We start from the raw sequence: 45,698 nt of genomic DNA on the forward strand, positions 1-45,698 counted from the left end.
ACTGTAGATATGCTCGCCATGAATTGTCTGCGATAACATGGGGGCAGAAAAACTGCCACACGGCCAGCAGACTACGCACGTAGAAGACCGAGGGTACGGTCACCGGACCGGGGTTCAATTCCCCGCGACTCCACAAACGCAAAAACGCCACTGCTCAAACAGTGGCGTTTTTTGTAGTAAAACCCAATGTTTTCAACACTTAAGCTACGCGTCAAAATCTAATTAATTAACTTCATTCGATAATAAATGAGCATGCGAACGTAACTGTTCAGCTAAACTAGCACGAGCAATCTTACCTTCCACAATATTCTGAATCCACTTATATAAATCATTGTCAAAAGGATTCGCACTATCCTCAATATCAAGAATAATTCCATTATTGCGAAGTAAAGCTACACACGTTAATACTGTCGTGCGCTTATTGGCATCAGGAAAAATATGGTCTTTAGCAAGATGCGTAGCAAAGTCAGCAATTTGGTCAAAAATATCCGTATAGTTATTTCGATCAGCTGGAGAACTATCAAAAATAATCGCAAATGAAGAATACAAAACATTTTCAACACTGCCCTGAACTTCTTGCTTAACAGTAGCGAGTCCTTGGCTTGTATCAACAATCTCTCGTTGAATAGAACACACTATTTCTGCGAAGGCAACAATCTGTTCCTCATTCCAAACAAGAGCATCATACTGGCTCATGCGTCACCAAGAATACGCAAAGTATTCGGATACTGTTTTTTTACAGCATCTACAGCACTAATAAACGTATTCTTCTTAGCAGGATACGAAGTAACATCTGACGATTGCAAAATATTCTGCACGAGAATCGGCTTACTTTGCAAAGCATCATACACATTGTGCCACGCACCACCAGCACGATGCACATAATTTACCAAATCAAACGCATTCATCCAAGCATATTTTTCAACAACAGTATCTACAATATGATCAGCATACTGGTTAGTTTCGTGATTAGGCGCATTGAAAATACGATTCCGCCCAAACTGCTTAAACTCGTTATAAACGCTAGGCTCTACAGGACCATATTCCCAAGCTTGAATTTCATCCGTAAATAACGGACGCTCAGGATTATTACGCAACGATTCCACTTGCGCAAAATATACTAGTTTATTCAAAGTGAGATTGGTTAATGCTAGCTTTTTCCCGTATCGATCAATAAAAATTGATGCTATGTCTAAAGCTTTCATATTTAATCTCCTTTCAACAAACTTATCACGCACACAAAAGTAAAATACATTCTACAAAATATTTCGTTAATAATACCATAAGATCATAGGACGAGGCGATATTCCGACATTTTCTGTATGCGTATGTAAAGCAAATGTCGCTCCTTAGCCAAATTCCGCTATTTTTTAACGGATCCGAGATGGTGCTGAGTAGCGTGCTCAGTTGCGTCGGAACTGTCGCCGTCGAACTCCCCCGCATCCGCAGAATCAACCAACGCGAGCGCAGCATCCACAAGATCCGGACGCAACGCATCCAACCAGTGGATGCGCGCATCCCTGCCAAACCAGCCCATCTGCTTACGCGCAAGCCGACGCGTTTTCTGCGCAATATCCGCAAAAGCCTCATCCTCGCTCCACACGCCATCCAAATAATCCATGATTTGCTGGTAGCCGAGCGCGCGCGCCGCCGTAACTCCCAAACGCCCGCGAATTTCGCGCACCTCATCCACAAACCCCTGCTCGCGCATAATCTGCGTGCGCAGATTCACGCGCTTGTCCAAATCCTCACGCTGCAAATCCAAACCAATCTGCACGCAATCAATCACGTACTTATACCGCGGAAGCGTGGCGGAATAAGGCTTCCCAGTAAGCTCAATCACCTCAAGCGCGCGAATTGTGCGGCGCGGGTTACGCGCATCCATGTGAGCAGCCGCAACCGGGTCCTTCCGCTGCAACTCTGCGAAAAGCGCGCCCGCACCTTCCATGCGCTCGCGTGCCTCCAAAGCCGCACGCACAGACTCATCCGTGCCCGGAAAAGTAATATCATCCACGGCGGCGCGCGCGTACAACCCCGATCCTCCAACTAAAATCGGCCGCACCCCACACGACTGTAGCTCGCGAATACACTGCCGCGCAAGCATTTGGAAACGCGCCACGGTCATCGTCTCCTCCGGATCGATAATATCCAGCAGATGATGAGGCACTTCCGCCTGCTCCTCAGCGCTCGCTTTCGCCGTGCCAATATCCATACGCCTGTACATTTGGTACGCGTCTGCATTGATAATTTCCGCACGCACCCCGCGCTCGGCTAGTTTTTTAGCGAGCGCAATACCCAGGCCGGTTTTGCCGGAAGCCGTTGGGCCAACTATTGAAATCACTTTCGGAATGTTGTTCTGCTTGTTTTCCGACACGGCACACTCCTCAACTCGCGCAACGCTAACTTACGCAACGCTAACTCACGCAACGCTAACTCGCGCAACGCTAACTTACGCAACGCTAACTCGCGCAACGCTAACTTACGCAACGCTAACTTACGCAATCCTAACTCGCGCAACGCTAACTCGCGCAATCCTAACTTACGCACATACAAATCTGACTTATCTTAAATATTATACTTTTACCCCACGCACCCGCCGTCTAACGAATCTCAAACACGCTTAGCAGATTCTCGAGTATGATAGTTACTCGTGATACTTGATCGTCATAATCGCGTAAACGCAGCAGAATTGTATGCCCGACTTCACAGCAACGAAGCAATGAACGAGGCAATTAGTGAGCAGGGCGTTGACAATAACGCTAATACAAACGAACATGCGCACGCCCAGCACAATTGCCCCCACTGCGGCAAATCCGACTTCCCAACGCTGCCGGAAGACCAAATCGACGAATTCGTGAACATGATGCAAGTGTACGAAGGCGCAATGTACGAAATCAGCACCAAGCTTGAGATTCTCGACAGCGAGTTTCAAGTGCGCTTCTCCCACGACCCGATTCACCACATGGAACGCCGCCTTAAGTCCGTGCACTCCATTTTTGAGAAGCTGCAGCGTCGCCATCTCGACATTTCCACTCGCTCAATTCGCGACAATCTTTTCGACGTTGCCGGCATCCGCGTAATCTGCAACTATCGCGACGACGTGTACTCGGTAGCGCAGTATCTTTCTAAGCAAACCGACATTCAGGTGCTGCAAGTCAAGGATTATATTAAAAATCCTAAGCCGAATGGCTACCGTAGTTTGCACGTGATTTACGCCGTGCCGGTGTTCTTATCATCGGGCGCGCACTACACGCCGGTTGAGGTGCAGTTCCGCACGATTGCGATGGACTACTGGGCTAGTTTGGAGCACGCGTTGCGCTACAAGGCTGGTTTGCCGGACGCGAAGTTGGCAGAACATTCGCAGACCTTGCTTGATTGCGCGCTGAGTTTGCAGAATATTGAGGCACAAATGCAGGGTATTCACCGCGATATTAATGGTGCGCCTCAAGTTGAGGAAGCGCCTGATCGCAATTCGTGAAGACGCTGCGTAAAGACGCTACGAAAGTATATTTGTGCAAACGTACTAAATTGCTTTACATTTTTTAGCATTTTTTAAGATGATTTAGATAACATGATATGAAAACATTATATTGTTAGCGTCTTGTATCTTTTAAGGAGAAAAATGGCAGATTTGAAACAGCAATTTTATAGTGGCACGCAAAATCCTACTATTATTGACACGCACGCCACGTACGCTTTTGAGGAAGCACAACGCACTTCGGTTGGCCGCACTTATGGCGAGATGACGCTGGGCCTTATTGTTACCGCTCTTACTGCAATGTTCACGCAAACCGGCAACTTTTTCATTAGTTTTATGGTTGCGACGCGCGGGCTTGGTTGGATTCTGCTGGTAGTTGCGCAAATTGCGATTGCTCTTATTATGGGTATTCGCTTGATGAAAATGAGCACCACCACGGTACGCATTTTGTTCTACGCTTACGCAGTGCTGACAGGATTTACTATGAGCACGGTTTTCCTGGCGTTTAGCCTGGGATCTGTGGCTCTTGTGTTTGCGCTTACAGCGGGCTTCTTCCTCTGCTTAACAATGCTTGCGCTTACCACTAAGAAGGACTTGCTTAAGATGGGTCCGATTTTGATGGTTGCGTTGGTGGTGCTGGTGGTAGCGCAGATTATTCTTTCGTTTGTGGCACCTGGCGCTGGAACTTTGCGACTTGTGGCCGCAATCGGTATCATTATTTTCGCTGGACTGACGGCTTACGACGCTCAGAAGACTCGCGCCTTGCTTAATAATTACGCGGATCAGCCGGAGATGGTAAAGAAACTTTCGATTTTCTGCGCTTTCCAGCTTTATTTGGACTTTATTAACATGTTCATTTATTTGCTGCAGTTGCTTGGCGATAATAGAGACTAACAACGCTAAAACTAACATACGTGTGTTAGTTGCTTAGTTATTCAACCCTGCCGAATCAGTATTTGGCAGGGTTTTATTATGCGCTCTGCGCTCCAAACGCGAACGTTACCCACCACCCAAGTCCACAAACGCAGGAGATTTTCCGGCAAATGTTCCAGAAAACCACCAAAACAGCAACATTTTCCGGAGAAAAAACTCCGGAGAATGTTCCATAATTACGCAAATTCAGCAACAAACGCCGGAAAATCTCCGGCAAATGTTCCAAAAAATGGCCAAAACGCTCGCGCGGTCTAGGCGCGCTCGCTACTGAGCTTGCGTTGAAAGCACACCGTGCTTTCAACTTGAGCAAGCTCACGCTCCGAGTTGCCTTCGCGCGCACAATGCTGCGCGAAAGCAGGTCGTCGCGCCTGCGATGCTGAAAACTTTCGAGGCTCATCAGAGTAACTATTTACAAGACCAGCCAAACACCAGCCAATCCAGCAACAAAACCCAGTTAAAACTCCGGCAAATGTTCCAGAAAACCACCAAAACAGCAACATTTTCCGGAGAAAAAACTCCGGAGAATGTTCCATAATTACGCAAATTCAGCAACAAACGCCGGAAAATCTCCGGCAAATGTTCCAAAAAATGGCCAAAACAGCAACATTTTCCGGAGAAAAAACTCCGGCAAATGTTCCAAAAAACAGCAAACCGATTATTCCTTTACATCGTTGTAAAGGAAAAATCGAAATCTTGCGAAAAAACGATTAAAACTTTACATCGTTGTAAAGGAAAAATCGAAATCTTGCGAAAAAGCGATTAAAACTTTACAGCCGCGTAAAGGAAAAATCGCGCACGAATACAAAAAGACCCCACGAGTTTCCTCGCGGGGTCTTTGTTAAGCCTTAGCTAATACTTTCAGTTAGAGAAAATACTAGGCAAGAATCTTGGTCACACGACCGGAACCAACGGTACGGCCACCTTCACGAACTGCGAAGGTCAAGCCCTCTTCCATTGCGATGGCCTGGATCAACTCAACAGTGAAGGTTGCGTGATCGCCTGGCTGAACCATCTCAACGCCATCTGGCAAGGTGATAACGCCGGTGACGTCGGTGGTGCGGAAGTAGAACTGTGGACGGTAGTTGGAGAAGAACGGCGAGTGACGGCCACCTTCGTCCTTGGTCAAGACGTAAACTTCGCCTTCGAACTTGGTGTGTGGGGTCACAGAACCTGGAGCAGCCACAACCTGGCCACGCTCAACGTCGGTACGGGTGATACCACGGAGAAGAAGACCAGTGTTATCGCCAGCTTCAGCCTCATCCATCTGCTTGTGGAAGGTCTCGATGGAGGTAACGGTGGTGGTCTGGGTGTCACGCAAACCAACAATCTCAACTGGGGTGTTGATTGGGAGCTTACCACGCTCAACACGACCGGTGACAACGGTACCACGACCGGAGATGGTGAACACATCTTCGATTGGCATCAAGAATGGCTTGTCAAGATCGTGAGTTGGGGTTGGAATGTACTCGTCAACAGCCTTCATGAGCTCCTTGACAGTCTCTACCCACTTGTCGTGATCTGGAGCATCATCGTGCAAAGCACCGTAAGCAGAGGTGCGGATGACTGGGCAGTCGCGATCGAAGCCGTTTTCTTCGAGGAGGTCACGAACCTCTTCTTCGACGAGGTCGATAAGTTCTGGATCATCAACCATATCGCACTTGTTCAAAGCAACGAGGATCTTCGGCACGCCGACCTGCTTTGCGAGCAAAACGTGCTCACGGGTCTGAGCCATAGGACCATCGGTAGCAGCAACCACGAGGATTGCGCCATCCATCTGAGCAGCACCGGTGATCATGTTCTTCACGTAATCAGCGTGGCCTGGAGCGTCCACGTGAGCGTAGTGACGCTCAGCGGTCTGATACTCGATGTGGGCGATGTTGATGGTAATACCGCGTTCCTTCTCTTCTGGAGCGGCATCAATCTGATCGAAGTCATACTGAGGGTTCAGATCTGGATACTCGCCATGCAGCACCTTAGAAATAGCCGCGGTCAAGGTAGTCTTACCGTGATCAACGTGACCAATGGTACCAATGTTAACATGCGGCTTAGTACGCTCGTACTTTTCCTTTGCCATGTGTTTGTCCTCCTGGACGTCTCGTAGTTTGCCTCACACATTTGTGAGAGGTCTTTCGCTACATATTACTGGGTTTCTGGGTTAGGTGCCACTTCGGTGCCAGAACCCAGTCAACGTAGGAAATTCTAGCGTTGACCGGGGACAGAAAACACCGAAGTAGCGTGCGCTTTATTCGCCGCGCTGAGCCTTAATAATCTCGTCCGAAACGGCCTTCGGAACCTCCGCGTAAGAGTCCATCTGCATGGTGAACATTGCGCGGCCCTGAGTCTTGGAACGAAGATCGCCAATGTAGCCGAACATTTCGCTCAGCGGCACCTTGGCGTCGATGACCTTCACGCCGGTTGCATCAGTCATGGACTGGATGTTACCGCGGCGAGAGTTCAAATCGCCCATGACGTCGCCCATGTACTCCTCTGGAGTACGGACTTCGACGGCCATGATTGGTTCGAGAATTACCGGGTTAGCCTTTGGAGCAGCTTCCTTGAAGCACATGGAACCTGCGATCTTGAAGGCCATTTCCGAAGAATCGACATCGTGGGTCTGACCGTCGGTGACGGTAGCCTTGACGCCCACGACTGGGAAGCCTGCCAACACGCCGGATTCCATAGCTTCCTGCACGCCTGCGTCGATGGAAGGAATGAATTCCTTGGTGATGTGGCCACCGGTGACTTCGTTGAAGAACTGGTAGGTTTCGCCAGATTCCGTATCGAGAGGCTCGAAGTTCATCAAAACCTTTGCGAACTGACCAGAACCACCGGTCTGCTTCTTGTGAGTGTATTCCTGGTTCATAACAGCCTTACGAATCGTCTCACGGTAAGCAACCTGTGGCTTACCAACGTTCGCTTCGACCTTGAACTCACGGCGCATACGATCAACGATAATGTCGAGCTGAAGCTCACCCATACCGGAAATCAAAGTCTGACCGGATTCTTCATCAGTCTTAACCTGGAAGGTAGGATCCTCGTCAGAAAGCTTAGCCAAAGCCAAGCTCATCTTTTCCTGATCAGCCTTCGTCTTTGGCTCCACAGCCACCTCGATAACTGGATCTGGGAAGGTCATGGATTCCAAAGAGATTGGGTTCTTTTCGTCGCACAAGGTATCACCAGTGCTGACGTTCTTCAAACCAACGAAGGTGTAGATGTTGCCGGCTTCTGCGGAATCTACAGGATTTTCCTTATCAGCGTGCATCTGGAAGATCTTGCCGACGCGTTCCTTCTTGGACTTGGTGGAATCGTACACGGAATCACCTGGCTTCACTTCGCCAGAGTAAACGCGCACGAACACGAGCTTGCCATAGAATGGATGGGTCGAAATCTTGAAGACCAATGCTGCGAATGGATCGGTGTTCACTGGCTTACGGTCGATTTCAACGGATTCGTCGCCTGGCTTGAAGCCCTTAATGGATGGAACATCCTCTGGGCTTGGAAGGAAGTCGACAACGGCATCCAACATTGGCTGAACGCCCTTATCCTTGAATGCGGAACCGCAGGTTACAGGGAAGGCCTTACGTTCGATTGTAAGCTTACGAATACCAGCGCGCATTTCTTCTTCAGTAAGTTCGCCGGATTCGAGATACTTCTCAACCAATTCGTCGTCAGCTTCAGCAACCTGATCCATAAGTTCGGCACGATATTCTTCGGCGCGCTCCTGCAAATCTGCAGGAATGTCGACGGTGTCGTAGTGAGCACCCATATCGTCCTTAACGTCATTCCAGACGTAAGCCTTCATGCGAATCAAGTCGACAACGCCAAGGAAGTCGTTTTCAGCACCGATTGGAAGCTGAATAACGAGTGGGGTTGCGCCGAGCTTCTCCTTGATGGTCTTGACGGAGTAGTAGAAATCAGCGCCAAGCTTATCCATCTTGTTGATGAAGCAAATACGTGGAACGCTGTACTTATCTGCCTGACGCCACACGGTTTCAGACTGAGGCTCCACGCCTTCCTTACCGTCGAAGACTGCCACAGCACCATCGAGAACACGCAGGGAACGCTCCACCTCAGCGGTGAAGTCCACGTGGCCTGGGGTATCGATGATGTTAATCTGGTAACGGTCATCAACGTCATGAGTTTGACGCTTCCAGAAGCAGGTGGTTGCAGCAGACTGAATAGTAATACCGCGTTCCTGTTCCTGAGCCATGAAGTCCATGGTAGAAGCGCCATCGTGAGTTTCACCGATCTTGTAATTCTTACCAGTGTAGTAAAGAATACGTTCGGTGGTAGTAGTCTTACCAGCATCGATGTGTGCCATGATGCCGATATTACGAACCATATTCAGGTCGTTAAGCACATCTTGTGCCATATTCTTATCCTTAGCTCTTTAAGATACCGATTATCTTGTGGATTACCAGCGATAGTGAGCAAAAGCCTTGTTTGCTTCTGCCATCTTGTGGGTATCCTCGCGGCGCTTCACGGAAGCACCCAAGCCATTGGAGGCATCGAGAATTTCGTTAGCCAAACGCTCAGCCATGGTCTTCTCGCGACGAGCGCGGGAGAAGTCAGTAAGCCAGCGGAGGGAAAGAGTGTTTGCGCGAGCAGGCTTCACTTCGACTGGAACCTGGTAGGTTGCGCCACCGACGCGGCGGGAACGAACCTCGAGGCTTGGACGAATGTTGTCAAGAGCGCGCTTCAATACGGAAACTGGCTCCTGCTCGGTCTTTGCCTTCACCTGCTCAAGAGCGGTGTAGACGATGTTTTCTGCGATGGACTTCTTACCATCGAGAAGAATCTTATTAATCAACTGAGCCACGACGGTCGAGCCGTAGATTGGATCAGGAAGCAGCTGATGCTTTTTTGCAGGTCCTTTACGTGACATGTTTTACTTCGCCTTCTTTGCTCCATACAGGGAACGACCCTGCTTGCGGTCCTTGACACCCTGGGTATCGAGCGCACCACGCACGATGTGGTAACGAACACCTGGGAGATCCTTCACACGGCCACCACGCACGAGCACGATGGAGTGCTCCTGCAAGTTATGACCTTCGCCTGGAATGTAGGCGGTTACTTCAATACCCGAGCTGAGGCGCACACGAGCAACCTTACGAAGCGCAGAGTTTGGCTTCTTAGGAGTGGTGGTGTACACACGGGTGCACACGCCACGACGCAGCGGGCTACCCTTCAAGGCCAAAGTCTTTGACTTCTTCGGCTTGGCCTGACGTCCTTTGCGGACAAGTTGTTCAATCGTAGGCAACTTAAGTTCTCCGATTCATTGATATGTTCTGTTTGGTGAAAACCGCCACACTGCAGCACACCTTAACGCATGAATCGGTTAAAGAGTAAAAGCCACAGTCCACCGGCCCGATGGCCCTCGCACCTCCAGCCACGCATTACTGCGCACTATCTTTGGCACTTGGGATATCCCAACCCGCACGCCTATTACATAAGGCACGCCGTTGGCACACACGAATTACTATTATACAGCAAGCTGAGACAATATATATTCTCGCTTTACTCCCGCTATATTCTCACCTATATTGTTCTGTTATTTAAGAATCGGTCGCACCGGAGCGGACACGTCGAGACAATGTTTGTCACCAATTTTGCTTGGATCGTCAATAATTTTGGCAACAATTGCCTTCTTTAGCGCAAGCTGCGAAGAATTACCCCATACGATAGTGCGGTGCACTCCCCCCAATTCCGTCTCCACCGAATCCTGCGTTTTTGCAATCACTTGCGTCACTCTTATACGCAAAGATTCCGGCAGCGAACTTACAATTTTCACCGCTTCTAACACTGCACGACTGCGCAAACTGCGATCAATATTACTCACTTCAATTACCGGTATGCCTTGGGTGGAAGCGTGCGCTACCGCATTAAGCACGCGTCCTTGGGCATCAACCGCCGTAAGCTTGCTTTCTCCGCGAGTCTTTAACATCGCTGCAGGACGTTGCGCGCGCACGATAATTTGCAAGCTTTGCGGAAATTCTTTGTTTACTTTTGCCTCGGTTACGCCTGGAATATCGTTGAGTTGCCCGATTACTTCCTGCGACGACACCAAAAATAGTGATTTGTCTACTTGCGTTGAAGCAATAGAAGCAATTTTTTCTTTGCTTACCCATTCGTTAGAACCGGAAATACTGATATTGCTAGCTTTTAGACGAAATACGGGCGAGAAGAACAGCAGCCACGAAAGTGCGCAAACCGCTACAAGAATAAGCACTATGGTTACGACCCGACGAACAGTGAAGTGCAAGTAAGCCGACTTTTTTTCTTGCAACCGTTCACGAAAATCAATAATGCGAGGTCGCGTAACCATGCCAAGCGAGCCGGAAGTCTGATTTAACGTTTTTTTCACGAAGTCCAAACCTGGCAGTCGCCGTGCGTCTACAAACTTTCCTTGACGCTGGTTTGAAGGCTGGCTATTGGCAACCACGCGATTGCGCAAGGAAGGCTGATTTTCGGCAGTCGAATCTTGCTTAATTGCAGATTGCTTAATTGCAGCTGTTTTCGAGGAGGCTTTTCTGTTTGATACGACTCTATTGCTGTTATTGTTTTTATTATTGTTATTATTCTTATTATTCGATACAGCTTTTTTATTTGATACGTCTTTTCTATTCGATACGTCTTTTTTATTAAACGCAACTTTCGAATTCGAAACAAACCTTTGTTGCGCAACTGATTTTTTTCGTATCGCAACTCGCGCGGTAGTAGTTTTTACAACACCAGTTTGAGACCGGCTGATTTCGCGTTGCTCGTCGGTTTGCGCCAAATTAACGCTGGAAACGGCACGAGGATGCGGTTTTTTTGCAGCAGCATCGTCTGATTTGCTCACCACCACGCGTCCCATGCCGTTACCTTTCACAACGATTATTTGGTATTCACCATATTCTATCAGCAAGCGCACGTCTATCACGCACGCAAGCCTTGCCAATCAGCCGCAGCCTACAGCGCTTCTAGCATAACAGCAGTCATAGCGGTAATACTCCCCGCACCGACGGTTAGCAACACGTCGCCAGCGCTCGCACGCGCCACCAAACGCAACGCAGCCTCGCGCATATCTTCCACCGCTTCCATTGGCGTGGAAAGCCCCTGCGCACGTGCGGCATCAACAATGGTCGACGCATGTATGTCGGCAAAATCTTCCTGCTTTTCGCGAGCCGGGAAAATGCCCGTAACAATCACATCGTCTGCAAGTGCCAACGCCTGAGCGAATTGGTCGGCAAAAGAGCGCGTGCGAGAGAACAGATGCGGCTGGAATAGCACGCACAATTGGGCGGAAGGATAACGTCTGCGAGCTGCGCGAAGTAACGCAGCAATCTCGGTTGGGTGATGTGCATAGTCGTCCACAACCGTTACGCCGTTAACACATCCGCGAATATCAAAGCGACGAGACGCACCGCGGAAACTTGCCGCACCTCGCGCAGCATCTTCCGGATTCATGCCGAGCAACACTGCAGCAAGAATCGCAGCCGAAGCGTTGCGCGCGTTGTGTAAGCCTGGAATAAGTAAGCTAACTTGCACTTTGCGAGCATTATTATCGGCTAGAGCTTCCGGCAAAACAAGCGTAAACACTTCCCTTCCGCTACCAGCTTGCTCAGTTTCGTGGTCGATTGCAGCGAACATTGTTAACTTTTGTACGCGCGCGCTCACCTTTGATTTCCAAGTATTTTCGTCACCATACGCAACGCTTATGCGCAAAGTTGAATCCGGCATCGCCTCAAGCACTTGACGAGCACCATCGTCGTCCGCGCATATAATCACGTTGTTTACGGCGTGACTTACGTGTTCGCAGAATGCTTCGCGATAGTGCTCGCTGGAACCGTAGTGGTCTAAATGATCCGCTTCTGCGTTTGTTACGATTGCGATTGCTGGACGATATTTTTCAAAGCTTCCGTCGGATTCGTCGGCTTCGGCAACCATAACGCTGCCCTTGCCTGCGTGACCTCCATCGATAACCGCACCGTCTGCCGCTTGTATCGAGCCGCCGATAGCGTAGCTTGGATCCGCAAGTTCTCCCGTTCCTGCGGTGGTAAGTATGTGCGCGAGCAGTGAGCTTGTAGTGGTTTTGCCGTGGGCACCCGCTACCGTAACTCCGCGCTTGTTGGCAAGCAGTAACGCAAGAATATCGCTGCGGTGAACGAGTTTTACCCCCCGTTCGTATGCAGCTACGATTTCTGGATTGTTCGGTTTAATAGCGCTTGAATATACGAGTATGTCGGCATGTTCGACGTGGGAAGAATTTTGTCCAATTGCTACTTCAATACCTAGCGTTTCTAAATGTTGAGTGTGGTCGTTTGCTTCCCTATCGCATCCACTAACGCTTACGCCTTCTTCGTGGAGCATTTCCGCTAGTACGCTCATGCCGGCTCCACCGATGCCGATGAAATGCACTCGCCCGAGCGTAGTGACGCTTTGAGAATCGTCAAATGCCGCTTGTATAGGGTTCAAATTAATACGATTGCACACCGTACCCAACGATGAAGCAGCATTACTAGTATCAGTCGTCATAATCCCCACCTTCACTTACGACTCCAAGAATACGCTGTGCCATAACGTCTGCAGCGTTGCGAATTCCGTAGCTCCACGCTTGCTTACGCATCGTTTTAAGACGATTCACATCTTGCAGCAACGTCAATCCTTCTTCACGCAACCATTCTGCAGTAAAGTCGGCATCCTCCACCATTATGGCGCCGCCAGCGTCAACTACAGGCTGCGCATTAAAACGCTGCTCACCGTTGCCAATTGGAAGCGGCACATACACTGCGGGAAGTCCCAATGCAGAAATTTCCGCAACCGTTCCAGCACCAGCCCTGCATATAACTAAATCTGCACACGCAAAAGCCCAGTCGATTCTTTCTAAATATTCCGCAATATGGTAGTCGCCCAATCCTGCATGTTCCGGTTTAATATCGTTTATTTGCGATTGACCCACTTGTTGCGCAACAATATTGCGAACTTCTTCCGCTTTTGCGCGGCCAGTTAAGTGAATTACTTGCGCATGCTGCAATATGTCGCTTGCGGCGCCCGCTACAGCCCGATTAAGGCTTTGTGCTCCTAAAGACCCGCCGGTTACGAGAATAATTGGTCGTCGAGGATCAACACCGAGTTGGTAGGCACCTTCCATGCGCGCAGCATCGCGATCTTCCTCAAATTTTTCGCACAGTTGCGCAATAGCTGGTCGAAGCGGCAATCCGACTCGCTCCACTTCGACACCTTTGCGAGCGCGCAAACCCGTAGTATCGTACACCGTTCCCACTTTGGTTGCCCAGCGAGCGCCCAGCCTGTTTGCCATGCCAGCTTTTGCGTTTTGTTCGTGAACAACAATCGGAATATGCTGCGCGTGAGCTTGAGAGTACACGGGGGCTGCAGCGTAGCCGCCAAAGCCGACAACAATATCTGCTTTTCGTTGCGCTAATATGTCGCGAACTTTGCGTTTTTCACGCAACCAACGAATAGGAAAAGTAAGAGCAGCCATATTTGGTTTACGCGGGAACGGCACTTTTTCGATAGTGTCGAGTTCGTAACCGGCCTGCGGAACTAAAGTACTTTCCAAACCAACTTTTGTGCCGATTACACTAATATTTGCTTGAGGCGCACGTTTTTTCAACGCGTCCGCGACGGCCAGCAGCGGGTTGACGTGTCCCGCAGTGCCCCCTCCTGCGAGAACAATATGCACGTCGTGCTGGTTGTTATTGTTAGTGTTCATAACTTGCCTCTTGTTGTTCTGTTGCCGCATAAGCGTGCTACTATTTTGCTACTATTTTGCTACTTTTAGCTGCGGGTTTTCTCGCATAAGACCATCCGCCACACCAACCGCAACAAGACACATCACTAACGACGATCCTCCTGCAGAAACGAACGGCATAGGAACGCCCATAACCGGCAGCAACTGTACTACTACCAGAATATTTACTAATCCTTGCCCTACGATCCAGGTGGCAATACACATTAAGGATATGGAAATAAATTTAGATTCCGCTTGCAATGCTGAGGACATCATGCACCAGCCAATCACGATATACAGTAAGACTACTGCGGCCGCCACGAGGAATCCCATTTCTTCGCCGATAATAGCGAAAATAAAATCGTTGTGCGCGTAAGGTAAATAATTCCATTTTTCTCGAGAATTGCCGATACCTACTCCAAGTAATCCGCCGGAAGCCATGGCGTACTGTGCGTGAATGGCTTGGAAGCACACGCCTCGGGCAGCTTTTGCGTCACATCCGTGGAGTGTTGCGAGAATACGCCGCATACGGTTTTGGCTTGTTAATACCAAAAGCGCCACCAGCACTACTGCTACAGCGATACTTCCTACCAGCCAACGCGTTGGGAATCCGCCGAGATAGAACGCTATTAAAGCTATGAAAATAATAATTAGGGCGGTTCCAAGATCCTTGCCAGCAATAACGAGCAGCAGGGATAGGCCGAGTCCTGCAGCTGCGGGAATATACGCGCGCATTTGCACACATTTATACGCTTGCTTTGCTGCAAGTAGCGCTACTGGAAGCCAAATACATAAGGCGAGTTTCGTAATTTCGGCAGGCTGCAACGTAATAGGTCCTATTGATATCCAACCTGCGTTACCGTTCACCTCGCGTCGAAGTCCCGGCACAAAGGTGAGGAACTGTGCCACTGCAGAAACCGTATAAATAACGGCGATGTAGCGACGATAGTACGAAATAGGAAGTCGAGAAGCAAAAATGTAGCCTATAGCTCCCAAAATGCAGTAAAGCGTTTGGTTGACACCCTGGCCCCACGGTGCTGCACCGTACGTAATCATGGTGACTGAGGAGCTTGAGAACACCATAAATAAGCCGAAAATCGAAAGTATCACTACTGATACCCGCATGCCGTATAAACACCATAACGGGTTAATAAGACTGCGCCAGCCCATGTATTGGCGCAATGATGAATCTTGCGAACTATCAGACGAAGCTTGGCGAGGGGCGGCGGCTTGACGAGAGGCGGCGTTCTGAACAGAAGATTGAGGCGCAACAGCGGCCGCGCCACTTGCTTTTCGCGACGCCAGCTTGCGAGCGCGAGTATTATTACCACGCACCAAATTCTTTAAGGCGCCTAACCACCGCTTCGGATTACTGCTGTTTACTACCATGATCGTGCACCCATCGTTGAGATTCTTGAGCAAAGCGATTGCCGCGATCCGCGTACGAAACGAACTGATCCATAGAAGCGCAAGCTGGCGCCAGCAACACCACATCCCCAGGCTGCGCATAGCTTCCAGCGGCCGCAACAGTCTGACGCATAACCGCTTCACCGAATGAAGAATTTGCTGAAATAAGCGAACTGCTCTCAACCTTACTGAGCACGCAATCGCTAACCTTCGCATAAGACTCAACGCCAGATCCGTCAGGAGCAACAATCGTTACAGGCATATCCGGCGCGGCCGCGTGAAGCGCCTCAACAATCGGACGCTGATCTACACCAATCACCACTGCAGCTTTCATAACGTGACGCTGCTTAGCTACCAAATCTTCAAAATGGCCGCCTTTCGCCAAGCCGCCAGCAATCCAAACAACTGAATTATCTGCAAAACTTGCTAAAGAAGCCGCAGCCGCATGCGCATTCGTCGCCTTAGAATCGTCCACAAAACGAATCGCATGAGCAACATCACCGTCTGTGCAAGGAAGCGTTGCCACAGTTTGAATACGATGCCCGCCAGGAGCAAATTGAACCAACGCCGAAACAGCAGCCTCAACATTACCGGTTAGGCCAAGAGCCAACGCCAAAGCCGTAAGCGCATCAGCCAACAAATGCGGATACACCGTGCCATCAGGCTCACACAAGTGTTGCAAATCCCGCAACGCCACAATGCGCTGCGGCTTGCCAGCAACACCCCCAGCGACGCCACTGTTATCAACAATCCAACCGTCTTCAACACCAATTTCCCCAGCTTGAGGCGCGCCTAAAGTAAAACCAATACGCTTACATCCTTCCGACACAATCGCCGCAAACGCCAAAGCTTTAACCCGCTCGTCCTGAGCGTTATAAACTAAAGCTTTACGCACGTTATTAAATACTTTCGACTTGTCGTAAGCGTACGCTTCCATACCGCCATGCCAATCCAAATGGTCGGCAGCAATATTAGTGATAGCAGCACAATCGAGCGCCAAAGAATCAGTAAAATGAAGCTGGAAGGAGCTTAATTCCACACACAGCGCATCGTGTTCAGGCTCCAAAGCAGCGTGAGACACAGACTTTCCAATATTTCCCACGGCAGGAGCGTTCAAGCCACAAGCGGTGAGCATAGCAGACGTCATTTCCGTAGTAGAAGTTTTACCATTCGTGCCGGTAATACCAATCCAGTAAGCAGGCTGATGCGTATGCTCCGTAGCAACGCGCACTCGCCAAGCCAACTCAACTTCACTCATAACAGGAATATTGCGTTTAGCAGCCTCGAGTAAAAATGGCGTACGCGGATTAAAAACAGGTGACGTCACCACAGCATCAATACTCGACCAGTCAATTGCAGAAAAGTCGTGAATATCCGCTTCAGGCTTACACTCATCCACCGTAACAGGTGACACACCAACCGCACGCAACACTGACACAGCGCCGCGACCAGAAACACCAAGACCAGCCACGAGCACGCGACGGAACGCAAAAGCACCATCACCAGCATTAGTTTGAGATGCGATTTGAGATGCGATTTGAGATGCGAAAGACGAATCATAATGAGACGTATTCATATTACTGCCTTCTTGATGCTTCCTTACTTAAGTTTTAGTTAAGTCTTACGTAACTTAAGTCTTACGTAAGACTTAACTAAGTCTTAATTAAGCCTTACGTAACCCTTACTTAAATCTTATTTAGGTCTCACCAAACTTACCTAAGATTTCTTACGTCTTACCAACAAACCAAACATTGATTAAATCAACAATCCTGAGCGCCCCGCCCAATCGGCGTAGAAAATCATCAACGCCGACAGCACAAACATAAGCTCAATCATCCAGAAACGCACCACAACCTTGGTCTCTGTCCAACCTAAAAGTTCAAAATGATGGTGAATAGGAGCCATCTTAAACACGCGCTTATGCGTCAACTTAAAGAAACCAACCTGAATAACATCGCTCGCCGCTTCCAAAACAAACAAGCCACCCAAAATAACCGCCAAAAACTCAGTGTGCGTAGCAATAGAAAGTGCCGCAAACAAGCCGCCCAAAGCTAAGGAACCAGTATCGCCCATAAACACTTGAGCAGGGTTGGAATTAAACCACAAAAAGCCGAAGCACACAACCGCAGCACACACGGCAATAATAGTTAAGTCGAGAGGATCGGAAACGGCGTAAGAGAAACCAAAATGACCGCCACCGCGCACATGATAACTTTCCCAAAAAGCAATCAAAGCGTAACCGGCGAAAGCAATCATAGACGAGCCAGTAGCTAAACCGTCAAGACCGTCAGTCAAATTAACCGCATTAGACCAAGCCGCAATAAGGAAATTAACCCAAATAATAAACACGACTATGCCAGCAAACTTGCCAAGAACAGAAAAATCAAGGAAAGGACGCTCAATAAAACTCATACCAGCTTGAGCGCTCGCAATACCAGACTGTGTAGGAAGCAGCAACGCTAACAGCGCGTAAATACTAGCAAAAATAATCTGTCCAATCAGCTTAGCATGCACCGAAAGGCCCAGATTCTGCTTCTTACGAACCTTAGCAAAATCATCAATAAAACCAAGCAAACCCATGGAAAGCATGGCAAACAGCACAAGAAATGCAGACCAGGAAGGAGTGCGTCCCATTGACAAGTAGCGGTACAACGCGGAAGCCGCCCAGCCAACAACCACGGCAAGATTAATAACCACACCGCCCATGGTTGGAGTGCCACGCTTAATAAGATGCGTTTGAGGACCGTCTTGACGAATATACTGACCGTAGTGCAAACGATGCACCAAACGAATAAGCAGTGGTGTGCCAACAATCGTCACCACGAGCGACACCACGATTCCAACAATAAGCGCAATCACCGCTTAAACCTCCGTTTTACTGTTACGCTTGCCTTTAGTCTTGTTTGCGAGCAGCACTACCAGCGGGCAGTAATGTTGCCCAACGCTCAGCCAACACGCTCAAACCTGAAGCATGCGATCCTTTCAATAACACCACGCTACTCGGATGTGCAGCCACCAACTTCCACACTACAGCATCCGCAGCCTCAGCACTATGCACAACATGCAACGCATCATCAGCACTAAGGGCCTTATGCTGCCAGTCTTGACGCGCACCGCTCACTATGCACTGGGCAAGATGATCCAATGTTGCATCAGTTTGCGAACCAACCGCCACCACAGCGTCGACACCGGCATGAGCAACATACGAACCAATCTTCTCATGCAACTCGTCTTCGCTGCCACCAAGTTCAAGCATAGAACCGAGTACAGCAATACGGAACAGTTGAGAAGAATCACGCCCGTCAGCACGCTCATACGCGCACAAACCGTCAATACCAGCTTTCATGGAATCAGGATTTGCATTAAACGAGTCGTCAATAAGCGTGAACTGCTCACCATTGTTATGCACTGTACTCAGCTGCATACGGTGAGGACTAATATGCGCAACTTGCGAAAGAACGTCAGCAATATTACGAAGATTCATGCCCAGCAAGCGCGCAACATTTGCCGCGGCGAGCGCGTTCATAACATTATGCGCACCCGGCAAAGCGAGATGCACCTGGACTTGGCAAGTATCATAAGAGTTTTCGCTAGTATTTGAATCCTCGCTAGTATTTGGAGCCGATTTTGCACTAAAATTGCGTTCCGTAAGAGTAAAAATTGGTTTTCCTAACGAATCCAACGCAATATCGCTAGCGCACAACTGATACTCACCAGCAGCCGCAGATTCCAACAATCCGTCGCTAGTATTTTTACCAAACCAACGAGCGTGCTGCTTATCAACCAAATTAGCCATGGCACTAACGCGCGTATCGTCAGCATTCAACACCGCTATGCCATGCGGCACAAGACCGCGAACAATCTCACTTTTTGCTTGTGCAATACGCTCAACGGAACCAAACTCACCCAAGTGAGCTGTACCTACTTTCAGCACGACAGCAACGTCAGGAGGAGCAATATTCGTAAGCGCTGCGATTTCGCCAACGTGATTAGCGCCCATCTCCGCCACTAAAAATCGCGTCTTATCGTTCACTTGCAAAGCTGTAAGCGGCAAACCAATTTCGTTATTAAACGAACCGACAGGAGCCACCGTTTCCCCAATAGTGCTCAGCAGAGCATGCAACATATCTTTCGTAGTTGTTTTACCAACTGAACCCGTAATACCAACAATCGTAAACGGATTATCGGAAGCACGACGAAGACGCAAATTATATTGCGCAAGCAACCCCAACGCTTCAACGCAATTATTCACCACAATCTGCGCTATATCTACGCCGTCAACAATATGCTCAACAATAGCAGCAACAGCGCCGGAATTCTGCGCACTGGAAACATAATCGTGCCCATCTACGCGCTCACCAACCATTGCCACAAAAACAGAACCTTGCTTAACTTGACGAGAGTCGCTACACGCCGAAGTTACAGTATCGTCAGCATTGCCGCCACTAAGCTCTCCATTCACCGCTTTCGCAATATCGCCAACGGTCATCGGCATCATGTGAACATAATCCACAAAACTCATACATCCTCCAAACTACAAACTCACACGACTTGCACAGCAACTATGCGTGCAACAAAATCGCGAAATTACATATACTAACGCAACTCGTGAGAAACTCGCAACGCACTTTTAATGGTTCCCCGACGCACGCCAGCAGCCAACACCATTGCAATAGACAAGGAAAGGTGTCGGTGCACATCTTTGCCACCAATTTGATCAGCTAAAGCAGCTAATTCGTCGGAATCGGCTGAACGGGTGACGCAATACGCGTGATCCCTGCTGCAAAAACCGTAGCGTTGACGCAAAGAATAAAAACTCATGGTTGGAGCAGCTGGCGGCAAATCGAGCAGAGAAGTGGTAGTTGTCAGTGCCGCAACTGCAGGTAATGTGTCAGAAGAAACTTTTTCGACTTGGGAATCACCGCTTGGTTGAGAGGCGCTTTCCACAGAAGCAGACGCGGCCTGAGAAGCAGTAGGCTCGGCTTGCGCAGAATCAACAGTCGAAGAATTAGATTGGGAAGAAGTAGACGGCTCAGTTGGTGTAAGCTGCACGGTTGGAACAGGAGGTACGGCCGAAACTGGCGCTTTTAATGAAAGCTGCTCAGTCGCCCTAGTATTCGCTGTTGCGTATCCAGACGAAGATGCATCCTCTGCTGCGCGATGCGTCTGCTCAGCACCCAACACATCAATATTTACTGACTGTAACGCATTCTTCGACAGCGTCGCCGAATTTAACGCAATAACAACGGCCGCCGCACCGTCTTCCACGCAAACCGACAGCACATGCTGCACGTCGGCAATATGAAGCGGATACTGCAACGACAACTCACGCTGCAAAGAACTCGAACCAGCGTCGCTAATAATGCCAACTGGATTGCCAAGCATGTGCAAAAAGTCAGCCAAACGAATCACGTTAGCATGAATATCGTCGTCGTCATCACCAGCAACAGCAAAAGTTGCAACGCACGAAGAAGGGTCCGCATTAATATCGCAAGCAAGTTTCCCAAGAGCCACTGGATTCACCGACGAAACCAGCAAAGGCATCCCCAATTCCGCAGCCTCAGAACGCAACTCCGGAGTCACCAACGCAGCATAAGCACCTGCATCGCGCGCAGCCTCAAGCTGACGGCGATCAATATGGCCAATCGGCACATACAAGCAGCCTGGCCTCACCTTACGCACATCGTGAGCAATCGAAGTAATAGTTACGTCCGCAGCGAAAGCCGGCACTACTTCAAAACCGTAGTTTTTAGCAGCAAAACCTAACGTAACCCTAGTTCTTGAATATTCATCAACCGCGTTCATCTAACACCCTACTTCGTTACTATAGCAGCACTGCTGACGTGGACTAACGCAAACGCACTCACTGTCACCAATTAATTGGGGCTGGATTCGTGCGAGGAGCGGAAGCTGGAATATCATACTTTTGCATAAGAAACTCGCCAATTGCCTTGAACAGTGGGCCTGCCGTTACAGCACCATACACACCTTGAGGATCATGCAACACAACCGTAATCACGAAACGAGGATTATCCGCAGGAATGGCACCAGACCAGTCGCTGATATTCGAGGTGAGCTTGCCGTCAGGACCAGCAACCTCAGCGGTACCACTTTTTGCAGCAACGCGATAACCATCTATAGCAGTGTAATTATGGTAGTGGTCGCCTGAATTCTCCAAAGCGTTCATCATGTCGGCCGCAACGCTCTCATCCAAAACTCGCGTTGCCTCCGGACGTTTAGATTTGGTCACATGACCGTTAGAATCTATAACAGACTTCACTAAGGTTTGACGTAACTTAACACCTTTATTTGCAATAGTCGCCATAGCGTTCGTAATTTGCAAAGCGTTCACAGCATAACCCTGACCAAACAGTACCGTTTCCTTCTTACGGCCATCCCACGATTCCAAGCTAGGAAGCAGACCACGAGATTCACCCTGCAAATTCAAGCCGGAATACCGTCCTAAACCAAACTTAGCGATGTATTCGTAACGCTTATCAACCGGGTAAGTTTCACCGGCCATAATCATACCGACGTTGGAAGATTCCGCTAGAATGCCAGCAAGAGTCAAGTTTTCTGCGCCGTGATCGAGTGCGTCATGGTAACGCTGACCATTCTTAACAATAGAGTTAGGAACAACAAAGCGATCGCTCAGCTTACGCGCTCTCGTTTGCAACATACCCGCCAAAGCAAAAGCCTTTCCAATAGAACCAGGCTCAAATGTTTGGCTCACCGCACGAGAAACATTCAGCTTAGCTTCAGTGCTGCCAGCGGTAATATCGTCCGTATCTTCCAAAGCGAGAATCTCACCAGTGTGCACGTCCTGCACAACAGCAATACCCCACTTTGCTTTATACTTTTCCTTACCGTCGAGAAGCACTTTCTTAACGTACCAATCCACGTCGCTATCAATAGTGAGCTTAATATCACTACCGTTTACCGCAGGCTTATATTCGGTAACAGTGCCCGGAATCTTTTCGTTTCCAGCATTATTGCCTTGGTAGCGCTGGTAACCGTCCACGCCGTTCAATGTTGAATCGTGCGCAAGCTCAAGTCCCGTAACACCAACCTCACCTCTACGGTTTTTCACATCCTTACGATTCACTTCATCTGCACTGGTGACGGCACCAATAAGCGAACCAAGAATTGGTCCACTCGAATACACGCGCTCACTACTTTCTTCTGCATAAATGCAGCCAGACAAATTCAACTTATCAATAGCACGTTTCACTTCTGGAGTAACGTTGCGCTTAAGTAAAGCGTAACGGCCAACACCAGCCAACTTCCCGCCAATTTCAACAGAGCTCATATGCAGCAGCGGAGCAAGAAGACGAGCAACCGCCACAGCGCCCGTACCTTCAACCGGCTTACCATTGAGAATATGACAGTTATGCTCGGTCTGTTTCGTGCAAGGAGTAGGTTTAAAAGCTTGAGCATTCAACGGGTCGCCAATAATGTTGTAACGCTCAACACTCTGTGCCAAAACGGCGCCGTTCGCGTCGAGAATACGACCGCGACGAGCAAGAATTGGGCGCACGCGACTACGCTCAGCCTGCGCTGCCTGTGCGGTAGAACGTGCGTTAATCAGCTGGATAAAACTGAGCTTTACAATTGCGCACGAAGCGAGAATTGCAAAAACTATAGCGATAACAGTGCATTTGCTTACAAATGTCTGCTGCTGGGCGAAACGTTGTTTGATTAAGTGGCGCATCAATGTTTCTCCTGTATTGCTGATTGTTGTTGGTTTTGATTGTTTTGATTGCTTTGTTGGCTTTGTTGGCTTTGCTGGCTTTGATTGCTTTGGCTACTTTGGCTGCTTTGGCTGCTTTGTTGCGAAGATTGCTGCTTTTCGTCGTGACGATCCGCTTTCTTACGCTCAGCTTCACCATTCTTACGTTTCGCAGCGTAATCACTTAAGTCAATCGCAATAGAACCCTGTTGCGGAACCATACCCATTTCTTGAGCCTTCGCAGGAAGTTCAGCTTCAAGCGTGTCGAGCTTAGCCTGCGTAGTTTCAACGTCTTGACGCAACCGCGCAATACGAGACTGTACGGCAGTCTGTTCAAAAGAAATCTCAGCCATTTGCGTACGAAGCATAAGGGATGACAACAACGTCACAACCATAAAAATCACGATAATAACGCAATTAATAAGCGGAACCTTACGCGTATTACTCCAAGCCATAACCCGATGGAAACGCTCAGAAACACTCGAAGCGTGAGCCTTACCTGCTTGAAAAGCTGAAGTAACTGAATTATGCGAATAATCTTTACGAGTTGCGGCATCTTTCACACGACCAGCCGGAGCTGAAGCAGACGAAGTTGAACGCAAAACACGACTTTTCATGCCAATAACCATGTCAGCGCACCTCCTTTTGAGATGCTCTGCCAGCAGCATCCTCAAGTCGAGCAATCCAACGATGAGGAATAGGACGAACCAACTCAACAGCGCGCAAACGCACAGAAGAAGAACGCGTATTACGCGCCAATTCTTCTTTCGAAGCCTTCAACGCACCCCGAGTAAGTGCCGCAAAGAACGGCTGCGCATCGTCAGGAACTACCGGCATATTCGCAGGAACGTCAACCGTTAAGCCCTGGCTCATAAAACGCTTTACTGTAGTATCTTCTAACGAATGGTAAGACTCCACTACAAGACGACCATGCGTACGTAAGTGCAATGCAATCTTAGGAAGCGTACGCTGAAGCTTATCTAATTCGCCATTAACTTCGATGCGCAACGCTTGGAACACACGTTTTGCAGGATTACCTGTAGCACGATGAGCTTTAGGAATAACGTCGTCAACTAATCGCACAAGCTGACCGGAAGTAGTAAACGGCTGGGACTGACGCGCCTCAACAATACGACGCGCAATAAGCGATGCGAAACGTTCCTGTCCATACTCGCGGAAAATCTTAGCTAACTCACGAACGTCGTAAGTTGCCAAAATAGTTGCAGCAGTAACAGATTGCGTGGTATCCATGCGCATGTCGAGAGCAGTATCGTGCGAATACGAAAAACCACGATCAGCCTCATCGATTTGCAAACTTGAAAGACCTAAATCCATAAAAGCGGCGTCAATGCCGTCGATATGGTTCTCGCGAAGCACCTCGTCGATGTCGTCAAAGGCAGCATGCGCCGGAATAAAACGCTGCTCGAGCCCTTCACTACGCATGCGCTCAGTCGCCAACGCAAGTGCTTCAGCATCGCGATCGATTCCAATAAGCGTGGCGGAAGGTGCCGCCTTCAAAAAAGCGGTGGCGTGGCCGGCAAGACCAAGCGTGCAATCCACCACGATTGAGCCTTCATGCTGCAAAGCGGGAGTGACTAAATCGACACAATCTTGCAATAATACTGGCGCATGAATGGAGGTAATAGCGGTAATATCAGTCTTCACATCAGCCATCACATCACCGCCGGAAGTACATCGTCGGCAATATCCGCATAACCTTGCTCACGATCCGCAAGATATGCTTCCCAAGCCGACTTATTCCAAATTTCCGCGCGCGTACCAACACCAATAACAACTATTTCGTCACCTAAACTGGCGTAATCTCTGAGCATTGGCGGCACAACAATGCGACCTTGTTTATCCGGCTCCTCGTCAACCGCTCCAGAAAGAAACACGCGTAAATAATCGCGAGCGGACTTATTGCTCATAGAAGTGTGCTGGATTTGAGCGGTCATGCGCTGAAACTCAACCATAGGAAGTACGTAAACGCAACGTTCCTGCCCGCGAGCCATCACAAAACCGCCGCCAAGTTGCGCACGGAATTTTGCCGGCAACGCAACACGGCCTTTATCGTCAATTTTCGGAGCATAAGTACCGAGCAAAATAGGGGTTTGCAGTTGGGAGACGGATTGCACTACGGGTTGCTGCATTACAGGCTGCATTACAGGCTGCGCAATTCCGGGCTGGACAGATGTCATAGGCATAGTTGTGCACTGAGCAGCTTGATTAACCACGGCAGAAGGAGATGAGTAAGAAGCCGAGGTTGGCACTTGCTGTTGCAGCGAGGACATTGCAGTTGGTTGCGTTGCGTTTGGCACAGCATAATAAACCTGATTAATTGGCTGATTAATTGGCTGATTGAGCTGCGCCTGAATAGGCTGAGAATATGATTGCTGCGGAATTTGCGCCGACACCGACCCTTGCAGTGGCATCTGCGTAGGTTGGGAAACGTTTGATTCTGCAGTCGATTGAGCCGGATTTTGGCAACGCTGAGATGAAGTATTGGCTTGATTTTGCGGTTGCTCTTGAGCAGCACGACGCACCATACTCCACCTCCTTAACTCAACATGCACTATGCCGTATGCACATTACTCACCACTCTACCCCATTTCTCCCCAAAAATCCCCACTTTTTACAAAATTAACCACAAAATTACTAAAAATCGGCAAAACGCTGCACACGCAAAACAATACAAAAGGAATCAAACTGCTTTAATAACAAACAAACACAACGCTCGCTCTGTCAAAGCGCAAACGAAAGACCCTAACGCAGCGCGCCAACTGCACCAGTGTCTCAAAACAAGCAAAATGAGACCCTAACGCAGCGCGCCAACTGCACCAGTGTCTCAAAACAAGCAAAATGAGACCCTAACGCAGCGCGCCAACTGCACGCGGGTCCGAAGAACGGGATTAAGAGACACTAGCGCAGCGCGCCAACTGCACCAGTGTCCCAAAACAAGCAAAATGAGACCCTAACGCAGCGCGCCAACTGCACCAGTGTCCCAAAACAAGCAAAATGAGACCCTCACGCAGCGCGCCAACTGCACTAAGGTCCTAAAACAGGCAAAATGAGACCCTAACGCAGCACGGTTTCTGCGTTAGGGTCTTAACAGCGTAGAAAAATCTCCGGCAAATGTTCCACAAAAACGCCAAAACAGCTACAATCGCGGCAAGTACTTCTCAAGTTCAAAAGGCGTCACTTGGCGACGGTACTCTTCCCACTCCTGATGCTTATTGCGCAAGAAGTACTCGAAAGCATGCTCGCCTAATACGCTCGCCACAAAGTCCGAGCGCTCCATAATCTTTAGCGCCTCATCCAAGGATTCCGGAAGCGGCTGAATACCCATTGCCTGACGCTCAGCATCAGTAAGCTCCCACACGTCGTCACTAGTAGGCTCGCACAATGTCATCTGCTTTTCGATACCATCCAAGCCTGCAGCCAGCAGCACAGAGTAGGCAAGATACGGGTTCGCCACAGGATCGAGCGCGCGGAATTCCATACGGCAAGAGTTGCCTTTGCCTGGCTTATACTGCGGGACGCGAAGCAGCGCCGAACGGTTGCTGTGACCCCAGCACACGTAGCTAGGAGCTTCCGCCCCACCCCACAAACGCTTATAAGAGTTCACGTACTGGTCAGTCACAGCGCAAATTTCCGAAGCGTGATGCAAAATGCCAGCAGCAAACTGACGCGCAATAAGCGACATATTAAACTCTTGGCCAGCCTCATAAAAAGCGTTCGTATCGCCTTCAAACAAGCTCAAATGCGTGTGCATGCCAGAACCAGGCTGATCAGTTAAAGGCTTTGGCATAAAGCTTGCGTACATGCCGCGCTCGAGAGAAATCTCCTTCACTACCGTGCGGAAAGTCATGATATTATCCGCGGTAGTAAGCGCATCCGCGTAACGCAAGTCGATTTCGTTTTGACCAGGGCCGCCTTCATGGTGCGAATACTCTACGGAAATGCCCATTTGTTCAAGCACACTTACAGCGTTGCGACGAAAATCCATCGCCGAACTCTTAGGAACGTGGTCAAAATAGCCACCCTCATCAATAGGCACAGGCGCTTTAGACCAATCATCCTGCGCTTCAAATAAGTAAAACTCAATTTCCGGATGCACGTAGAACGTAAAGCCCTTTTCTTTCGCTTTAGCGAGCGCCGTTTTCAAAACGTGGCGAGGATCCCCTAGCGAAGGCTCGCCGTCAGGTGTGAGCACATCGCAGAACATGCGCGCCGTACCTTCAGGACCGCCATGCCATGGGAGAATTTGGAAAGTCGACGGATCCGGCTTCACAATCATGTCGTCTTCCAAAACGCGCGTCATGCCTTCAATAGCAGAACCGTCGAATCCGATGCCCTCTTCAAACGCGGCCTCTAATTCAGCAGGAGCAATAGCAACAGATTTTAGCGTACCGAGCACATCCGTGAACCAGAGGCGAATAAAACGAACGTCACGCTCTTCAACAGTGCGCAAAGCAAACTCTTGTTGTCTATCCATAATCAGCCCCTTGGGTAGCATTTTTACCACGCTATTATTGAGCTTAGCAGCCAGCTTGCGCAGTAATATTTATAAGCACGTCATGTATATTGTAGTGTATTCTTGCAAATTATTCTGCATGAATCTTAGCTATGAGCAATGAATTTACGTATTCGTAATGAAATTACGCAACACTTGCTTTTTCGCAATATTTTATTCGCAGTATTTTTCGCAATATTCACCGTTTGCCATATTTATTAAAGATTTTGTACGCAGCAAAGTCGCTTAAATCGTCGCTATCGTACATTGTTACGTCTTGTTTTGCAAGAGTATCTACTGTTTCCATGCAAATGGCGAGGTCTTCTACTCTTCTTGACCACACAGCTAACGCCATTGGCGCCACAATTTCCTGCGGCTCTACCCCATTTTGGTAAATTTTTGCAGTGATTTTGTCGGCCCGATTTACGATAAGCATAACGTCCATTCCGCGGAAGAAATCAACGAATTCTTTTACGTCTTCTTCCGGACCGTTATCTTTGAGATTTTTTAATATGGCAACGGCGCCTTGTTCTTCGTCAAAGCATTTTGCGGAAACGTCCGCCATTTTGCAGAAGGCTGCGAGCAGCTGCGCTGGCTCAACGTAAGTGATTATCATGGCAACTTTCGCCTTATTGCCGAGCAACCCTTCTAAATCTTCTTCAAAACTCGCTTCTTCAATGTCTCGCATTGCGTCATCAAGAGCACTATTTTCTTGATTTTCGCCGTCACTTTGAGCATTTTTTGAATTTTCGATATCGGAACTTTCGCTATCTGAATTTTCTTTGGATTCATCCTGAAATTCGCGTTCAAAACCTGCAAGCGCGTTATCTAATTCAGCATCTGTAAAAGAAGCGCGTACTGAATCGTCACCGTTAGCTTCGTTATTTTTTCGCTCGTCGCCATTATTTGACATTTCCATTACTTTCTCCCCTTTAAATATAGATTATTTAATACAGCTTCTTAAACCTTATATTTTACCAAATTAATACTGCATATTTTACGCGCTCGGCAAACAGTTCGATCCGAAAACAATTTTCATTTCCGCAAACAGCGAAGTATCGCGCTTCACGCGGAAACGGTCGCCAAAAGTAAGCACTTGCGCACGCCCAGTATCGTCAATTAATGCCAAACGCACTTCGCAACATCCCGGGTGACGGCTCAAAATACTACTTAATTCCGCAACATGACCCTTGTCTAAAGCTTGTCGAGGAAGCACAATAGTGAGCGGCCGCTCGTCAACCGACTCCAGAGTTGGCACTTCAAACTCCGTGGCTCGCATAGAAACCGTTTCGTCGCGCACTTCAACCTGCCCGCGAATACGCACCACCTGGTCAATCGCAAGCTCCTGCGCTGACGCTTCGTACACCTTTCCAAAGAACATGCACTGTATGGAACTTTCCATATCTTCAACAGTTACGATTGCCCAAGCGTTACCCTTACGAGACACTCGCCTATCCACGCTAGTAACTAAACCAGCAATCGTCACTTGCTGTCCGTCACTCATCGTTTTTGCACGGTCAATAAGTTGCGCAATTGACATTTCACGCAAATCAGCCAAAACCGCAGACAATCCACTTAACGGATGGTCAGAAACATACAAGCCCAACATTTCGCGCTCAAAATTAAGCTTCGTTTTCTTATCCCACTCCTCAACGTCCGGCACATTAATTTGCATATCTCCCATGCCGTTATCGATGCTCGAGTCGGAAGACGAGTCAAGATCAGCAAACAAGTCAAACTGACCCTCGGCCTGCTTTCTTTTAATCGCAATCACAGAATCTATTGCGGGATAACAAATTTGAAACAGCGCGCGACGATTCGAATCAATAGAATCAAACGCTCCCGCTTTAATAAGCGACTCAACTAGGCGTCGGTTCAGCGCCGTAATCGGTACACGCTTAATAAAGTCCATAAAGTTTACGAAACGCCCGCGCTCACTTTCACGCTCCGCAATAATATCGTTTACTGCTTTATCTCCAACGTTACGAATAGCACCCAAGCCAAAGCGCACAACATCCCCAACTGCAGAATATTCGAGCACAGACTCGTTCACATCCGGCTGCAGAACTTGAATACCCATGCGACGAGCCTCACCCAAGTACAGTGCGGTTTTGTCTTTATTAGTGCGCTCGTTTTGGAGCAAGGCCGCCATAAATTCCACAGGATAATGCGTTTTTAAGTAGGCCGTCCAGTAAGAGATTAAGCCATAAGCTGCAGAGTGAGCTTTGTTAAACGCGTAGCCGGAGAACGGCACTAAAACATCCCACACTGCTTGAGCAGCTTCCCTGGAATATCCGTGTGCTTTCATGCCTTCAAAGAACGGCACCTGCTCTTTTGCCAGCACCTCCGGCTTCTTTTTACCCATTGCTCGACGCAACACGTCTGCCTTACCAAGGCTGTACCCTGCCAAAATACGCGCAGCAGACTGCACCTGCTCCTGGTAGACGATTAAACCGTAGGTTTCTCCAAGCACATCCTTCAACGGTTCCGCAACTTCCGGATGAATAGGAGTAATTTCCTGCAAACCATTCTTGCGTTTGGCGTAATTCGTATGCGAATCCATATCCATAGGGCCAGGTCGGTAAAGTGCGATCAAAGCCGAAATATCGTTGAAATTATCCGGTTTTAGGGTGCGAAGCAGCGCGCGCATGCCGTCGGAATCAAGCTGGAAAACGCCTAAAGTATCTCCCCTGGAAAGCAATTGATACGTAGGTTTATCGTCCAAAGGAATTTTCGTATAATCAATCGGCTCTTTCCCATTATTTTCAATATTTCGCAAGGTATCGCGAATAACTGTCAAGTTGGAAAGGCCTAAAAAGTCCATTTTTACGAGACCGAGCGTTTCGCAAGTGTGATACTCGAAAGTTGTGGTAATAGTGCCGTCAGTGCGCTCTAAAAGCGGCGACGTGTTGGTGATTGGCTCCGAACCCATGATTGTTGCGCAAGCGTGCACACCAGTTTGACGAATCAAACCTTCAATACCTTTTGCTTCTTCTGTAATACGACGCGTGTCGGGATCTGTTTCATACATTTCACGAAACTCGCGCGCCTCGGCATAACGCTTTGATTTTTCGTCGAACATTTCGTGCAAGCTCATATCTTTACCGTTTTTAGACGGCGGAAGGGCTTTCGTAATCTTTTCGCCAACTGAAAACTCGTATCCCATAATGCGAGCGGAATCTTTCAACGCCTGCTTCGTTTTAATCGTTCCGTAAATAACGCACTGAGCAACTTTATCTCTGCCGTATTTTTCACCAACGTATTCAAGCACTTTCGCGCGGCCATCCGGATCAAAATCAACGTCAATATCTGGCAATGATACGCGCTCCGGGTTTAAGAAGCGTTCAAAAATAAGGCCGTGTTTCATAGGATCAAGCTCGGTAATGCCCATTGCGTACGCAACCATAGCTCCTGCAGCAGAGCCACGACCAGGGCCGACCATTACGCCATGCGCTTTAGCCCAGTTAATGTAGTCTGCAACAACCAAAAAGTATCCGCAAAACTGCATTTGGCAAATCACGCCGCACTCGTAGTCAGCCTGCTTTAACACTTCCATCGGAATGTTGTTATTGTAGCGACGCTCCAAGCCTTCCTCAACTTTTTTAAGGAATAGCGAAGTCTCATCCCAGCCTTCTGGACAGTCAAATTGTGGCATAAAAGCGCCATCTTCGCCGTCGTCAAACATGACATTGCAGCGTCGAGCAATCTCAAGCGTATTATCGCAGGCTTCAGGAAACTCTTTAAAAAGTTCGCGCATTTGCTCGGCGGACTTCAAATAGTAGCCGGAACCGTCAAACTTAAAACGGTCAGGATCGTCTAGGCGCGAACCGGAATTAATGCAAAGCATAGCATCCTGCGCTTCGCGATCTTCCTCGTGAACGTAATGCAAATCGTTCGTAGCAAGCAGCGGAGCGTTAAGCTTTTTCGCAATCTCAAGCAAATCTTTTGTTACGCGCGTTTCAATTGAAAGTCCGTGATTCATAAGTTCAATAAAGAAGTTATCGCGCCCAAAAATATCTTGAAACTCGCCTGCAGCACGTAAAGCTTCATTGAACTGACCTAAGCGAAGACGCGTTTGAATAATTCCAGAAGGGCATCCGGAGGACGCGATTACGCCTTTTGAGTAGGTTGCGAGCACGTCTTTATCCATACGCGGGTAGCGCATAACGCGGCCTTCAAGATTCGCCACAGACGAAGCTTTAAGAAGATTCGTTAAGCCCGTATCGTTTTCCGCCCACATTGTCATGTGAGTGATTAAACCACCGCCGGAAACGTCGTCCGCACGCTGATCTTCCGTACCCCAATGCACGCGGCTTTTGTCTTGACGCGCGGTTTCAGGAGTCACATACGCTTCTATGCCGATAATCGGCTTAATTCCAGCTTTTACAGCCGTACTCCACATTTCATACGCGCCGTGCATATTGCCGTGATCAGTAATAGCAACGGCCGGCATACCCAATTCTTTCGCAGTATTAACCAAATCGGGGATTTTTGACGCACCGTCGAGAAGCGAATAGTGCGTGTGGTTATGTAAGTGTACAAAATTGGTTTCCGGCTGAGTCATAAGTGATATTCTATAGTCGAAAGTTGACTGAAAAAATGCAAAAACGCTACTTTGACAATGCTCGCATAGCTTCTAACGCGTGTTGCAAATCAGAAGGATAATGCGACCGAACTGTCACGGATTTACCGGTGCGCGGATGCGTAAAAGTAAGCTCCGTGGAATGTAACCATTGACGTTCGAGGCCTAATTGTGCTGCAAGCACCGGATTGGCGCCGTACATTGAGTCACCGACCAACGGGTGTCCTATAGAAGTAAAATGCACGCGAATTTGGTGAGTGCGACCAGTTTCCAAATTGACACTGGCGAGAGTTGCCCTACCAAAACGTTCCAGCACATCCCAATGCGTTACCGCCGGCTTTCCTGTAGGCGTAATTGTGAAACGGAAGTCAGATACTTTCGCGCGACCGATTGGAGCTTCGATTGTTGCCTTATTTTGCGTCAAGTCGCCTTGTACTAGCGCATGGTAGGTTTTTGTAACGGTGTGGTTGGAGAACTGTTGTTTCATAGCTTCGTACGCCAAATCCGTTCTGCAAACAAGCATTAAGCCGCTTGTGCCAACGTCAAGTCTGCTTACGATTCCTCGACGATTTTCGTCTCCAGCAGTTGCCGAGATGCTAATTCCGCGATTTTCTAAGGCCTGTCCAACGGTTGGTCCGTCCCAGCCTTGAGCTTGGTGAGCAGCCATACCAACCGGCTTATCTACGACTACGATATCGTCATCTTGGTAGGCAATCGTCATATTTGCTTCGATGCGTAAGTATTGGTCGCGCAAACGTTGCAACGTTTGGTTGGAATCGTACGTTTGGCGGGAATCGTGTGCTTCTTGTGATACTCCCGCTTCTTGCGATTCCACTGCTTCTTGCGATTCCATCGTTTCCGTAGCGCATACTATTTCGTCGCCAGTAAGCAGCACAGCCGATTTAGACGCTTTTCGATTCGCAAGAAATACGACACCACTAGCAATCAGCGCACTCGCTTTAGAACGCGAAATACCTTGCAATTGAGCAACTGCAACATCAAAACGGCAGCCGACAAAATCTTCAGGAATAGGCGTAGGAAATTGCATAACTATTCGTTACTTTCCACAGAAGAAAGTTGATTCGTTTCGTCTGCTTCGTTTGTTGCGTTTGTTTCGTTTGATACGTTCGTTACGTTTGTTGCGTTTGTTGCGTTTGTTGCGCCTGTTTCGTTTGTTCCATAAGATTTGGAAACATTACCAGGCTTAAACGGGAAGTCAAAAATAACTAACACCACAAACCAAACACCAGCAACCGCCAATATAATATCGGCGACATTGCCAACAGACCAACCGTAGTTGATAAAATCAATCACCTTGCCATCCAAAAAGCCCTCGGCATACATGGCACGATCAATCAAATTACCAAACGCTCCAGCAAAGGCAAGTGACAACGCCAGCGTCCACTGCAACGACAATGTGCGCCGAACTGCAACCAGCATCGCAACGCAAGCAACAATAGCCAAAATGCTAATAAAACAAGTCGCCCCAGAACCTAGTCCAAACGATGCCCCAGGATTCCTAACTAACGACAGTGAAAGAACATTATGAACTATCTCAACATGCTTTCCGCCGCTTAAAGAAGCCAACGCCCACAGCTTAGTTACACGATCTATAACAAGCCCAACAATAACAATAAGCGCAAAAACGGCTGCGCGGGTACGCAGCCGTTTCACACGCACATCTCTATGCGCCAAAATTTATCCGATCTTTAGTAATGTCGAATACTCACTGCTCTTGCTGAGCATTCTCAGCAGGCTGATTCTGACCTAATTCAGCATAAGCATTCTCGTCCGAAACCTGAGCAACAAGCTGGCCCAAGAAGTCGGTCAAACGAGTGCGATACTCGGTCTCAAACTGCTTGAGGCTCTGAATATTGCCTTCGATAACCTGAGTTTGCTTCTCCAAATTCTCACGCACCTGACGAGCATAAGCGTCAGCAGCGGTACGAGTAGTAGAATCGTAGTCTGCCGCACGATGCTGTACTTCAGCTTCGTATTGATCAGCCTGATCGTGAGTTTGCTTAGAGTAATCATCTGCAGCCTGACGAACCTTACCAGAGTAAGCGTCGGCCTCGTTGTGAGCACGGGAAGCATAAGCATCAGCGTCAGAGCGAGTGCGTGCAGAATAGTCGTCGGCGTCACCGCGAGTCTGCTTGCTGTATTCTTCAGCTTCACCACGAGTGCGAGTAGAGTACTCGTCAGCCTTAGCAACAGTGTCGTTATAGTGAGACTGAGCTTCTTCAACAATCTGCTGAGCCTTAGCCTTGCCCTTATCAACGTACTGATCGTGCAACTGCATAGCGAGAGTCAACATTGCGGTAGCACGCTCCGGTTCAGAACCTTGAGCTTCAACTCCAGCGCCAGCAATCTTCTGCAAGCTACCAGTTTCCGTATTTGGCTCCAGCTTAGCAACCTGCTGACGAAGCTGCTCCTCGCGCTGCTGGGATTCTTCCAACTGCTTAGCAAGATCTTCAACCCTGGAGTTCTCCTGCTGGGTAACAACAAGCTGCTGACGAACCGACTCAAGTTCACGACCCAAGTTTTCGCTGTTAGCACGGAAGTCGTCACGCTCACGCGTAATCGTTTCCAATTCCTTCTGCAACTGCTTAGCATTGTCTGCCTGAGCGGTCTGAGCAGTCAACTGATCAACTTGAGCACCCAAGCCGTCCAATTGCTCCTTCAACTGCTGGTTTTGAGCAGCCAACGCACGGTTGCTTTCTTCAGCTTCACGCAACTTAGTTGCAGTAGACTCAAGCTGGGCAGCGGCTTCAGAAGTTTCGCCCTGCTGCTTACTAGCGTTACGCAACGTTTCATTTTCTTTAGTTAAGGACTCTACTTGAGAAGTTAACTCAGCAATCTTGGTATTCAAGCCCGCAACATCACGGCCAAGCGATTGCGTGGACTGACCCAGTCCCTGCACTGCCTGCTGACCAAGTGCTTCAATCGTTTCTGTAACTTGATCAAGAAACTCGTCAACCTCGTCAACGTCATATCCTCCCTTGAAACGTACAATCTGGAAGGTATGCTCTCGAATGTCCTTAGGCGTCAACAGAGTCATATGCTTTACACCTCGCTTTTGGGACGCATCTCATTGATATATATCTATTCGATGCTATCACGTGCGCAGAAAATTTGAGTAGATAATGCGAAAATTTATTTCGCAAAACGCCGACTACGCAAAAATGTGTGTAGCCTATTTTGCAATTCGTTCAGTTTGGCGAGATATAATCGCACTGATTACACAAAGATACGAGGAAAGGTCAAGAATGACTGTTCTTGTTACGGGCGGGTGCGGATATATTGGCGCACACGTAGTACACGCTTTGCACGAAACCAAGCAGAATGTCGTCGTTGTGGACGATTTAAGCTATGGAAAGCCTACACGTATTGAAGGCGCACGACTGTACGGCATGGATATTGCCTCCCCAGACGCAGGTAAGCGGCTTGCGCAAATTATGAAAGATGAGCACGTCGACGCCGTGATTCATTTTGCAGCACGCAAGCAAGTTGGAGAATCAGTAGAAAAACCACTGTGGTATTACCAGCAGAATATTAACGGCATGCTCAATGTTCTCGAAGGTATGAAAGACAGTGGCGTCAAAAAGCTCGTGTTCTCTTCCTCTGCAGCAACTTACGGTGTACCACCTGTCGAAGTAGTGCCAGAGGACGTGGTGCCGATGCTACCAATTAATCCTTATGGTCAAACTAAGCTTTTTGGCGAGTGGATGGCGCGCGCGTGCGAGCACACGTATGGAATCCGCTTCTGCGCTTTGCGCTACTTTAACGTGGCAGGCTGTGGACCAGTTGAGCTGGAAGATCCTGCTATTTTGAACCTGATTCCTATGCTTCTCGACCGTTTGCAGCGCGGCAAAGCTCCTGCTATTTTTGGCGACGACTACCCTACTCCAGACGGCACTTGCGTACGCGATTACATTCACGTTTCGGATTTGGCAGACGCACATCTTGCTGCGCTGCAATATCTTGAACGCGACGAACGTAAGTATGATGCTTTTAACGTGGGTACCGGCAAGGGCACTTCCGTTCGCGAAATTGTTGAGGAAGTTCGTCGCGTTACCGGCTTGCCATTTAGGGAAACGGTGCTTGAGCGTAGGGCCGGCGACCCTCCACAGCTTATTGGTAGCGCAAAGCGCATAAATGAGGAAATGGGCTGGCACGCGCGCTACGACGTGAAAGACATTGTGGAGTCTGCTTGGAACGCTTGGCAAGCAAATCCTGAGCATCACATTGATGTGGCGTCTTGGAAGCAACTCGACTAGCAAACGCTATCTTGCGAAACACTAGCTTACGAAACAAAAAAGATTGAATTAGAACAAAAAATTTCCCCACGTTTGTTTTCCGAATCAATAGAATCGAAAACAAACGTGGGGAAAATATTTACTACATTAAGCGGTTAGTCAAACTGCAGCAACACTTTTACGCCACCGTAGTAGCGGCGTCGCCTTTGGATACGGGCGCAACAGCACCAGCGTTAGAGGTACCAGCGTTAGAGGAAGCATCGCCAGCTTTAGCAGCACCATTATTAGCGTCGCTAGCTTTAGCCGTACCATTATTAGCAGTACCGGCGTTAGCGTTAGAGTTGACGTTACCCGTGTTAGCCGCACCCGTATTAGTGGTACCAGCGTTGGCGTTACCAGCATTAGCCGCACCCGTATTAGTGGTACCAGCATTAGTAGTACCAGTGTTAGCGGAGGCGTCGCCCGCATTAGCAGTACCAGCGTTAGCAGTACCAGTGTTAGCGGAGGCGTCGCCAGCGTTAGCGTTACCAGCGTTAGCGGTACCAGAGTTGGCGTTACCAGCGTTATCGTTAGAGTTGGCGTTAGCAACAGAGCTAGTGTCAATTAAATCACTCAAGTCACCAAAATCGATATCGCTCAAATCCAAACTATCCCAGTCGAAATCATCAAAATCGAAATCGCTTGGATCAGAATCATCTCCAGTATCACCAGACTCTCCAGTACCAGTGTCGCCAGTGTCACCTAAATCATCAAAATCGATATCGCTCAAATCCAAATCATCCCAGTCAAAATTGTCCCAGTCAAAGTCAAAATCAGGATCCACTGGTTCAACTGGATTCACTGGTGGTTCAACTGGATTCACTGGTGGCTCAACCGGATTCACAGGCTCAACAGTCCCAGACTGCGTACCATTTAAGCTAGCATCAGAGAGAATGGATAGATTCGGGAACTTTTGCTGCAACTCTTGGACTACATCAGGACTCACATCGGTACCCACGTACAAAGTATTCAAATTCTTTAATTTAGCAATAGTAGCCGCATCAATATCATCAGCCTTGTGTACGCCACTTAAGCATAAACCTTGCAAATTTGGCAAATTAGCTAATTCAGGCATATTCATGTTGGAAGCGTCAATCGTAACAGAATTAACATTCTTCAGCGAAGATACGTTTTTAAGGTTTCCACCATTAATGCGCAAGTAATACAGATTTGCCAAATTAGCAAGCGGAGCAACATCAATTCCGCCACTAATATCCAAAGTCGAAAGATTAGTCAAACCAGCAAGAGGAGCTACATCCGAAACCTTCGTACCAGAAAGATACAAAGTCGAAATATTCGTCAAACCAGCCAAAGGCGACACATCCGAAACCTTCGTACCAGAAAGATACAAAGCTGACAAATTAGTCAAACCAGCAAGAGGAGCTACATCCGAAACAGCAGTATGAGAAAAATCTAAAGCATTCAAATTCTTTGAATCTTTAAGAGAAGACAAATCAGAAACAGCAGTATCAGAAAGATACAAAGTTGAAAGATTTGTCAAACCAGCAATCTTCGACAGATCCGAAACCTTCGTACCAGAAAGATACAAAGCTGACAAATTAGTCAAACCAGCAAGAGGCGACACATCCGAAACAGCAGTACCAGTAAGATCCAAAGTCGTCAAATTCTTTGAATCTTTAAGAGAAGACACATCCGAAACCTTCGTACCAGAAAGATTCAAAGTTGACAGATCCTTTGCGTCTTTGAGAGAAGACACATTCGAAACAGCAGTATTAGAAAGATCCAAAGTCGTCAAATTCTTTGAATCTTTAAGAGAAGACACATCCGAAACCTTCGTACCAGAAAGATTCAAAGTTGACAGATCCTTTGCGTCTTTGAGAGAAGACACATCCGAAACCTTCGTACCAGAAAGATTCAAATCCATCAAATCTTTCAAACTGGCAAGAGGAGTTACATCCGAAACCTTCGTACCAGAAAGATTCAAATCCATCAAATCTTTCAAACTGGCAAGAGGAGTTACATCCGAAACCTTCGTACCGTCGAGAGCCAAATTATTCAACTTAGTCAAACCAGCAAGAGGCGAAACATCAGAAACAGCAGTATGAGAAAGATCCAAATATATCAACTTCTTTGAATCTTTAAGCGGAGTCAAATCCGAAACAGGGGTATTGACAAGACTCACGCCTGTTAGCTCATTCAAACCTTTGAGCGGAGTCAAATCAGAAACAGAAGTAAAACCTAATCTTATGTCGTCCAGATTCTTCAAATTTTTGAGCGGAGTCAAATCCGAAATAGGATTACCAGCAATCTGCAACTCCGTCAAATTCGTCAAACCAGCAAGAGGAGTCAAATCCGAAACCTTCGTATCAGAAAGATACAACCAATTCAGCTTCTTCAAATCTTTAATCGGAGACAAATCCGAAATAGGAGTATTAGTGAACTCTAGTTTACCCAAATTTGCCAAACCAGCAAGCGGTGAAATATCAGAAACAGCAGTATCAGAAACCCTCAACCACTGCAGATTCTTCAAATTTTTAAGCGGAGTAAAATCCGAAACAGCAGTGCCAGGGAGACTCAAATACGTTAAATTAGGGAAATACTGTAAATCAGAAAGATCACAAATATCACTGTACTTCGAATCAATGGTAATTTCTCCAACTTTTTTAGCATCCGCATAAGTAATTTCTTTACTGTTCCAATTTTTAAGTACTCTCATTACTCCAGAATTATCAAGTAAAGCACGCTTTAATTCGGGATCTTTAAATTGGATAGGAGTATTGTCGTCAGAATCAGTATGGTTACCGTTAGGAGCATCGGAGCTATTTGTGTCATGAGCAACCGTATCACTGTCAGCCGCATACGCAGCAGCCGGAATAGAAGCAGCCGCAATACCACCAAACAATGTCGCTGTCGCAACTACCATTGCCATAAACTTTTTATTCAGCATATAGTACCTTCTTTTTTATTTCTTACAAAAATTTACAAGCATTTTATTAAGCAAACCCACGCATATAACGACATGAATTTGCATTAGCAGTACCAGTACAGTACCGACGTCGCCTAATCGCCTAAGCCGCTTAAATCAATATCGCTCAAATCCAGACTATCCCAGTCAAAATCGTCAAAATTGAAATCGTCAAAATTGAAATCGCTTGGATTAGAATCATCGCTAGTGCCAGTGTTGCCAGTGCCAGCGTCACCAGTTCCAGTGTCGCCAGCGTCACCTAAGTCACCCAAGTCACCAAAATCAATATCGCCCAAATCCAAATCATCCAAGTCAAAATCAAGATCTGTATTAGAATCAGACGAATTAGACGAATCAGACGAACTCGACGGAGTATCATCCGCAGTATAATCCGAAACCACATTAAGCGAAGGCAACTTTTGCTTCAACGCCTTCAAACTGTCGCCGTTCACATTGCTATTAACAAGCAAACGCGTCAAAGCAGTCAACGTACCCAACGAAGACACGTCAGTCACGTCCGTACCGGTAAGATTCAGCACTTCCAATTTCTTCAACGCCGACAAAGCAGCAACATTGGAAATCTTCGGCCCTGAAAGCTGCAATTTCTGAAGATTAAGCAAGGAAGCAAGCGGAGCAACATCCTCAAGAGACATACCAATATTCAAATCAGTAAGATTCGTGAGCTTGGCAAGAGGAGTAGCATTAACGGCTTGTTCAACATCACTATTCAACACCAGCTGTTTCAAAGTTGTTACTTTACTCAAACCCGATAAATCTGCAAGCTCTGGACCGTAAAGATTCAACGATTGCAGATTCTTTAACGCAGCCAACTGAGTTAAATCAGCATTCGACGAAACCGTAATATCCAACTTTTGCAAATTTTTCAAACCAGCTAAAGGCGACAATTGGGAAACCGGCGAATCAACATTTAATGTTTGCAAATTTTCCAAGCCTTTTAGCGCAGTCAAGTCCATACTGTCAACATTGGAATCTTCGTCGGCACTATCTGCAACGGACAATTCCAGCGTAGTTAAGTTACTTAAGCCCGAAAGCGGCGACAAATCAGCCTGAGGAGCAGCAATCAGATTTAACTTTTGCAGCTGTTTTAAGCCCGAAAGCGGAGACAAATCAGCAACATGGGAGCCGTCGAGTGACACATCCTTAAGATTCTTAAAATTGGAAAAGTCCAGGATGCTGGAAACAGGATTCAATCCAGCAACAACAGCAGCAATGCGAAGCTGAGTAGCGCGCTCTGCCTGAGCTGAAGTCACCTCATCAGCAGAAGCGTCTATAAGACCAGCAGCCTTCATACTTTTAAGCGCTTGAGCTTTAAAAGCAGGGTCGTTAAACGTAATGGTAGCGTCCTGATTAGCTGACTTTGCGGAAGTTTCAGACGTTGCGGCATCACTAGCATATGCAACCGAAGGCACAGATACCAACGCAAAACTACCGAGCAATGTGGCAGTCGTCGCCAAAGTTGCTATAAACTTTTTATTAATCATACGCACCTTCTTTTATATCAATAGCCAAACGTGGGTTATTTCCCAAACGTACTACCGAAAAATAGGGTACTCGCAACAAAAGAAAAAACGCGGCACACAAGTACCGCGAACTAAAAAAGAAGTGGCTCCGAGCGGGATCGATCCGCTGACCTAGCGATTTTCAGTCGCTCGCTCTACCAACTGAGCTACAGAGCCATGATGAATAAAAAACCCGGGCAAACCGGGTCTCCTATTAATCGCGACCCCGGCCGGACTTGAACCGGTGACCTCCGCCGTGACAGGGCGGCGCTCTAACCAACTGAGCTACGGGGCCGTGGCTTTGTTCTCTCGAACAGCCGAGTCACTATCTTACAGAATCCTCAGCAAAATGCAAGTGCTGGGCGTGTTCGGCGTGTTGCCGCACAAAATCAAGCATCTTATTCCAACTCAATCGCGCCCGTGCAAAGCTGATAATATTCGCCACGCTGAGCCATTAAATCTTCATGCGACCCTCGTTCAACGATGCGCCCATGATCAAGCACCATAATCACGTCTGCATTGCGCACTGTGGAAAGCCTGTGCGCAATCACAAACACAGTGCGATCTTGCATCAGCGCATCCATGCCGTGTTGCACCAACGCCTCAGTGTGCGTATCGATTGAAGAAGTAGCTTCATCCAAAATAAGCACAGGCGGATTTGCTACAGCTGCGCGCGCAATAGAAATAAGCTGCTTTTGGCCTTGAGAAAGCCCCTCACCACCATTAGTAAGCTGAGTATCGTAACCGTGAGAAAGCTGCCCAATAAACGCGTCAGCATGCGCTAATTTCGCCGCTTTTACGCACTCTTCGTCAGTTGCATCGAGGCGACCGTAACGAATATTATCCATAACGCTGCCAGTAAATAAGTTCACATCTTGCAAAACTGTGCCAATAGCGTAACGCAAATCAGTTTTACAAATATCACGAACGTCAATACCGTCATACAAAATTTGTCCGTCATCAATATCGTAAAAACGCGTAAGCAGATTCGCAATCGTAGTTTTCCCAGCGCCCGTAGCGCCCACCAAAGCAACTTTTTGCCCCGGCTTTGCAAACCACGTAATATCGTGCAAAACTGGCTTCTCAGGGTCGTATCCGAACACAACGTCCGTAAAGCGCACGTCGCCGCGAAGTAACGTATACCTGCCGTCTTGAGAAGTTAAAGCGTCGCGTTTGGCATGACACACCACTGTTTGCGCCATCTGACTTAACTGCGAAGCGCGCACCACAGCTTTGGTGCCGTTATCTTGCGCGGCTCGCTTCCAAGCCCAGTAAACGTGCTCGCCTTCCGTTTTTTCGCTCACTTCTTCCAGCACGTCAAAAGTGTGCGCATTTTCTTGAGACTGCGTTTGGCTGATGCGCACTTTTACCAAGCGCACTGTGCCGTCGTCTGGCTCTACTTCTTCGTCGAGAAGCTCAAAAATTCGCGAAGCTCCGGCAATTGCCATCATCAGCGAATTGAGTTGCATAGTAATTTCGCCAATAGGATTAATAAACGCACGCGACAGCGTGAGTAAGGATATAAGTGTGCCGAGCGTTAAAGCTCCGGAACCTGCCATGCCAAGCGTTGGTAAACCAACTGAAGCAGCCCATGCGCCAAGTAGCGCAATCAGCACATACAGCAAGTAGCTTGCGTTGCTGATTATTGGCATCACATTATTTGCGTAAGAATTTGCACTTGCTGAAATTTTTTGTACTTTTTCGACGCAATCGTCTAATTTTTCAAGCGTAACTGTTTCGTGATTAAAAATTTTAATAACTTTATTGCCAGTTGCGGATTCTTCTACAAATTTGTTCAACTCACCCAAAGCATGTTGAAATTGTTCAAAAAGCTTACCGGAACGTTTCAGCATAAATCGCACTAAAAACAGCAGAACAACGGTGAAAACGGCCACAAACGCTGCCACCGGAAGCGAGAGCCACATAATTGACACAAAAGCTGCCGTAATCGAAATAAGCGCCGAAAAGGAGTCTGGAAAAGCCCAGGAAATAGCTTCGCGAAGCACTTCTGTATCGTTCGTGTAGCGGCTCATTATATCGCCGTAGCCTTGCGCATCGAGGTAGCGCAACGACAGCTTCTGCTGATGCCGAAACATGGCGTCACGCAAATCGCGCATAACGCTTTCGGAAATATTCGCAACCAGCCGGCTCCACAGCCAGCAGCTGAACACTCCAACCGCATATACGCTTGCCATAAGCATTATCATGCGCACAAGCGGCATCCAATCCGGATTGTGCTTGCCAACGAGCGGAAGAATGTACACGTCGACCAAGGATTGCAGGAACATCGCGCAGGCAGCTTGAACAATCGAGCTTACAATGATTGCGGCTATGATTACGAAAATTTTGGCGCGATACACTAGCACGCAGGAAGCGAGACGTTTCAGCACAGGCCAGTTGATTGTGCGGCGGTTGCTGCTAGAGCGTCTGTTGGCGCTAGAGCTGCTTTTGGCGCTGCTGTTGCTGGCGGATTTGGCAGGAGACTGAGCCGTTTTAGTAGACATAATTATTCAGCTCCCTTTGCGCTCGTAGTTGTTACTGTGGTTTCGTCGTCCGTTACATTACTTTTTGCTTGAGATTCCGCCATATTTCTGTACAGTTCGCAAGACTTAATCAAGTCGTTGTGCGAACCTTGGGCAAGAATGCGTCCGTTTTGCAACACAACTATAATGTCTGCGTGCTCGATTGAAGATACGCGCTGAGCCACAATAATTTGCGTGGAATCAGGCATAAACTTTTTCAAATTTTCACGAATCTTACGATCCGTTTTCATATCGACTGCACTCATAGAATCGTCAAGAATTAAGATTTTGGGTTTCCTTAAAAGCGCGCGAGCAATGCACAAACGCTGCCGCTGACCGCCAGAAACATTTTTACCACCCTGCTCAATATGAGTGTTGTAGCCGTCCGGAAAATCCTGAATAAACTCATCCGCGCAAGCAATCTTACATACTTCGCGCACATCCTCGTCAGTAGCATCCAATCTACCCCAACGAAGATTTTCTGCAATAGTGCCATTAAACAGAATATTTTTCTGCAAAACAAAGCCTACTTCGTTGCGCAAACTAGAAGAATCGTAGTTACGAATATCCTTTCCGCCTACAAAAAGCGTGCCGGAACTTACATCGTAAAGCCTTGCAATCAGTTGCACAAGACTTGATTTTCCAGAACCCGTAGCCCCCACAATACCGACGGTTGCACCTGAAGGAATACTCAAGTTGATATCGTGTAAAATTTCCTGTTCTGCCGGCGTAGATTCATCCGCATCATCCGATTTCGGATAGCGCAACGAAACATGCTCAAAACGAACCGAAGCGTCGGAAATCTTAGTAAGAGGGAATTCTGGAACAAGCTCAGTGTTTTGCGATTGCAGCACTTTCGCAATTCTGTGCATCGAAGCACGAGCCGTTACAGACATAACAAAAACCGCAACCAAATTCGCTAAAGCAAACAAAATTTGCAGCGCATACACCACCAACGCCGCAAGATTTCCTGTAGTTAAACCAAAAGCAGGATTATTTCCAGAAGCAACGATTTCTCGCGAAGCCATCCACGCAACCAGCAACATACCCGTATAAAAACACACATTAAACAGCGGAATGCTGCAATTAAGCACATACTCCGCCTTAAGAAAATGCTGGTAAATCTTATGAGAAATGCGCATAAAACGACTGTTTTCATAATCTTCACGCACATAGGATTTCACAACGCGAATATTATGCAAATTCTCGCCAACTTGATTATTCATTTCATCAACCATGCGGTAAATTCGCATAAAAGCTGGAGCTACAATACTCGCACCAACCGCACCAATTAAACCAACAATCGGCACAAAACTAAGAAAAACCCAAGAAATCGCAGGACTAATTAAAAAAGTAAACCACCACGCGGCCACGATAATCACAACGCTACGAATACCAGAACGAATCATCAACTGGTAAGCAAACTGAACATTCGACACGTCGCTAGTCATACGAGTCACAATCGTGCCGGTAGAAAACTTATCCAAATCCGAAAAACTTAAAAGTTGCAGGCGCGCAAAAATATTATGCCGCAAATTCCTGCCAAAACCAGCGCTAGAATGTGCGCAACAAATGCCAGAAATAACGCCGGCAACCATAGAAAACACGGCAAAAATAAGAAGCTGCAAACCGTAGTACCAGGCGGTACTATTTGACCGCTGCATAATTCCAAAATCAATAAGATTCGACATTGCCGAAGGAATAATAATTTGCATAGCGGCTTCAAAAATAATTGTTACGGAAGTAAGAACGCCGAGCAGCCGATAATTCTTTAAAGAATGAAGAACAGTGCGTAAAGCATGAGAAGTACGATCGGCGCGGTTCTTTGATCTTTTCGACGATTTTCGCGTGACATCTTCCGCCATTACGCCCCCTCCTTAAATGATTCGTAAGCTTAATAATATCACTTTTGAATATGTGGCAGGCAGGGTTTGATGAACGATAAAACCCGGAGAAAAAACTCCGGAGAATGTTCCAAAAAAACACCAAAACAGCAACAAACGCCGGAAAATCTCCCGCAAATGTTCCAAAAAAACACCAAAACAACAACAAACGCCGGA

32 protein-coding genes, 2 tRNA genes and 2 pseudogenes are annotated in these 45,698 nt (G+C 47.9%); 5 read left to right on the top strand and 31 right to left on the bottom strand.

Going from position 1 to position 45,698, the window contains the following annotated elements:
• Positions 1-222: 222 nt before the first annotated feature.
• From AXE77_RS02395 to miaA, 3 genes are all read right to left on the bottom strand, one after another.
• The gene (locus AXE77_RS02395) at positions 223-696 is read right to left on the bottom strand and encodes a Fic family protein (RefSeq protein WP_116711940.1); all 474 of its coding nucleotides are present in this window, start codon (positions 694-696) and stop codon (positions 223-225) included.
• Positions 693-1,205 carry a Panacea domain-containing protein gene (locus AXE77_RS02400; RefSeq protein ID WP_116711941.1) on the bottom strand — a complete coding sequence of 171 codons (513 nt, stop codon included), beginning with the start codon at positions 1,203-1,205 and terminating at the stop codon, positions 693-695. Before AXE77_RS02400 ends, AXE77_RS02395 begins: the two co-directional genes overlap by 4 nt.
• Positions 1,206-1,363: 158 nt before the next feature.
• A complete protein-coding gene (gene miaA / locus AXE77_RS02405) occupies positions 1,364-2,374 on the bottom strand; it encodes a tRNA (adenosine(37)-N6)-dimethylallyltransferase MiaA (protein WP_116711942.1) in 1,011 nt (336 codons plus the stop codon).
• On the opposite strand from miaA, the pseudogene AXE77_RS06945 reads away from it, so the two are divergent.
• From AXE77_RS06945 to AXE77_RS02420, 4 genes and pseudogenes are all read left to right on the top strand, one after another.
• A pseudogene (locus tag AXE77_RS06945) lies at positions 2,357-2,452 on the top strand (hypothetical protein); the annotation flags it as partial. The gene miaA and the pseudogene AXE77_RS06945 overlap by 18 nt on opposite strands.
• A pseudogene (locus tag AXE77_RS06950) lies at positions 2,439-2,624 on the top strand (pentapeptide repeat-containing protein); the annotation flags it as partial. The pseudogenes AXE77_RS06945 and AXE77_RS06950, both read left to right, overlap by 14 nt.
• A 26-nt stretch (positions 2,625-2,650) precedes the next feature.
• Complete coding sequence (locus AXE77_RS02415; protein ID WP_116711943.1) at positions 2,651-3,478, top strand: GTP pyrophosphokinase; 828 nt, start codon at positions 2,651-2,653, stop codon at positions 3,476-3,478.
• 144 nt (positions 3,479-3,622) lie between these two features.
• Complete coding sequence (locus AXE77_RS02420) at positions 3,623-4,372, top strand: Bax inhibitor-1/YccA family protein (RefSeq protein ID WP_116711944.1); 750 nt, start codon at positions 3,623-3,625, stop codon at positions 4,370-4,372.
• A 913-nt stretch (positions 4,373-5,285) separates the two neighbouring features.
• Here AXE77_RS02420 and tuf read toward each other — a convergent pair.
• From tuf to AXE77_RS02535, 22 genes are all read right to left on the bottom strand, one after another.
• The gene (gene tuf, locus AXE77_RS02425; protein WP_116711945.1) at positions 5,286-6,485 is read right to left on the bottom strand and encodes an elongation factor Tu; all 1,200 of its coding nucleotides are present in this window, start codon (positions 6,483-6,485) and stop codon (positions 5,286-5,288) included.
• Positions 6,486-6,653: 168 nt separating this feature from the next.
• Positions 6,654-8,783 carry an elongation factor G gene (gene fusA / locus AXE77_RS02430; RefSeq protein ID WP_116711946.1) on the bottom strand — a complete coding sequence of 710 codons (2,130 nt, stop codon included), beginning with the start codon at positions 8,781-8,783 and terminating at the stop codon, positions 6,654-6,656.
• 42 nt (positions 8,784-8,825) lie between these two features.
• The gene (gene rpsG / locus AXE77_RS02435; RefSeq protein ID WP_075523050.1) at positions 8,826-9,296 is read right to left on the bottom strand and encodes a 30S ribosomal protein S7; all 471 of its coding nucleotides are present in this window, start codon (positions 9,294-9,296) and stop codon (positions 8,826-8,828) included.
• Positions 9,297-9,299: 3 nt separating this feature from the next.
• Entirely contained in the window at positions 9,300-9,671 is a 372-nt protein-coding gene (gene rpsL / locus AXE77_RS02440; RefSeq protein ID WP_003813881.1) for a 30S ribosomal protein S12, read from the bottom strand.
• Positions 9,672-9,962: 291 nt separating this feature from the next.
• A complete protein-coding gene (locus AXE77_RS02445; protein ID WP_430886646.1) occupies positions 9,963-11,111 on the bottom strand; it encodes a cell division protein FtsQ/DivIB in 1,149 nt (382 codons plus the stop codon).
• 251 nt (positions 11,112-11,362) lie between these two features.
• Complete coding sequence (gene murC, locus AXE77_RS02450; RefSeq protein ID WP_116711948.1) at positions 11,363-12,928, bottom strand: UDP-N-acetylmuramate--L-alanine ligase; 1,566 nt, start codon at positions 12,926-12,928, stop codon at positions 11,363-11,365.
• A complete protein-coding gene (murG, locus tag AXE77_RS02455; protein ID WP_116711949.1) occupies positions 12,918-14,126 on the bottom strand; it encodes an undecaprenyldiphospho-muramoylpentapeptide beta-N-acetylglucosaminyltransferase in 1,209 nt (402 codons plus the stop codon). The genes murC and murG overlap by 11 nt, the downstream gene beginning before the upstream one ends.
• A gap of 51 nt (positions 14,127-14,177) precedes the next feature.
• Positions 14,178-15,314, bottom strand: coding sequence for a peptidoglycan glycosyltransferase FtsW (locus AXE77_RS02460; protein WP_116712066.1), 1,137 nt, complete (start codon positions 15,312-15,314; stop codon positions 14,178-14,180).
• A 199-nt stretch (positions 15,315-15,513) separates the two neighbouring features.
• Positions 15,514-17,127 carry a UDP-N-acetylmuramoyl-L-alanine--D-glutamate ligase gene (murD, locus tag AXE77_RS02465; protein WP_116711950.1) on the bottom strand — a complete coding sequence of 538 codons (1,614 nt, stop codon included), beginning with the start codon at positions 17,125-17,127 and terminating at the stop codon, positions 15,514-15,516.
• 179 nt (positions 17,128-17,306) lie between these two features.
• The gene (gene mraY / locus AXE77_RS02470) at positions 17,307-18,410 is read right to left on the bottom strand and encodes a phospho-N-acetylmuramoyl-pentapeptide-transferase (protein ID WP_116711951.1); all 1,104 of its coding nucleotides are present in this window, start codon (positions 18,408-18,410) and stop codon (positions 17,307-17,309) included.
• A 34-nt stretch (positions 18,411-18,444) separates the two neighbouring features.
• Positions 18,445-20,073: a UDP-N-acetylmuramoyl-tripeptide--D-alanyl-D-alanine ligase gene (locus AXE77_RS02475; protein WP_116711952.1), complete on the bottom strand. Its 1,629-nt coding sequence runs from the start codon at positions 20,071-20,073 to the stop codon at positions 18,445-18,447.
• 74 nt (positions 20,074-20,147) lie between these two features.
• Positions 20,148-21,356 (bottom strand): UDP-N-acetylmuramyl peptide synthase, encoded by a 1,209-nt coding sequence (locus AXE77_RS02480; protein ID WP_116711953.1) that lies wholly within the window; start codon positions 21,354-21,356, stop codon positions 20,148-20,150.
• A 64-nt stretch (positions 21,357-21,420) separates the two neighbouring features.
• Positions 21,421-23,262, bottom strand: coding sequence for a peptidoglycan D,D-transpeptidase FtsI family protein (locus AXE77_RS02485; protein ID WP_116711954.1), 1,842 nt, complete (start codon positions 23,260-23,262; stop codon positions 21,421-21,423).
• Positions 23,262-23,909 carry a cell division protein FtsL gene (gene ftsL, locus AXE77_RS02490; protein WP_116711955.1) on the bottom strand — a complete coding sequence of 216 codons (648 nt, stop codon included), beginning with the start codon at positions 23,907-23,909 and terminating at the stop codon, positions 23,262-23,264. Before ftsL ends, AXE77_RS02485 begins: the two co-directional genes overlap by 1 nt.
• A 1-nt stretch (position 23,910) precedes the next feature.
• Entirely contained in the window at positions 23,911-24,954 is a 1,044-nt protein-coding gene (gene rsmH, locus AXE77_RS02495; RefSeq protein ID WP_116711956.1) for a 16S rRNA (cytosine(1402)-N(4))-methyltransferase RsmH, read from the bottom strand.
• Positions 24,954-25,826, bottom strand: coding sequence for a division/cell wall cluster transcriptional repressor MraZ (gene mraZ, locus AXE77_RS02500; RefSeq protein ID WP_116711957.1), 873 nt, complete (start codon positions 25,824-25,826; stop codon positions 24,954-24,956). The genes rsmH and mraZ overlap by 1 nt, the downstream gene beginning before the upstream one ends.
• A 611-nt stretch (positions 25,827-26,437) precedes the next feature.
• Positions 26,438-27,775 (bottom strand): type I glutamate--ammonia ligase, encoded by a 1,338-nt coding sequence (glnA, locus tag AXE77_RS02510; protein ID WP_116711958.1) that lies wholly within the window; start codon positions 27,773-27,775, stop codon positions 26,438-26,440.
• Positions 27,776-27,992: 217 nt separating this feature from the next.
• On the bottom strand, positions 27,993-28,706 hold the full coding sequence (locus AXE77_RS02515; RefSeq protein WP_116712067.1) for a hypothetical protein: 714 nt from the start codon (positions 28,704-28,706) through the stop codon (positions 27,993-27,995).
• Between the two features lie 84 nt (positions 28,707-28,790).
• Positions 28,791-32,357, bottom strand: coding sequence for a DNA polymerase III subunit alpha (dnaE, locus tag AXE77_RS02520; RefSeq protein WP_116711959.1), 3,567 nt, complete (start codon positions 32,355-32,357; stop codon positions 28,791-28,793).
• A gap of 46 nt (positions 32,358-32,403) precedes the next feature.
• Complete coding sequence (locus AXE77_RS02525) at positions 32,404-33,423, bottom strand: RluA family pseudouridine synthase (protein ID WP_116711960.1); 1,020 nt, start codon at positions 33,421-33,423, stop codon at positions 32,404-32,406.
• Between the two features lie 2 nt (positions 33,424-33,425).
• Positions 33,426-34,049, bottom strand: coding sequence for a signal peptidase II (locus AXE77_RS02530; protein ID WP_116712068.1), 624 nt, complete (start codon positions 34,047-34,049; stop codon positions 33,426-33,428).
• 52 nt (positions 34,050-34,101) lie between these two features.
• Positions 34,102-35,433 carry a DivIVA domain-containing protein gene (locus AXE77_RS02535; protein ID WP_116711961.1) on the bottom strand — a complete coding sequence of 444 codons (1,332 nt, stop codon included), beginning with the start codon at positions 35,431-35,433 and terminating at the stop codon, positions 34,102-34,104.
• Positions 35,434-35,641: 208 nt separating this feature from the next.
• Between AXE77_RS02535 and galE the strand changes: the two genes are divergently transcribed.
• The gene (gene galE / locus AXE77_RS02540; protein ID WP_116711962.1) at positions 35,642-36,652 is read left to right on the top strand and encodes a UDP-glucose 4-epimerase GalE; all 1,011 of its coding nucleotides are present in this window, start codon (positions 35,642-35,644) and stop codon (positions 36,650-36,652) included.
• Between the two features lie 157 nt (positions 36,653-36,809).
• Here galE and AXE77_RS06955 read toward each other — a convergent pair whose 3' ends face one another.
• The 6 genes from AXE77_RS06955 to AXE77_RS02570 form a co-directional block, all read right to left on the bottom strand.
• A complete protein-coding gene (locus AXE77_RS06955) occupies positions 36,810-39,578 on the bottom strand; it encodes a leucine-rich repeat domain-containing protein (RefSeq protein ID WP_430886639.1) in 2,769 nt (922 codons plus the stop codon).
• Between the two features lie 113 nt (positions 39,579-39,691).
• Complete coding sequence (locus AXE77_RS02550; protein WP_116711964.1) at positions 39,692-41,098, bottom strand: leucine-rich repeat domain-containing protein; 1,407 nt, start codon at positions 41,096-41,098, stop codon at positions 39,692-39,694.
• A 122-nt stretch (positions 41,099-41,220) separates the two neighbouring features.
• Positions 41,221-41,293: transfer RNA gene (locus AXE77_RS02555), tRNA-Phe, on the bottom strand.
• A gap of 44 nt (positions 41,294-41,337) precedes the next feature.
• Positions 41,338-41,411 (bottom strand) — tRNA-Asp (locus AXE77_RS02560).
• Between the two features lie 103 nt (positions 41,412-41,514).
• Positions 41,515-43,620 carry an ABC transporter ATP-binding protein gene (locus AXE77_RS02565; protein ID WP_116711965.1) on the bottom strand — a complete coding sequence of 702 codons (2,106 nt, stop codon included), beginning with the start codon at positions 43,618-43,620 and terminating at the stop codon, positions 41,515-41,517.
• A gap of 2 nt (positions 43,621-43,622) precedes the next feature.
• Positions 43,623-45,503 (bottom strand): ABC transporter ATP-binding protein, encoded by a 1,881-nt coding sequence (locus AXE77_RS02570; protein WP_116711966.1) that lies wholly within the window; start codon positions 45,501-45,503, stop codon positions 43,623-43,625.
• Positions 45,504-45,698: the final 195 nt, after the last annotated feature.

Source organism: Gardnerella massiliensis, from assembly GCF_003408845.1.
Taxonomy (GTDB): Bacteria; Actinomycetota; Actinomycetes; order Actinomycetales; family Bifidobacteriaceae; genus Bifidobacterium; species Bifidobacterium vaginale_H.

Excerpts from the sequence above, each read along its gene's own strand:
- AXE77_RS02395 (WP_116711940.1), bottom strand. The coding sequence starts at position 696 with ATGAGCCAGTATGATGCTCTTGTTTGGAATGAGGAACAGATTGTTGCC.
- AXE77_RS02400 (WP_116711941.1), bottom strand. The coding sequence starts at position 1,205 with ATGAAAGCTTTAGACATAGCATCAATTTTTATTGATCGATACGGGAAA.
- AXE77_RS02420 (WP_116711944.1), top strand. The coding sequence starts at position 3,623 with ATGGCAGATTTGAAACAGCAATTTTATAGTGGCACGCAAAATCCTACT.
- tuf (WP_116711945.1), bottom strand. The coding sequence starts at position 6,485 with ATGGCAAAGGAAAAGTACGAGCGTACTAAGCCGCATGTTAACATTGGT.
- fusA (WP_116711946.1), bottom strand. The coding sequence starts at position 8,783 with ATGGCACAAGATGTGCTTAACGACCTGAATATGGTTCGTAATATCGGC.
- rpsG (WP_075523050.1), bottom strand. The coding sequence starts at position 9,296 with ATGTCACGTAAAGGACCTGCAAAAAAGCATCAGCTGCTTCCTGATCCA.
- murC (WP_116711948.1), bottom strand. The coding sequence starts at position 12,928 with ATGACGACTGATACTAGTAATGCTGCTTCATCGTTGGGTACGGTGTGC.
- murG (WP_116711949.1), bottom strand. The coding sequence starts at position 14,126 with ATGAACACTAACAATAACAACCAGCACGACGTGCATATTGTTCTCGCA.
- AXE77_RS02460 (WP_116712066.1), bottom strand. The coding sequence starts at position 15,314 with ATGGGCTGGCGCAGTCTTATTAACCCGTTATGGTGTTTATACGGCATG.
- murD (WP_116711950.1), bottom strand. The coding sequence starts at position 17,127 with ATGAATACGTCTCATTATGATTCGTCTTTCGCATCTCAAATCGCATCT.
- AXE77_RS02475 (WP_116711952.1), bottom strand. The coding sequence starts at position 20,073 with ATGAGTTTTGTGGATTATGTTCACATGATGCCGATGACCGTTGGCGAT.
- AXE77_RS02480 (WP_116711953.1), bottom strand. The coding sequence starts at position 21,356 with ATGAACGCGGTTGATGAATATTCAAGAACTAGGGTTACGTTAGGTTTT.
- AXE77_RS02485 (WP_116711954.1), bottom strand. The coding sequence starts at position 23,262 with ATGCGCCACTTAATCAAACAACGTTTCGCCCAGCAGCAGACATTTGTA.
- ftsL (WP_116711955.1), bottom strand. The coding sequence starts at position 23,909 with ATGGTTATTGGCATGAAAAGTCGTGTTTTGCGTTCAACTTCGTCTGCT.
- rsmH (WP_116711956.1), bottom strand. The coding sequence starts at position 24,954 with ATGGCTGATGTGAAGACTGATATTACCGCTATTACCTCCATTCATGCG.
- mraZ (WP_116711957.1), bottom strand. The coding sequence starts at position 25,826 with ATGGTGCGTCGTGCTGCTCAAGAGCAACCGCAAAATCAAGCCAATACT.
- glnA (WP_116711958.1), bottom strand. The coding sequence starts at position 27,775 with ATGGATAGACAACAAGAGTTTGCTTTGCGCACTGTTGAAGAGCGTGAC.
- AXE77_RS02515 (WP_116712067.1), bottom strand. The coding sequence starts at position 28,706 with ATGTCAAATAATGGCGACGAGCGAAAAAATAACGAAGCTAACGGTGAC.
- dnaE (WP_116711959.1), bottom strand. The coding sequence starts at position 32,357 with ATGACTCAGCCGGAAACCAATTTTGTACACTTACATAACCACACGCAC.
- AXE77_RS02525 (WP_116711960.1), bottom strand. The coding sequence starts at position 33,423 with ATGCAATTTCCTACGCCTATTCCTGAAGATTTTGTCGGCTGCCGTTTT.
- AXE77_RS02535 (WP_116711961.1), bottom strand. The coding sequence starts at position 35,433 with ATGACTCTGTTGACGCCTAAGGACATTCGAGAGCATACCTTCCAGATT.
- galE (WP_116711962.1), top strand. The coding sequence starts at position 35,642 with ATGACTGTTCTTGTTACGGGCGGGTGCGGATATATTGGCGCACACGTA.
- AXE77_RS06955 (WP_430886639.1), bottom strand. The coding sequence starts at position 39,578 with ATGCTGAATAAAAAGTTTATGGCAATGGTAGTTGCGACAGCGACATTG.
- AXE77_RS02550 (WP_116711964.1), bottom strand. The coding sequence starts at position 41,098 with ATGATTAATAAAAAGTTTATAGCAACTTTGGCGACGACTGCCACATTG.
- AXE77_RS02565 (WP_116711965.1), bottom strand. The coding sequence starts at position 43,620 with ATGTCTACTAAAACGGCTCAGTCTCCTGCCAAATCCGCCAGCAACAGC.
- AXE77_RS02570 (WP_116711966.1), bottom strand. The coding sequence starts at position 45,503 with ATGGCGGAAGATGTCACGCGAAAATCGTCGAAAAGATCAAAGAACCGC.